Below are 48,483 nucleotides of genomic sequence, written 5' to 3' on the forward strand. Positions count from 1 at the left end.
CAGGATCAAACTCTCCAATAAAGTTAGTTTGTCTAGCATCTAAAATAAAAATTGACGTTTCACGTTGTTTGTTTCGTTCAGTTTTCAAAGAACTTCTTTGTCGCTCAGAAGCGACTTTATTAATATAACATTTCGTTTTATTTTCGTCAACAACTTTTTTTAATAAGTTGTTTTTCGTTTGTTTCTTTTGTTGTCTTCCGTGACAACGAATATAAATATACCAGTTCGATTATTAAAATGCAATAGTTTTTCTAATAAAATTTTCAACTTAGTAAAAAAGTATAAAAACAGCAAATTTCTTCTATATAAATATAATTTTCAACCCTATCAAAACCGATTCTCTCATAATAAAAAAAGCTTTGGAGAAATCTCCAAAGCTTAATCTTGTTTATGACGCATAGCCGGGAACAATAGTACATCACGAATAGATGGCGCATTTGTTAATAACATAACAAGACGATCAATACCAATTCCTAGTCCACCTGTAGGAGGCATACCGTACTCAAGAGCCTCGATATAATCATCATCCATCATATGAGCTTCATCATTACCTTGTTCACGCTCTTTTAATTGAGCTTCAAAACGTTCTTTTTGATCGATTGGATCATTTAACTCAGTGAATGCATTTGCATGTTCGCGCGCAACGATAAATAATTCGAAACGATCTGTGAATCGTGGATCTTCGTCGTTCTTTTTCGCAAGTGGCGAAATTTCCACTGGATGACCATAAATAAATGTCGGTTGGATTAATTTATCTTCTACTTTTTGTTCGAAGAACTCATTAATGATATGCCCAACTTCCATTGTATCCTTAATTTCCACATTATGTTCTTTTGCAAGCTCACGTGCTTCTTCTACACTCATTGGATTCCAGAAATCTGCTCCAGAGTATTGCTTAATCGCATCTACCATATGAAGACGTGTCCATTCTGGTTCTAGATTAATTTCATAATCACCATATTGGATTGTTGTTGTACCCAATACTTGTTTTGCGATATGAGCAATCATGTTTTCTGTTAGTTTCATAATATCTTTATAATCAGCGTACGCCTCATATAATTCAATCATCGTAAACTCAGGATTATGACGAGTCGATACACCCTCATTACGGAATACACGACCGATTTCATATACTTTTTCTAAACCACCTACAATAAGGCGTTTTAAATGCAATTCAATTGCGATACGCATATATAATTCCATATCCAACGCATTATGATGTGTAATGAAAGGACGCGCAGAAGCTCCACCTGCAATTGCATGCATCATCGGTGTTTCCACTTCAAGATAACCGTTGTCATCTAAATATCTTCTCATTTCACGAATGATTTTACTACGAGTAACGAACGTTTCACGACTTTCCATACTTGTAATTAAGTCTAGGTAACGTTGGCGGTAGCGTTGTTCAACATCTTTTAAGCCATGGTATTTATCCGGTAATGGACGAAGGGACTTCGTTAATAGTGTAAACCCTGTTGCTTTTACTGAAAGCTCTCCAACATTTGTTTTAAACACTTTACCTTCAATACCTACTAAGTCACCTAAATCTGCTGTTTTGAATAATTCGTACTCTTCATCTCCAACAGCATCTTTACGAACATAAATTTGAACTTGTCCATGTAAATCTTGAATATGCGCAAATCCCGCTTTCCCTTTTCCGCGTTTCGTCATAATACGACCAGCGATAGAAACAGCGATTTCTTTCTCTTCTAATTCTTCTTTAGAGAATTCTCCATATAGACTTACTAAGTCCGTTGTTGAATTTGTGCGTTCAAATCTTTTACCGAACGGATCGATCCCTTGTTCACGTAAGTTATGTAACTTTTCACGACGAACAAGCAATTGGTCGTTTAATTCTTCGTGGTTCATGTTATCCATGATATTGATATCACTCCAGCTCTATTAAATTTTACAATATATACAGTATAGCATTTTCTACTCAACTAGAAAAACTGCCAGCAACTAACTGGCAGTTCTTCTTTCTTTCACGTAATTATAGGAAGTGTACAGAAGAATGTCAATCTTCTATGTCCCCTTATTAACCAACGTAAATTGTTTGTTGTTTCGCTTCGACTTCTTCTACAAATGCACCTAATAAATCCGCAAGGTCTTCACGTGTATTACAAGCATTAATACCATTACGCACTTGCGCATTCCCACGAACACCCTTTAAATACCAGGCTGCATGTTTTCTCATTTCTCTTACAGCGATATTTTCATTCTTTAAATCGATAAGGCGGTCTAGATGCAACATACATACATCAATTTTCTCACGCACTGTTGGTTCCGGCATTAATTCACCTGTCTCTAAATACTTTACCGTACGATAAATCATCCATGGATCCCCAAGAGCAGCGCGACCAATCATAACACCATCTACACCAATATCATCAAGCATACGCTTTGCATCTTGCGGTGTTTCGACATCACCATTTCCGATAACCGGAATATTTACAGCTTGCTTTACTTGCTTAATAATATCCCAATCTGCTTTACCTTCATACATTTGCACTCGTGTACGCCCATGAACCGCTACCGCTTGTCCACCAGCACGCTCAACAGCTCTGGCATTTTCTATTGCGAAAATATGATCTGCATCCCAACCAATACGCATTTTAACTGTAACTGGCTTTTCAACAGCATCTACAACTGCCGCTACCATTTCATATATTTTATTTGGATCCAAAAGCCACTTTGCTCCAGCATCACACTTAGTGATTTTCGGTACTGGGCAACCCATATTAATATCAATAATGTCCGCTGTCGTATATTTATCTACGTATTTCGCAGCATCTACAAGAGTTTCTTTCTCCCCACCAAAAATTTGTAAACTTAATGGTTTTTCTCTCTCATCGATATATAGCATATCTAATGTTCTTTTATTATTAAGTAATATTGCCTTATCACTTACCATTTCAGCACAAACCAAACCTGCACCAAATTCTTTTACTGTCAAACGGAATGCAGAGTTACACACTCCCGCCATCGGTGCTAATACAACCGGATTTTTCATCTCAATATTTGCAATCTTTAACAACCGACTTACTCCTTCCTTTAAAGTCACTTCGGCATTAATTCATCTATCGAAACCTTTAATGCTTTCGCAACTTCTACTACAAAGTCTTGAGAAGGCGATCGATTTCCCCTCTCGACCTCTCCTAAAACAGATACAGATACCCCTAATTCTTTAGCAAAACCTTCTTGTGTATAGCCTTTTAGCTTTCGAAAAGCACGAATGCGTCTTCCCCATTTTTCTGCTTCCATACCGTTACTCCCTCTCGCCTTTTCATTTCTTCTACTTGTGAACGTGAAATGTTTTGTTTCATATCTTGATTAATTTCTAACAACGGAACGATAACAAAAGCTCTTTCGAACATCCGCGGATGCGGAACAATAAGATTCTCTGCTTCAATATTCTCTTGATTATATAGTAAAATGTCAAGGTCGATGGTCCTCGGACCCCACCTGATTTCCCTTTTTCTTCCTAGGTCATTCTCTACCTTTTGTGTTACTTTCAATAATTCTTGCGGTGACAAATTGGTAGAAATTTTTATAACTAAATTTAAAAAGCAACTTTGGTCAGTATAGCCAACTGGTTCAGTTTCATATACCGATGAAATATCGTCAACTTGGATATAAGGATTTTTATTTAAAAATTGAATTGCTTCCGTTAAATACGTATAACGCTCTCCAATATTTGAACCTAATGCAATGTACGCTATATTATTCATGAACGTTCTCTCGTAATTTCTACCGCCACAGCACGATAATGCCCCGGTATCGGCGGATCTGGTTTAATTACCTTAATTGTACAACGTGAAATACTCTCATGTTGTTTCAATATATCTGTAGCGATATTTTCAGCAATACTCTCTACAAGCTTATACGTTCTATCCTCAACAACTTTTCTACATAGTTCGAAAAGCTCTCCGTAATTGACAGAGCGCTCTAAGTCATCACTTTCTCCTGCCTGTTTCAAATCCAATTCCACCGTTAAGTCGACTTTAAATCTCTGACCTAATTTATTTTCCTCTGGAAATACACCATGATAACCGTAAAACTCCATATCATGGATATAAATTTTATCCAATTACTTCGCCCCCTTACCAATCATCGCATCCATCATCTTAGCCATACGCGTCATTTCTTTCACATCATGAACACGGACAATTTCACAGCCCTTTTCAATACCAAGACAAACGGTAGCTCCTGTTCCCTCAAGACGTTCCTCTACCGGTAAATCTAGTACATGTCCAATAAAGGACTTTCTTGAAGTACCTAAGAGAACTGGGTAACCTAGTACATTTAACTGTTCTAAATTACGCATCGCTTCTAAATTTTGTTCAGGTGTTTTTGCAAAACCGATGCCTGGGTCTAAAATAATATTCTCATCTCTCACACCAGCAGCTTTAGCAATTTTAATACTGTCATACAAATCAGCAATCATATCCGCCATTAAATTACGATAATTCATATTATCACGGTTATGCATCAAGATAATAGGCACATCATAATGAGCTGCAACTTCAGCAATTTTCGGTTCCGCCTTTGCTCCCCAAATATCATTAATAATATGAGCACCAGCTTCGATTGCTTGTTTTGCAACTTCAGCTTTATACGTATCGATAGAAATCGGCAATTTCACTTCTTTTGAAACCGCCTGAATCATTGGAACAACTCGCTTGATTTCTTCTTCTACTGATACTTTAGCAAAACCTGGACGAGTAGATTCACCACCAATATCAATAATATGAGCACCTTCATCTCGCATTTCTTTTGCATGGCGCACTGCAGCATCTACCTCGTTGTAACTCCCACCATCAGAAAACGAATCTGGTGTTACATTTAAAATCCCCATAATTAATGTTTTTTCATTTAAGTTCAATGTATATTCGCCGCAGCGTAAATCATAATCCCACTTCAAACTACACATCTCCTCTTCGCAATTCATTTCTGCTCCACAATTTCTCTCTCTGCATTTCATAAAGATACATCAATCTCTTTGTAACCATTCCCACTTTACCCGGGAAATCTCGTCCCTCTATATGATAAAGCGGAACAATTTCTTGAATGGAATTTGTTACGAAGACTTCATCTGCTGAAAGTAATTCATCTTTCGTAAAGAAACCTTCCTTTACTTCTATACTAAGTTCCTCAGCACTCTTTATAATAAACGCACGAGTGATACCATTTAAAATCCCTGTTTTTAGCGAAGGTGTATACAGAACATCGCCTTTCACAAAAAAGAGATTCGAAACAATACCCTCTGCAACATAACCTGCTTCAGTAAGGAAAATACCTTCCTTATTCACAACATTTCCAATTTCACGCTTTCCTAAAATGTTATTTAAATAATGGTGGGACTTCAAACGAAATGCTCCTTCCGGTGTATTTCGCACTTGTTTTAAAACAACCCCTTCTTTCTCCACTACATCTCCCGGAGCCGCTAAAGGTTTTATAAAAACAATAACTGATGGCTCTTCATACACTTCTGTTTGCAATCCTATTTCATCTATGCCCGCCGATACATTAAAGCGTACATATGCATGCTCCAATTCATTCTTAACGAGTAGATTTTTCAAAATAAGCATTACATCATCTTTTGTCATTGTCCATTTGATTTGCAGCGTGTCCAGCGCATCTATTAAACGGTCATAATGATCATCCAACAAGAAAGGATGACCATTATAAATACGAAACGTCTCAAAGACTCCAAGCCCGTATAGGTAACCATGGTCATAAGGAGAAATTTTCGCTTCACTCGCTTCTACATACTCACCATTTACGTAAATTAACATGATGTCACACTTGGACTATATTTACGAATAAAATTCTGTAGTAACTCTTTCCCATGAGAAGTCATAATAGATTCCGGGTGAAATTGCACACCTTCAATCGGTAGGGTTTTATGACGAAGCGCCATAATTTCCTCTTCCTCTGTCCAAGATGTTACCTCTAAGCAATCTGGTAACGTCTCTTTCTTAACAATAAGGGAATGATAGCGCGTTGCAGTAAACGGATTAGGAATGTCCGAGAAAATCGTCTTCCCATCATGATGCATAAGCGACGTTTTCCCATGCATCAATCGGTCTGCACGAACAACTTCTCCACCAAACACTTGTGCAATAGATTGATGCCCAAGACAAACTCCAAAAATCGGAATCTTTCCTGCAAAATATTTAATAACTTCCATACTAATCCCCGCTTCATTCGGACTACATGGGCCTGGTGAAATCATTAAAAAATCTGGTTTCATATTCTCAATATCTGCAATTGTCACTTCATCATTACGTTTAACAACAAGCTCTTGTCCAAGTTCTCCAAGAAACTGCACTAAATTAAATGTAAAAGAATCATAATTATCAATCATTAATATCATTTCTCTCACCTAACCGTTTCTTCGCTACTTTCTTTTGCACGCCATAAAGCAATCGCCTTTTTTAACGACTCTTTATATTCATTTTTCGGATTCGAATCAATTACAATTCCCGCTCCTGCTTGTACATGCGCTTGTCCATCTTTAGCAAGAAGCGTTCTAATGACAATATTCAATTCCGTATCTCCAGAATAACCAATCCAACCAATTGAACCTGTATAAATACCTCGGCGAACAGGCTCTAATTCTTCAATAATTTCCATCGTACGTATTTTCGGAGCACCAGTAATTGTTCCACCAGGGAATACAGCCTTCACTAAGTCGAAAGCATCTTTTTCTTCTTCTACCTCACCACGCACATTAGAAACAATATGCATAACATGTGAGTATTTTTCAATTACCATAAATTCATCCACTTCTACAGTGCCATATTTACAAACGCGCCCTAAATCATTTCGCTCTAAATCTACAAGCATTACATGCTCTGCTCTTTCCTTTTCGTTCTCAATTAATTCCCTTGCTAATTCTGCATCCTCTCGCTCATTCGCTCCTCGGGATCTTGTACCAGCAATCGGCCTTGTACTCACTTCTTTTCCTTGTTTCTTAATTAGCAATTCAGGCGAAGCACTAACAATTTGAAAATCTCCAAGCTCCAAGTAACCCATATATGGAGATGGATTAATTTCACGAAGACTTGTATAAATTTCTAGTGGATGTGTTTGTAAAGTTCTTTCTTGCCTGGTCGACAAGTTTACTTGAAACACATCACCAGCTCCAATATATTCTTGAATACTTTCAACAGCCTTCATAAAGCCATCTTCCGTAAAAGCGACTGCTTCATTTTTCTTTTCAGGACGTTCAAACGGCATCGTCACTTCAGGCGCTTCCTTCACCCAAAGATTCTCCCATTCATTTAATCGCCCTTCCGCCTCTTCACGCTTATCTATATAATGTGTAATAATCCATAATACTTGTTCCTTTTGATCATATACAAACACATCGTCAAATAATAAAAAGAATATATCAGGTATATTAATATCATCCTTCGCAAGAGAAGGGAGTTTTTCAATATAACGGATACAATCATAGCTAAAGTAGCCGATTGCTCCACCTTGAAAAGGTGGATACTCTGGATTATGGTCTGTTTTCCATTTCTCCATATATTCTTGCATTAAATCTAATGGGTTCCCTCGCTTTATTGTTTCCTTACCACTTTCGCTTATATGTAACGTTTCATTCTTCCCTCGGATTATTGCCACCGGGTCCAGCCCCACAATGTTATAGCGACCGCCACGTCCACTTTCTAACAAAATATGCTGCGGCTTATTCTGAGAAAGAAATTTATATTGCTTAAAGAAATCTAACTGATATGGAATAGAAAGCGCTAAAGATTTTCTTCGTTGCATATCAACACCCCGTCTTCTTTTATCCCACCCTTTTAGATTAACCACCTCAAACTACATAAGTTCTTTATATAGAGAATGATTATACTCGAAGGCTAGTGAAAATAAATTAATTATACTACCTCTTATTTTACATGAAGTTTTCTAGTCATTCACTCTTTTCCTATTTCCAATCAAAAAAGAAAAAGCATCCTTTTTCAAGGATGCTTTTTACTTGCATTCAATTATGATTCAAATTGGTAAAGTGGTGTACTTAAATAACGTTCACCGTTACTTGGGATAATAACAAGTACCTTTTTCCCTTTACCTAACTTTTTCGCAACCTCTGTTGCTGCATAAATAACCGCTCCTGAAGAGATACCAACTAAAATACCTTCCTCTTTAGCCACTCTTCTCGCATATTCAAATGCTTGCTCTGTTTTCACTTGAATAATTTCATCATATACTTCTACATCCAATGTCTCCGGAACAAATCCCGCCCCAATTCCTTGGATTTTATGTGGACCCGGCTTTCCACCAGATAATACTGGTGAATCCGCAGGTTCTACTGCATAAATTTTAATATCTTTATACGCTTCCTTCAGCACTTCACCGGCACCAGTAATTGTTCCACCTGTACCAATACCTGCAATAAATGCATCTAATTGATCACCCATTTGTTCAACAATTTCTGGACCTGTTGTTAAACGATGAATTTCTGGATTCGATTGATTTTGGAACTGCTGCGGTATAAAGTAGCCATACTCTTTTGCTAACTCAGTCGCTTTACGAATTGCTCCGCCCATTCCTTCAGGCCCTGGAGTCAATACTAATTCAGCACCGTAAGCACGTAATAAATTACGACGCTCAACACTCATTGTTTCTGGCATTACTAAAATTGCCTTATATCCTTTAGCAGCCGCTACCATCGCTAAACCAATTCCTGTGTTACCACTTGTTGGCTCAATGATTGTATCGCCTTCTTTTAATAACCCTTTCTTTTCAGCATCTTCAATCATAGCTAATGCAATACGATCTTTAACACTGCTTCCCGGATTCATAAATTCTAATTTTAAGTATACATCTGCGCTGTCTGATTCTACGATGCGGTTCAACTTAACGATCGGCGTTTTCCCGATTAATTCTGAAACTGATTGTGCCACTCGCATTCCTGTCACTCCTAACACCGAGTATTTTTATTGGTTTTATCTATATTTAAATTTTGTCAGAAAATTCCCTGTTTGTCAATCTATTTGGATGATTGATTCCCGTTAATTCCCTTATTACAAATTCTCAATTAAATTTGTAATATCTTCTTTAGAGAACTTGTATCGTTCATTACAGAAATGGCAATGAACCTCTGTCTCTTCTTCTTCTTCACGAACTTGCTCTAGCTCTGTTTTACCTAAACTGATTAGTACACTCTCAATGCGCTCGCGTGAGCACGTGCAATTAAATTGAACATCCATCGTTTCTAATACTTTTACTTTATCTTCTCCAAGGACTGCATATAGTAGCTCCTCCGGTGAAAGACCTTGTTCAATCAATGTTGATACAGGCGGGATTTTTTGCAAACGGTCTTCAATAAATGAAATAGTTTCTTCCTGCGCACCCGGCATAATTTGCAGAATAAATCCACCTGCCGCCAATATGCTGTCATCTCCATTTACAAGAACACCAACGCCAACAGAAGAAGGCGTCTGTTCAGAAACCGCGAAATAGTACGTGAAGTCTTCTCCTAGTTCACCTGAAATAATTGGAGATTGACCAATAAACGGCTCGCGCATACCAATATCTTTAATTACAGTTACAAACCCTTCTGTACCTACCGCTTGATATACACGTAGTTTCCCTTGTTCAGTTCCTTCAAAATCAACATGTGGATTCGTTACATAGCCACGTACATCCCCATTCGCATGGGCATCCACTAAGATCGGACCAATTGGACCATTACCCTCTACCTTAATCGTTAATTTTTGATCACCTTTTAACATCGCACCCATCATTGTACCTGCAGTTAAAGAACGACCAAGTGCCGCCGAAGCTGTTCTCCATGTATCATGACGTCTTTGCGCCTCACTTACTGTGTTTGTTGTACGCACACTATACGCACGGACTTCCCCGTCAAACGCTAACGCTTTTACTAAATAATCTTTCATACTTATTTATTCACCTTTCTCATGCTGTAAATTTGCATTACGCTCATATAACATATACAAACCTTTTAATGTTAAAAATGGATCTACAACATCAATTACATTCGATTCTTCTGAAATTAATTTCGCCAATCCACCTGTTGCAATAACTTTCGGTTCTTGCTTAGCTTCTTCCTTCATGCGCTTAACAATACCTTCCACTTGTCCAACATATCCGTAAAGAATACCCGATTGCATCGCACTTACTGTATTCTTCCCAACAACACTACTTGGTTTTGTAATTTCAATACGAGGAAGTTTTGCCGCTCGACTATATAACGCTTCCGCTGAAATCATAATTCCTGGTGTAATAACTCCACCCATGTAATGCTTCTCTTCGTTAATATAACAATATGTAGTAGCCGTACCAAAATCGACAATAATAAGCGGGCTTCCATATAAATGGATTCCTGCTACTGCATTTACAATTCGGTCTGCGCCTACTTCACGCGGATTTTCATATTTAATATTTAGCCCCGTCTTTATTCCAGGTCCTACTACAAGCGGTTTAATTTTAAAATACTTTTCACACATACGCTCTAAAGCGAACATAATTGGTGGTACAACTGAAGACACAATAATACCTTTCACATCTTCAAACGAAAGACCCTCATGCTCAAGCAGTTGCTTTACAAGCATTCCATATTCATCTTCTGTCTTATGACGGTCTGTTTCCATGCGCCAATGCTGACGAAGTTCCCCATCTTCAAACACGCCTAGTACAGCATTTGTGTTCCCTACATCCAATACAAAAATCATATTCTCACCACTTATCTTATTTAATCTATATTTGTGCAGTATGTACAAAACTTATAAAAACATCATATCACACATACTTATATAATCAGCTTTTCTATCTTCATCATTTTACAAAAAGATTACTCTCTATTTCAATTTTTAATACTAGTTTTACTTAAATTATTTTATTCCGTAAACTCTCAATAAGAATTAGAAAAAATCTTAACAAACAAAAAGGAGTGACTATCGTCACTCCTTCATTTCTTACTTATCCTCTTTATCTTCATCGTCTTTCTTCATGTTGATGTTTACTTTCACATCATCTGAAGATGTTGGACGCTCTGGTAATCTGCCGTAATCATATAGATGATTGATTTGCTCTGCATCTAACGTTTCCACTTCAAGTAACGTTTTCGCAATAATATCTAGCTTATCACGTTTTTCAGTAAGAATTTGTTTTGCACGAGCATAACAGTCTTTCATAATAGTTTGCATTTCCACATCAATTTCATGTGCAATTGCATCACTGTAATTTTGCTCTGAATGGAAGTCTCTTCCTAAGAATACCTGACCACCTTGTGAGCTACCAAATTGCATCGGTCCAAGTTTATCACTCATACCGAATTCCGTAACCATGCGTCTTGCAATGCCAGTCGCACGTTGGAAGTCGTTGTGAGCACCTGTACTTACTTCGCCAAATACAATTTCCTCAGCTACTCGACCACCAAGTAAACCAGTGATTTTATCAAGTAACTCTGGTTTTGTCATGAAGTAACGATCTTCTTTCGGAAGCATTACCGCATATCCACCAGCTTGACCACGAGGGACAATTGTTACTTTATGAACGATATCTGCTTCATCAAGGACAACACCAATTACAGTATGGCCAGCTTCATGGAATGCAACGATATTACGTTCTTTTTCAGAGATAACACGACTTTTCTTAGCTGGACCTGCAATAACACGATCCGTTGCTTCATCGATGTCACTCATATCAATCTTCTTCTTATCTTGACGCGCAGCTACTAAAGCAGCTTCGTTTAATAAGTTTTCAAGATCAGCACCAGAGAATCCTGGTGTGCGAGTTGCAATTGCTCTTAAGTTGATATTCTCATCAAGCGGTTTATTACGAGCATGTACTTTCAGTACTGCTTCACGACCATTTACATCTGGACGATCTACTGTAATTTGACGGTCAAAACGACCTGGACGTAATAACGCTGGGTCAAGAATGTCAGGACGGTTTGTTGCAGCGATGATAATAATACCTTCGTTTGCACCGAATCCATCCATTTCAACAAGCAATTGGTTCAACGTTTGCTCACGCTCATCATGGCCACCACCAAGACCTGCGCCACGTTGACGTCCTACTGCATCAATTTCATCAATGAAAATGATACAAGGAGCATTTTTCTTTGCATTTTCAAATAAATCACGTACACGCGATGCACCGACACCGACAAACATCTCTACGAAGTCAGAACCACTAATAGAGAAGAATGGAACGCCAGCTTCGCCTGCAACAGCACGAGCTAATAAAGTTTTACCTGTACCTGGAGGTCCAACTAATAGAACACCCTTCGGAATACGGGCACCAACTTCAGAGAACTTACGAGGGTCTTTCAAGAATTCAACTACCTCAACAAGCTCTTGTTTTTCTTCATCTGCTCCAGCAACATCTCTGAAACGAACTTTTTTCTTTTCGTCATTATATAACTTCGCCTTACTTTTTCCGAAGTTCATAACACGGCTACCGCCACCTTGAGCTTGGTTTAATAAGAAGAAGAATAAAATGAAGATAATGACAAACGGAATGATCGAAGTAAAGAATGTTACCCAAGCACTTGTTTCTTCTGCTGGTTGATATTTAACTTCAGCACCTTGCGCTTTATCATTAATTTTCTTTTGTAATTCCTCAGTATTTGGTGCATAAGTAACAAATTGTTCTCCTTGACTAGAAGTATTAAATTGTCCTTTTACTTCAAACACACCATTTTTCGGTTGAAGTTGCACATTGCGCACTTCACCTTTTTCTAGTTTAGTAATGAATTTATCGTAGCTAACTGATGTCGTTTTTTGAGTCGAACCATTAAAATAGCTCACGATTCCAATTACTACTAAGAATATCAGTAAATAAAAGATGGTATTACGGAAGATACGATTCATTCCTAACCTCCTCTCACGGCATAAACACTATAGTAAATCGTAACATAGAAAAACTTTCCTATACAATTTTAAAGCCCGTATTTAATTAATTTGAGTAAACGCTTGGTTTTAATACGCCTACATAAGGAAGATTACGGTACTGCTCTTTATAATCTAATCCATATCCTACAACAAATTCATGTGGAACAGTAAATCCAACATAATCCGCTTTCAGATCAACCTTACGGCCTGTTGGCTTATCTAATAACGTAACAATTTTCACAGACTTCGCTTTACGATATTTGAATAGGTCTACTAAGTAGCTTAGTGTAAGGCCGCTATCAATAATATCTTCAACGATTAAAATATCGCGCCCTTCTACAGAAGTATCAAGGTCTTTTAGAATTTTTACTTCGCCTGTTGAAACTGTAGAATGACCGTAGCTAGATACAGCCATAAAATCCATTTCAAGATATGTATCTGTTCTCTTTAATAAATCTGCCATGAATGGCATTGCGCCTTTTAATACGCCAATTGCAAGAGGTACTGTGTTTTTATAATCCTCTGCAATAATTGCACCTAGTTCGTGCACCTTTTCTTGTATTTGTTCTTCAGAAATTAATACTTTTTCGATATCTTGATTCATCATTTCATTATCCTCCCGGAAGACTCCTTGCTTTTGTAGTGAATAATCATATATTTATCCTTCTTTGCTATCCCTTTCGAAATAGCAAACGCAGATCGCTTCAACAAGGGTATCCAAATAATGTTTCCACTTGCATCACAAACGACCGGCCATTCTTCCCTTTTTTCTTTTGGTACTTTTGCCTCGATAAAAATAGCTTTTATCTTTTTTGTGCCATCCATACCTTGTATTGACATGCGATCTCCATTTTTTCTAGAACGAATACGAAGTGGATATGATATATCATTATACTTCGCAACAAATACTGTTTCATTCATGTTACTTGGTATAACTTCGCTCACCTCTGTTACAAGCTCATCTCCGTTCGATAATGTAATTATCCCGGGTACTGATAAATCTTGCGCCAAAGGAGAAACAATTTCTTGTTTAAATCTAAAGCTACACTCCTCGTATGTGCGAACAATTTTTAAATCACCTGGGAAATCAAGTGAACCCGAAGGTTGTGTCCGCTTAAAAAACTCAATCACTTTGTCAATATGTATAGAAGAAAGAGAAGACGGAATCTTATATTCATAAAGATAGTTTAATATTAGTTGAATCCCTCTCCTTTGTAAAGGCATAGACATGGATTCAAAGGCAGGAATTGATAAGCTAATTTGTTTATCACTTTTTTTTGTAATTACTTTATTCATTTTCTCAAAAGCTAATTCCTGCAAATAAGCCTCATCCTCTTGCATCTGCATGCTAAATTTTTGAAATTTCTCATGCACTTGTGGATTTTCTTCTTTCAAATGAGGAAGGACATATTTACGTAATCGATTCCTTGTATATACTTCCTTTTTATTACTCGGATCTATACGTGGAATTAACTTTAGCTCATTACAGTAATCAACAATTTCTGCCTTCGTTACCCCAAGTAACGGCCTAATTAAATAACCATTATGAAAAGGACGCTTCACTGCAATTCCTGCATACCCTTTTGGAGTACTCCCTCGTACAAGGCGCATTAGAATCGTCTCTACTTGGTCATCTCCATGATGGCCAAGAGCTACATATCTCGCATCATATTTCTTCATTATTCTTTCCAAAAATGCATATCTGCATTCCCTAGCGGCAACTTGTGCATTCATCCCATTTTGCTGTTGATATTGCGATACGTTAATTCTTATCGTTTCACAAATAACCCCCAGCTCTTTACAAAGACTCTGCACAAACTTTAGATCCTCATGAGATTCATCGCCTCTAAACATATGATCTACATGCGCTACTACAATTTCCAACTGTTTTTCCACTCTTTTTTCTAACAAATAATATAAAAGAGCTAAAGAGTCAGGACCACCAGAAACTCCCACAACAATTGTTGAATCTTTCTTTAATACATCATGCTGCTTTACAAAGTCATCTACTTTTTCAACAAATGTATCTTTCAAATTCGCAATCACCCTTCATTAAACAAGAACAGCAACGTTAGTTACCTTGTCTATAATGGTACAACTTTTACAAACATTGTGCAAAAAAAAGATATACAAATTTTACATTTTTATCTTACATCCTTTGTGCATATTCACAAAAATAATAACATTACCTTTTCCGACAAAAAAACCTAGGCATCCACCTAGGTTTTTTGAAATAGACTATATGAATCAGTAGCGGATAAAAATCCCACTTAAATTTTATTGCGCCTGCATTCCTACAATTGGAATCGTAGCCCACTTCGGCATATTCTTCTTCACTTTCGCTACAACAATGGTCATATCGTCATTTATATAACCATCACCAGAGCGAATTACTTCTTCCATAATAATATCCGCTATTTCTTGTGGGTCTTCGGTTTGTAATTCTTTAATTTTTCGTTTCATCCATAATTCATGATTTTCCACATGTTGTGCTCCTTCAAAAATCCCATCACTCATCATAATCAGAATATCACCCGTTTTTAATTGCTCACCCACTACATCAACTTCCACATCTTCAATGATTCCCATCGGCAAATTACTTGCCTCAATTTTCAAAATATTATTTCCACGTTTAACAAAACTTGGTGTTGATCCGATCTTTAAAAACTTTGCACTCGCATCACGTAAATCTACCATCGCTAAGTCCAGCGTTGTAAACATCTCTTCAGTCGTTCTTAAAGAAAGAATTGAATTGATCGATTTAATTGCTATTTCCTCATCAATACCTGATTGAAGTATCTTTTGTAATAATTTTACCGTTTCCTTACTCTCCATATGAGCTCTTTGCCCATTTCCCATACCGTCACTAATCGCAAGTGCATATTTGCCAACACTCAAATCCATCATCGCATAAGAATCACCCGAAACAAACCCACCGCCCTTGGCCGCCGTGGCCAAGCCCGTATCAAGGGAATATGTCTTTGCTGAACCAAATGATATTAAACTGTGACCATTCGGATAAGAAGATTTTTCTTCATGTTTGACGACAATATTTTCTTTTAGGATGTCCGAAAGCATCGGCGCAACCAACTTCTCGCATTCACCATGCTCGTTAGAAGCAGCTGGAATTAACATTTCAATATCAATGCTCCCTCTATCTAAACAATAAATATCAACATGCTCCACTTCGACGCCAAAATCACGAAACGCTTGCAAAATTCGCTCTTCCTGTACTTGATGATTTTCTCGCTCTCTTTGTATTTCCTTAGCAAAATCCTCCATAACTTTTGATACACCTAATAATTGCTCCGCTACTATTCTGCGATTTTCTTTCATTTGTTTTCGTAATTTTTGCCCCTCATAGAAGTGATCTAATTCACCAGCTACTAAATCTGTCACTTTTTTTCCTCTCACACAATGCTTGTCCCATTCACGAACTAACTTCCGATTATGTTGTAATGTCCCTTCTTCCGTTTCACTCATTATTTGTTTCATATAATCGTACGTCTTGTCGAAATTGACTACCCAGCATTGATCCTTTTTAAAGCACGTTTGACATGTTTTTGCAGTAATTGTACTTAAGAACAAATCCGCCTCCGTCTCTTTATCCTCTTCCTCCACATACCCATATACTGAAAAGCTATTAGATAAAGCCGCAAACACATTTGCAAATTGATTAATTTTATTCGCTGTAACATCGCGCATCCTTCTTAAATATTGTTGTTGGTCTTGTGAATGCTCTTGTGTACCTGGCATAAATTTAGCAATGCGATCCAGAACAAGTTTCGGTGTTAATAAGAAGAAAACAATCGCTACACCAGACTCAATTAAGGTTGTTACAATATTTGTTTGCTTGTCTACATATAAAGTAATTAAGCTTGTCCCAATTAATAAACCTAAACTAACACCTATACGCTTCCCTTCTTTTAACAATCCTCCAAGCAATCCAGAAAAAGCAAGAAGACTAAGCTGAGACAAGCTGGAAACATTTGCGAGACTTAAAATTAGTCCAGTGACGACCCCAACTGTAGAACCTGTAGCAGCACCCGCAATAAATGCAAATACTAACACTAAATATCTAGTAAATATATGTTGAACAGAAGCATCGTAAACAAACCAATCTGTAGTACCTGTTAAAACAGATGCTAGTAATATAATTAAACAAACAATTTCTTCTGTCTCTAATGCTTGCTGTTTTCCTTTCCTTTCTACTAAAAGCGGAACACTTTGTAAAAATATCATCGTTAATACGAAACTAAGCCCTGCTTCAATCGTACTAACGAGCAAATCATACATGGTGACAGTTTGTTGTGCAAAATATACAACAACTAAATGTGCGGTTAATGCGGAGATAAATACTTGGAATGGTACAAGCCCAACAGTTTTACGTGTAAACCGACTAAAGAAGATGTTATAAATGAAGAAAGTAAAAATAGACGCGAAAGTAAAAAATAAATTATCTATCGAAACTGAAAGTGCTCCTCCCATTAGAGCTAAGAATGCGAGCGGCATTTTGTCTCGCTTCATAACATAAACGGCAGCAAAAAACGGTAGTGCAAACGGTAAAATGTTTGTTAATATATATGCTCGCCCCAAAAGAAAACCAATAACAACAATAATAAATCCCCATCTAAAGAAAACTTGCTCAAACTTCATTCGCAACTTACTCGTCCACTTTATTGCTCCAAGCTGACTTTCATTCATCGCCAATGCACTTGTATTCATAGTATTCCTTCCTGCTTTAGGCATATTTTTAACACCACCTGCATAGTTTAATTACTGTCATTATAAAAGATGATTATTGGGATTTTTGTCAAAACAACAGTTTTCACTTTTATAATCGTTCGACTTTTTATTCGAAATAACTCTACATATATACATAGTATGTAATTTATCCCCACCTTTTTAATTGAACATTCAGAAAATACAGGGTGATTTTGTAGAAGTATTGTACGTCTTAACTTTTATTCAACAAAAAAAGATCATGCTAAGTTGCATGATCTTTTTAGATGACCCGTACGGGATTCGAACCCGTGTTACCGCCGTGAAAGGGCGGTGTCTTAACCACTTGACCAACGGGCCGTTAAATTAAATATAGCGGCGGAGGGGATCGAACCCCCGACCTCACGGGTATGAACCGTACGCTCTAGCCAGCTGAGCTACACCGCCATGTCGTCTTATTTAACGGACAATTAGTATCTTACATCAGATACTATTTAAAGTCAACACATCTTAAAAACTTTTTTAAAAATATATTTTTGCCATATAAAAAAGCACCCCGAGTTATTACTCTGGGTACCTCTCTATATGTTAAAAATTTAAACAGCCTTATTATCCGCGACGTGCGCCACGGCCACCACGTTTAGACTCTGTGTTACGCTTTAAAGAAGTTAAACGATCTTCACTATCCTTTAAGAAACGTGCCATTTTTTGCTCAAATGTTTCTTTTGGAGCTCGGTCGTTACCGCCACCACGGTTATCTCTGTTGAATGAACGATTACGTTGTGGACGTCCAGAACGTTGTTGATCACCACCGCGTTGGTATTCACCACGTGGACGATCTCCTTCTGTTTTCTCACGCTCTTTCGCTTTTTTAATAGATAGACCAATCTTCCCATCTTTTTCAACATTAATAACTTTTACTTCTACTTGGTCGCCCACTTTTAAGTGATCGTTAATATCTTTTACATAGTTATCAGCAACTTCACTAATATGAACAAGACCCGTTAATCCTTCTGGCAGCTCCACAAAAGCCCCAAAATTTGTAATACCTGTTACTTTACCCTGTAACTTGCTGCCTACCTCGATTGACATAAAAAAAATGCTCCTCCTTAGTGGTTAAAAAGTCAAATTTTACTTTATTATATATAATCCTAAAATATAGTGTCAATAAGACATACTCTACTTAGAAACAGGAAAAATTATCTCCCCTTTTCCGGAGAAGAAATAATCCCTTCTAGCAATCTTTAATACGTACTCTTCATCATTTAACTTTTGAACTTCGTCTTTTAGACTCTTTTCTTTATTTGTTAATGAATCTAGTTCTTTTTTCATGTCCTTAACTTTTGCTTCTTTTGCTTTAATGGAACTGTTTTGTTGATAAAACGTTACACTAATACTCGCAATAATTGTAAAAGCAAAGACAAGAAAAACCGCTAAACGGCGATAAAGTCGCTTCCTGTTCTCATCCGTTTGTATTATATGCTCTTTAACAGGATTTGGACTCTGTTTTTCGATTGTTCTTTGTCTCAGTTCCCTCATTTCCGAGGTCCCCCTAACTTCTTTTTTATACGCCCCCATAGTTGGAAGATATGTCCCTTCAATTTCGCTATATATTGCAGGAACCCTATATGCTTCATTATAAAAAGTTTAACACGATTAGGGAGAAGTTTCCATATGAGAGAAGCAATAAATCGAACAGGCCAGAAAAAAACTTTCCATATGAAAAGTAATATCCAAATCACCATTTTCCATAACACATGTCCAATTGAAAGCAGTATACGAAATAAGAATAATATAAATGCAATAAATAGCTGCGCTATAATAATAACAGGTTTTATCATAAGTAGGTGTATAATTCGAACAAAAACATGTGTTGTTTGCACAAAAATATAGATGAGAAAATTTAACAGCTTCATGTATAGTGCTTTCAATAAGCTTTGATATGCTGCAAAACCACATAATAATGCCAAAAATACATATATACGTAATTCAGCTTCATTTACGAGAAGTAATACATAAAAGACAAATAATGCTTGGACAACCCAAAATAGTATATCATGTATAAATACAAGCCAACGTTTACGTTCCTGACGCTTTAAAAACCGTTGATATGTATCTAAAGATGCCCCAATCCAAGCACCCATTCCGATCATTGAAAGCATTGTATACAACTGAATTGTTAGGCTCATTTAAACAACTTACTAAAGAAGCCTTTAGTTTTCTCCCCTTGGTTCTCATCAATATACAGCATCTCATGAACTTTCCCTTTAATCGATACAACGCCCTTTTCCACATCTAAATTCTTCATTTGCAAATTTTGTCCACGAATTGTTAAAAAACCCATTACAGTCTCGAGTAAAAACTCTTCGCTATCAAAACTCTCTACTTGTTTTACACCAGTAATATCGATTACACGCCTGCCACGCATAATAATATCATGCTCTACAGAAACATTTTGTTGATTAGAAGACATAGGTGAGTAACCATTATTCACGAAAATCCCCCCATAGCTTTATACTAGCTAATAGTAATGTATGAAGGGACAGCAGATTTTAGAACAAGCCCTCTTCTGCTTTTACTTTTTCCTCACGAACTAGGCTATACATATTTGCTGCATCTTCTTTTTTCGTCGTTTCTTTTAATTCATTTATTTTTACCGTTACTATTTTTTGACCAAAGCGAATTGTTAATTCATCCGCTACTTTCACATCTGAACTCGCTTTTGCCACTTGACCATTAATTGATATTCTTCCTTGGTCAGCTACTTCTTTCGCTAATGTTCTTCTTTTAATTAAACGTGATACTTTCAAAAATTTATCTAGACGCATATCAAATCCCCCTATTAACGCTCTGTTTGTTTTGCCTCTTCCCATAAAACATCTAACTGTTCTAATGATAAATCTTGCATCTCTTTCTTCATTTCAGCGACTTTAGCTTCCATATATAAAAAACGACTCATAAATTTCTCATTAGTTGAACGTAACGCTTCCTCTGGGTCTATTTTATAATGACGAGCTATATTAACAAACGCGAATAGCAAATCACCAAATTCGCCTAACATCTTTTCTTCATCCATGTTTGTAACTTCTTGCTGGAATTCTTGCCATTCTTCTAAGGCTTTCTCTATCATTGGCTGCACATCAACCCAATCGAATCCAACCTTACCAGCCTTCTTCTGGATTTCATAGGCGCGCATTAACTGCGGCACACTTTTGGGAATTCCATTTAAAACAGATTCTTTCACGAATCCTTTTTCTTGTTTTTTAATTTCTTCCCAATTAGCAATCACTTCATCTGCATTATTTACATCTTTATTCCCAAATACGTGCGGATGACGACGAACCATTTTCTCAGACAATGTTCGAATAATGTCATCTATAGAGAACCATCCTTCATCCTCTCCAATTTGAGCATGAAGCATAACTTGTAATAATATATCGCCTAGCTCTTCTACTAAGTGATCATCATCCTCTTCATCAATTGCTTCCAACACTTCGTAAGCTTCCTCAATTAAATACTTCTTTAAAGATTGATGTGTTTGCTTTTTATCCCATGGACAACCATTCGGCCCACGAAGTTCTGCAATAATTTCTCTAAGTACATCAAACTGTTGATATAAGGATGCACGCTCCTCAACTGGTGGTACATATACACTCGTTAAATTATTCAATTCCGTTTCATGATCTAACATGTATAACGGTACCTTTTTTACTTCTTCAAATGAAGTCCCTGCAGCTGTTACGATATACACTTCATAATCATCTGGCAACATTTCCATTAATGTTAACTTCACATCTGAAGCAACGAACGCATCATACACTTGGCAAAAGATTAAATGTTGACGCAATTCTAATTGTCCTCTTTCAAATGATGTAGCGTCAATTAATTGGAATCCTTCAATCGGATCAATTTTTAAACTCGCAAACATCGGATCAAGGAAACTTTGTCCACCTTCAATTCGCACTTCAACATTTGCTACTTCTCCTTTTTCTAAAAGTAGCTGAACTGTTCTTTCTGCTACAAGCGGATGCCCTGGAACTGCATAAATGATTTCTGTACCTTCAGCTTGTTCTAGCAATGTATTCGCAATTGTTTCATATACAATTTCAAATGTATCATGCGCTTCATATATATTGTCAAAAGCCGTATATTTTATACCTTCTTTCTCCAACTCTTCTATAACCGGATGCTCCTTCGTTCTAACAAACATATAGTCTGCTTCCTTTATCTTTCGATATACACCCATCGTTAACTGATCTAACTCACCAGCACCTAATCCTAAAATAGTAATGATTCCACTCACAACCTGTCACCTCTATCCACTCTTCTTCAATGAACCTTCTTTTTTCTCTTGTTTCATAACGGTCCCTAATTCTTCTTTTGTAAATACGCGTAATCTTAAAATAAAAAACATATATGTTAATCCACCGATAGCTACACCTAACAACGCTTCAAGTGTCGCAATTCCTCTATGATCCGTATCAATTACTAATCCAGACATTTGCCACACACGTGTAAACATTATTAATACAAATCCCATACCGATACCGCTAATCACTACACCTAACATATTCCGCTTATCAATAAGCGATTTCGATACAGACCTCATAAGCAGCACAATATTTAGCATAGAAATTACAATTAGCGCAACTAAAGTTGCAATTGCGGCCCCCTTCACACCAAAATACGGCATGAATATATAATTTAAAGCTAACTTTAAACACCCTCCAAATACAACAAATATTGCTGGTTTTAAAGTTTGTCCCAATCCTTGCAAAATAGAAGCAGTTGTAATTGACAATGAACTAAATAAAATTGAGAAAGATAAAATGGATAGAACATCTGATCCATCACTATTTTCAAACAACATAATATTGGTAGGTTGAATAATACAAGTTAATCCAATAGCCGCTGCAAATCCAATAACAAATGTTATTTTTATCGCTAACTTTACCTTTTCTTGAATAAAGGAATGATCCCCTCTTTCCTTCGCCGCTGTAATAATCGGAATAAGTGACAGCGAGAAAGATGTTGTCACGACAGTACCTAGTTGCATAAGGGGGATACTTCTATCATAAACACCTTTTAATACCTTTGCACTTTCAGCCTGTTCTCCTGCCCCAATAAGTAAGGTGTAGAAGGAAACTGAATCAGCCATTTGTATAAAAATAAGCACTAAGTTACTAACACAAATTGCTATCCCTTGCCAAAAAAGAATTTTAAGAATTCCCCTTTTCCCCCTAATTCTCTTCAAGCTTTTGAAGAAGATAGAACGAAAATCGTGGCGCATATAAAGTACAAGTACGAAAATCCCAATAAGTCCACCTGCAATTGAGCCTAGCATAGCTCCAGCACCCACTGTATATAAATCAAATTCGTGAGCAATTAAGAATAGCGATAAAAATACAATGATAGAAACTCGAATCGTTTGTTCTATTACTTGCGAAACAGCCGTTGGCATCATATTATTGAATCCTTGAAAATAGCCTCTCGCTACAGATAAAAACGGCATTAATATGAATGAAAACGAAATAACACGTAATAACTTATCTAAGTGTACATCGCCCATAGCTGTTGCAATTGTTTCGGCACCAAAGAACAATGTAAAAAAGCCAATAAAGCCAATTCCTAATAAAAACCAAAAAGATACACAAATAATTTCTTCCGCTTCTTTTCGTTTTCCTTGTTCTAATCGTTCTGCAACCATTTTTGAAATTATAATAGGGAACCCATAAGTAGCTAAAATTAAACAAAATCCATAAAACGGATAAATTTGTTGGTAAATATAAAAACCAATATCACCCGCTATATTTTGATATGGAATACGGTAAAAAGCGCTTAATACTTTTGTAACAAAACTTGCAATCGTTAATATAATAGCCCCACGCCAAAAGGCTTGATACTTCTTCGCTTCCATACAAGAAAACTCCTTTTTCTATTCTCACCTCTCGTATTATATCATAAAGAAAAAACAAGCTCCCTTACACCCACGAGTAATAAAGAGTTCTTGCAACACCAAACATGTTCAACGAAAAAAGGTAGCAAATCGCTACCTTCATTCGATATACCTATATCTCCAAATAATTGATTTCTCAAAAAGAAATATCATAATTAGGAAAGATTGCAACTTCTAAAATTATATATCTTTACTGCTCCATTTGCTTCGCCAAGAAACTGGCAGCAGTATTGACCGCCTTATGCTCTATTTCACTTATAATAGCTTCTTTTGAAAAAATAATGACAGCTCCAATTGGATCCCCATTTGCAACAATCGGTCCAACTGTATAAGAATGAACCTTTTCTGTTACACCGTCAATAATGGAAATATCACTCTCGTCTGTCATAATAACAGACTTTCGCTCTTCCATCGTTTTTTCAATTAAATCCCCAACACTTTTATTTAAATATTCCTTTTTAGATACACCCGCTACCGCGATAATAGAATCTCGATCACACACGAGCACATTATGTCCTAAGCTATCATATAAAGCATCAGCATATTCTTTTGCAAAGTCACCCAATTCACTAATTGGTGAATATTTCTTCAAAATCACTTCTCCATCGCGATCAACAAAGATTTCCAATGGATCTCCTTCTCGAATACGTAAAGTTCTACGAATTTCCTTCGGGATTACCACCCTACCTAAATCATCAATTCGACGTACGATTCCAGTTGCTTTCATTCTAATGCTGCCTCACTTTCTACTGATGATCAAAGTGGTGAATTTACCTGTTCATGTAAAAATCACCAACTGTTAAACATAGTATTTTACACATTAGTTCTTCTATGCACGCCGAATTGCATTTTTTTATCTTAAATTAGGCATTTATCACTTCTTTTTTTACATCTGGTAGACCTTTTAATAAATTTTCAGCAATTGTTAACCATTTCGATGTCTCTAATCCATTCGTTTTCATAACAATTTTCAATTGTGATCCTTCCATCCCAAGACCAATCATACGACCAAAACTATTCCCAAGCATGAATAATTTTCCACCATCGATATTTTGGCTCGCTTGTTCAGAGAACAGGAATGTTACTTCAAATTTATTTTGCTTAATTAACTCAATCTGTTCTTTCATTGCCAACACTTTAATATTCGCGATTTGTAATAAATAACCAACCTCTTGTGGATAATCACCGAATCGATCGATCATTTCTTCCTGCAACTCTTCAATATCCTCAATTGCAGAAACACCTCTAAATTGTTTGTACATCATAATTTTTTGTTTACTATCTGAAATATAAGCATCCGGTAAATACGCATCTACTTCTAAATCAATTTCCACATTAACTGTACGTTCAACGCCGTCGGTTCCTCTACGTTGTTCAATTGCATCTTTTAACATTTGAGAATATAGATCAAATCCGACAGAATCAATAAATCCATGCTGTTCCGCTCCTAACAAGTTACCCGCACCACGAATTGATAAGTCTCTCATGGCAATTTTGAAACCAGATCCAAGCTCTGTGAACTCTTTAATTGCTTGTAGACGTTTCTCTGCAACTTCTGACAACACTTTATCACGTTTGTATGCAAAGTATGCATATGCAACCCGATTTGAACGTCCAACGCGCCCACGAAGCTGATACAACTGCGATAATCCCATACGATCTGCATCAAATACAATTAATGTATTTACGTTCGGAATATCTACACCTGTTTCGATAATTGTTGTACTTACCAAAACGTCATGTTGCCCCTCTAAAAACGATAGCATAACAGACTCTAATTCACTTTCATTCATTTTCCCATGTGCATATGTTACACGAGCATCCGGAACTAACATTGAAATTTCGTCCGCTTTTCTTTCAATATCCTCAACACGGTTATATAAGAAATAAACTTGCCCACCTCTTGCAAGTTCTCGCTCTATCGCTTCTCGAATTAATGCTGGATTATATTCCACCACATACGTTTGTACTGGGAAACGATTTTCTGGTGGTGTCTCAATAACAGATAAATCACGCACACCGAGCATAGACATATGAAGTGTACGCGGAATCGGAGTTGCCGTTAACGTTAACACATCAACATTTGCTTTCAATTGTTTAATCTTCTCTTTATGCGTAACACCAAATCTTTGTTCCTCATCAATAATAAGAAGCCCTAAATCTTTATAAGTAACATCTTTAGATAAAATACGATGTGTTCCAATCACAATATCTACCGTACCATCTTTTAAACCCTTAATCGTTTCGTTTTGCTGTTTTCTCGTACGGAATCTACTTAATAACCCTATATTAATTGGATAATCTTGAAAACGCTCTCGAATTGTTTCATAGTGTTGTTGCGCAAGGATTGTTGTCGGCACTAAAATTGCAACTTGTTTTTCATCCATAATCGCTTTAAACGCCGCACGAATCGCTACTTCTGTCTTTCCATATCCTACATCACCACAAAGAAGCCTATCCATCGGACGTCCGCGCTCCATATCTTTCTTAATCTCTTCAATAGAACGTAACTGATCCTCTGTCTCTTGATATGGGAAAGATGATTCGAATTCTTGTTGTTCTGCCGTATCAGGTGTATATGCATAGCCTTTTGAAGCTTCACGCTCGGCATATAATTTAATTAGGTCATCTGCAATGTCTTGTACAGATTTTTCAACTTTCGTTTTGACCTTTTTCCAATCGTTTCCGCCTAATTTATAAACTTTTGGATCCTTACCTTCCGAGCCTACATATTTTTGTACTTGATCAATTTGTTCAATCGGAACATATAACTTATCATTACCTTGATATTTAATATTTAAATAATCTTTATGAACACCATTAATCTCTAACGTCTCAATACCTAAAAATTTACCTATACCATGATTTACATGAACTACATAATCTCCAACCTTTAATTCCGAGTAGCTCTTAATACGCTCAGCGTTAGACAGCTTTTGCTTACGCTGTGATTTTTTAACCTTTTTATGAAAAAGCTCTTTCTCAGTAATAACAACAAGCTTTTGCATCGGCATTTCAAATCCCGCATGTAAATCACCCACAGCAATTTGCAATCTTCCAGGCAATAAAATATCTGTGGACTCTACAATATCCGCATCGATATCATAATCACTCAAAATATGTTGTAATTTTTTCACACGCTCATCATCTGTCCCAAGTACAACAGTCGTAAAATGGCCTTCATTCCATCTATCAATTTCTGTTTTTAACAAGTTCATCTGTCCATGGAAATCTTGCATTGTTTTACATGTTACATTCACAATATTTTGCGGATGTGTGTGTGCAATATGGCGTAAGAATAGCGTCAAGTATACAAAACTTCTTTTCTTATGATGAAGAAACTCCTCGAATGAGTGAGAAAAAGATAAATCCTGAATAATTGTTCCTTCGCCAAGAAGTGATATATACCATTCCGCTTCTTCTGTTTCAAGATGTGATGCCGTTTCTTGAATACGAGAAATTTCATCTAAAATTACAACACCATCTTCTGGTAAATAATCTATCAGACTAGCAGGTTCTTTATAGAAAATAGATAAATATTTAAACATTTGTTCGATACTTTGCCCATTTTTCAACATTTCAATTTCATGGCTAACAGTCTCAAGTACCGCTGTCTTTAATTTATCATCGGAAAGCTTCTGCATCGTATTAGTTAAACCTTCTTCAAGACGCTTAATTCCCGATTTCAATTCTTCCTGTGAAAATAAAAATTCTGTTGCTGGTCCAAACCTAACACTTTCTCGTTTATCTTGAGAGCGCTGTTCTTCCACATCGAATAGTCGAATAGAATCAACTTCTGTATCAAATAATTCAATACGGAATGGTAATTCTTCAGTTAATGGGTAAATATCCAATATTCCCCCACGCAAACTGAACTCCCCTGGAGCTTCTACCATCGACTTACGTTCATAGCCAATTTGATGTAATGTGTGCAAGAGCGCCTCTAAATCAATCTCTTGCCCTAGATTAATTTCAATTTGCTTTTGCTTCCATAATTCTTTTATTGGTAAAAATCTACGTAATCCTGCGACTGGTGCTACAATAATGCCATTCTCCCCTGCCGCTAAACGATTTAACACCTCAATACGTTGTGCTTTTAATTCTGGACTTGCAACACCTATTTCTGATGCAATCAATTCGTTTACTGGATATAGCCATACATCTTTTTCACCAAGTAATGCCACTAAATCTTCATGTACTTTTTGTGCTTGATATAGATTATGCGTTACAATAAGTTGCGACTTCTTTGTTTTTTTATATAAAGCTGCCATTAATAATGAACGAGAAGATGTTGCCATACCTGATATAAGTTGTTCCTTTAACCCATCTTCTAATCCATTAATAACCGATTGTATCTCTTCATTTTTATAAAATTGCTCTAATAAACCTATCATTTTCAAAACTCCTCTCAACATAAAGAGCAAGCCACTATATTTTATGCAAATATTTTGGAAAAAGAAAACAGAAAAATGCTTTGGACATGCCAAAGCGACAACATTTTATTGCAAAAATTTTTCATATTCATAATACTCAGGATAAGATGCGAGCGTTTCTTGACACGATTCACAAATCGTTTTTATATATATATTTCCATTCTCATGAAAATGAATCATCTCTACTACTTCTTGCTCTGTTAGTTGAAATAAAACGTCGCTATATACTTTTTCTGCGGTAATGGAGCCTACATTGCTCTCGCAATGTCTGCAATAATAATACCCTTCCATACTAGCCTCCTAAACATCCAATTACTACTAGTATGGGTAAAAATAAAATAAAATATTCCCAATCATACTCTTAACTATTGAAAGTATTCATGATTTGGAGAAAAGACTTAGTTAACCATTCTTCACATGCATCCGCTGCTTTTTCAATAGAATGATTGACATCAGGAATTTCTTCAGATGTAAAACGTCCTAATACGTAATCGACTACCTTCATCCCGTTTTTCGGGCGGTCAATTCCCATACGGATACGTTGAAATTCTTGTGTTCCTAGATGTGAAATCGTTGATTTTACGCCATTATGTCCACCAGCACTACCCTTCATACGAAGACGTAATTTACCTACAGGGATGTCTAAATCATCGTACATAACAACAAAGTCCTCAACATCAATTTTATAATAATCCATGAGTGGACGAATACTTTCCCCAGATAAATTCATATATGTAAGTGGCTTTAACAAGATTACTTTTTCTCCATTAACAAAGCCTGCCCCAAATACCCCTTTAAATTTTTGTTCATTCAAAGAAATGTTCCAACGTTTTGCAAGTTCATCAATCGCCATAAATCCAATATTATGCCTTGTTAATTCATATTCTCTACCTGGGTTCCCAAGTCCTACTATCAATTTCATTCTTGTACCACTACTTTCTTTTTTCGATACGAAAAGACGTAACCAAGCTTGGTTACGTCTCATTCTATCCAATTAATTGAATAATACACTTACAGATTCTTCTTCGTATACACGAATGATTGCTTCTCCGATTAATGGAGCCACTGAAAGTTCATGAATTTTGTCGATTTTCTTCTCTTCAGGTAATACGATAGAGTTCGTTACAACTAACTCTTTAATATTTGAATTTTGAATACGCTCAATTGCTGGACCAGATAATACTGGATGTGTACAGCAAGCATATACTTCAGAAGCGCCATTCTCAACAAGAGCGTTTGCTGCTAATGTAATTGTACCAGCTGTATCAATGATGTCATCAATTAAAATTGCTGTTTTACCTTCGATATTACCGATAATGTTCATAACCTCTGATACGTTCGGGCGAGGACGACGCTTATCAATAATAGCGATTGGTGCTTTTAGGCGATCTGCCATTTTTCGAGCACGAGTTACACCACCGTGGTCAGGAGACACGATTACGATGTCTTTAAGACCTTTTGTTTCAAAGTAATCTGAAAGAATCGGTACACCCATTAAATGGTCGATTGGGATATCAAAGAATCCTTGAATTTGTGGAGCATGTAAATCTAGAGTGATTACACGAGTTGCACCTGCTGTTTCAAGCAAGTTTGCTACAAGTTTCGATGTAATTGGTTCACGAGAACGCGCTTTACGGTCTTGACGCGCATAACCATAGTAAGGAATAACAATATTAATTGTTTTCGCAGATGCACGCTTTAATGCATCGATCATAATAAGTAATTCCATGATATGTTCGTTTACTGGGAAGCTTGTAGATTGAATAATGAATACATCGCAACCACGGATACTTTCTTCAATGTTAATTTGAACTTCTCCATCACTAAAACGATCAACAGAACATTTTCCTAGTCCTACTCCAATATGCTTTGCAATTTGCTCAGCAAGTTCCTTATTAGAGTTTAAAGAGAATACTTTCAAATTAGAATTTAGATATTGAGTCGACATCTAGATTAACCCTCCACATTATGATTTTTTCTTATTCAGCAATTGATCAACATAGTCTTCTTTGTTAATTTGACGTGCACGTGCTACTGATAATGCTTTTGATGGAACATTCTCTGTAATTGTAGAGCCTGCTGCCACATAAGCACCATCTTCAACTGTTACAGGAGCAACGAGATTTGAATTACATCCAATAAATACCCCGTTACCAATCACAGTTTTGAATTTATTCTTGCCATCATAGTTCACCGTAATTGAACCACAACCAAGATTCACGTCTTCTCCAACTTGTGCATCCCCGATATAACTTAAGTGTGAAGCTTTACTTCTATTACCAAAGACAGTTTTTTTGATTTCCACGAAGTTTCCAACGCGTACTTCATCTCCAATAACTGAATCTGGGCGAATATGTGCAAATGGGCCAACCGATACTTCTGTGCCAAGTTTACTATCATGTACAGTAGATTGACGAATTGTCGTACGATCTCCAATTTCACTATCGCGAATTACTGTATGTGGTCCAATTTCACAATCAGAACCAATTACAGTGTTACCCTCAATAACTGTTCCTGGATGAAGAACTGTATCACTACCGATAATTGCATCAGCAGAAATATACGTGTTACTTGGATCAATAATTGTAACACCGTTTACCATGTTCTTTCGGTTGATACGTTTTTTCATAATAACTTCCGCTTGCGATAGAGCGACTCTGTCGTTAACACCTAACGTTTCATCGAAGTGCTCTGTTTGATAAGCTGATACGATATGACCTTCATTTTTTAAAATCTCAATAACATCTGGAAGGTAATATTCACCTTGTACGTTATCATTTGAAACTTTAGAAAGTGAAGCGAATAAAGCTTTATTATCAAAACAATACGTACCTGTATTGATTTCTTTAATAGCTAGTTCTTTTTCATTTGCATCCTTATGCTCAACAATCTTTTCAACATGACCATTCTCATTACGAACGATACGGCCATATCCAGCAGGTTCTTCTATGTACGCTGTTAGCACCGTTGCCATTGCTCCTGCTTCTTTATGTTGCTGAAGCAATGCTTCCATCGTTTCAGCAGTTATTAGAGGCGTATCACCACAAATAACTAAAGTTGTTCCTTCTTCATTTGCAAGTACACCTGCAGCTTGATCTACAGCATGTGCTGTACCAAGTTGTTCTGCTTGTAATGCAAACTCACTTACGTTTCCTAGCTGTTCTTGTACCATTTCAGCACCATGTCCCACGACTGTTACAAGTTTCTGCAATCCTAATTGAGATACTTGATCGACCACATGTTGTACCATAGGTTTTCCGCATACAGGATGAAGCACTTTGTATAGCTTAGACTTCATACGTGTGCCTTTACCTGCAGCTAGAATCACTGCAAATCTGTTTGACATATAGACCCTCCATCGCAACCTATTTATCCATTAACGATATTATCCTAAATCATCATATATTTCAAGAAACACATTATAACTATTAAATTTTACCATAATTCTTATAAGATGTTTTACTCTTTAGTATCTTTTTTAAGAAATAAGCTATACTATTTAAAATGATTTTGAAAAAATTAGTAGTTTCTTCTTTTTATTCTAATGAATTATGAATTTTTCAAATACAAATTATATAAGTCAAAAAAAACAAACTCCTGTAAATGCTTACAGGAGTTTGCTACAAAATTATAAGGCTTTCTTTCAAAAGCCCTTTTCATTCGAATTTTACGAAGCACCCGCTTCTTCAAACTCAACCTCTTCTAACTCGCCTAAACGGTGATACTCTGTTAAAACCGCATCTTGAATTTTAGAGCGTGTATTAGAATTAATTGGATGTGCAATGTCACGGAATTCTCCATCTGGAGTACGTTTACTTGGCATTGCTACAAATAATCCATTATTACCATCAATTACACGAATATCATGAACAACAAATTCATGGTCTAGGGTAATAGAGGCAATTGCTCTCATGCGGCCTTCTGTGTTTACGCGGCGTAATCTTACGTCAGTCACTTCCATCTTGTGTTCACCACCCTTTTCTAAATAAGCGATATATTTGTATAAATTCCACAAATTTTCTATTTTCCCTTTAATTTTTTAAAAATTTTTAAGATAAAAATTTTTATTGTAGTTGAATATAAAGATTAGTGGAGGTTATCGCTTACAAAGAATTACTTAACTAGGGCAATTACTTCAATTTCAACTGATACATCTTTCGGTAATTTTGCTACTTGGACACAAGAACGAGCTGGTTTATGAGTAGAAAAATACGAGCCATACACTTCATTAACAGCATTAAAATCATCCATATTCTTTAAGAATACTGTTGTTTTTACTACTGTATCAAATGAAGCGCCCGCTTCTTCCAATACCGCTTGTAAATTTTGAAATACTTGCTCTGTTTGAACTGTTACATCTCCCGCTACAAGCTCTCCACTTGCTGTTAATGGAATTTGTCCTGAACTGTAAAACATATTATTTACAATAATCCCTTGCGAATATGGTCCAATTGCTTGTGGTGCCTTGCTTGTTTGAACAACTTTCATACTTTTCACCCTTTTATTATTTATTTTTACTCTTTTAAAATAGTGCACGGAAAACAGTTTGTCCATCTATTTTAGTATTTATAAATAGAATAAAAAAAGATAAAGCTATCTGCTTTACCTTTTTTTATTCAGCTTCTACAAGCCCTTCATCAAATGGCGCAAGTGAATAATTTCCCTTTTCCACCTGAATCGCTTTTTCTTTCACATCAACTTCTGAAAGACGAATTAATGATACAAAATTATTAATAAGTCGTTCTTCAATATCTGTGGATTCTACTAATACACCAATACCAACAACATTAGCCTTAAACTCTTCTAGCATGCTCATCATACCTTGAATTGTTCCGCCAGCTTTCATAAAGTCATCAATAATTAAAACGTTCGATCCCTCTGGAAGGCTACGCTTCGCTAACGTCATTGTTTGGATTCTTTTCGAAGAACCTGATACATAGTTAATACTAACAGTCGGGCCTTCTGTTACTTTATTATCTTTCCTCGCAATTACTACCGGTACATCTAAGTAATTCGCCACTGCATAAGCAAGCGGAATACCCTTCGTCGCCACAGTCATAACTGCATCGATTGGTTGCCTAGCAAAAACAGAAGCAAACAAACGACCTGCGCCATTAATATGGCGAGGATTACTTAAAAGATCTGTCATGTATAAGTAACCGCCAGGCAAAATACGATCTGGATTTTCAAATAAGCTACAAAGCTCATCAATAATTAGATCCGCCTCTTCTTCACTTATATATGGTATATATTTCACTCCTCCTGCTGCTCCTGGTATCGTTTGCAATGTGCCGACCCCTTGTTGTTCAAACGTTTGCTTAATAATAACTAAATCTTCACTAATGGAAGATTTAGCTGATTGATACCTTTCAGCAAAAAAAGTGAGAGAAACTAGCTGACGAGGGTTTTGTAACAAGTAATAAGTCATATCGACTAATCTTGTACTTCGTCTAATTTTCATACTCTCACCTCAAATCACGAATATTCTAAACAAATCATAACGTATTATACGTCTTTATTCAAGCGTTTCTCGCTCTCCTAATAAACGTACCGCATATACTTGTTCACAAAATCCCTTTAATCCGTTGTAAATGCGATGCATTCGCGAATCATGGTGTACAAGGCCAAATACAGTTGGACCACTCCCACTCATTAATACAGCATCTGCTCCAAATCGCTTCATCTGTGCTTTAATACGAGCAACTTCAGGATGCATCTTAAATGTTACATCTTCTAAGACGTTACCAACAGTATCACAAATCCCTTTGTAATCCCCAGCATTTATGACATCAATCATTTTATCCACATTTGGATGTGTAACTCTATTTAATTTTAAATTTCCATACACATCAGCAGTAGATACACCAATATGTGGCTTTGCTAAAATAACCCAACAGGAAGGTGGAGTTTTTATATGCTCAATTTGCTCTCCTCTTCCAGTAGCAAGTGCTGTCCCACCATATACACAAAAAGATACATCTGATCCAATTTCTGAGCCAAGCTCCGCTAATTCGTCAATTGTAAGCCCTAAATTCCATAATTTATTAAGGCCACGTAATGTCGCCGCTGCATCACTACTTCCACCTGCTAATCCAGCTGCTACTGGAATTGTTTTTTCAATAGTAATAGATACACCTTTTTTTACATTAAACTTCTCTTTTAATAATTTCGCCGCTTGATAAGCTAAATTTCGTTGGTCGTCTGGGACATACCGATTATGGGATAAAATTTCAATACGGTCTTCTGCTAGTTCCGTTAGTTCTAAACGATCCGCTAAATCAATTGTTGTCATAATCATTTTCACTTCATGATATCCGTCTTGTCTTTTTCCCAGTACATCTAACGACAGATTAATCTTTGCTGGTGCTTTCACTAGTAGCTTCAATCTATTCACCCACTCTATGTACTCAATCTTTTATCGTTTATTTTACCATAAATTTATAGTAAGACGATGACACTTCCCTAATTATAACGAAAAGCATTCAGAATGAAACTACTTATGTAAAATGATGGCACCTTTCAGAGTACAAAAAGCCGAGGAATCTCTCCTCGGCTACCGTAGCATAGAAAGTATCTTACAACTACTGGTTTTGTTTCATTAATTGCTGTTCTGCAATTTCTATAGCACGTTTCACCATGTTACCAGCATCTTTCGCACGAATTCCGCCCCATCCTTCTTTCTGAACAACATCATAAAAGCCCAGCTCTTTTGCTAGCTCTTCTTTAAACTGATTTGACATGACACCTCTTCGTCTACTCAATGCAGAGTCCCTCCTTATTTTGCTACGGTATAGTTAGTATGCAAAATAATATAGCTTTTCATTTGTGGGAATATATGTAACGATACATGAATTATAAGATGACTTCATTATGTGGTTCATCATAAAAGGTTAACTCTACCGTCTCTGTTAAAACATCTGCATAACTATAAGATACACGTTGCAATGCATCTTCTTGTTGGTCTAACTGTACAACAAAAACAGAACGATACGTTTCTGCAAGTACACCTGATTGCTCCACTGTTTTTCTTCTTCCGCTATTCGCCTTTAACATAAGTCGCTGTCCAAGATGGTGATCTAATTCGCTTTTAATTTCATCTAAACGTTTTGACATATACCTTGCTACACCTCGCTGTAATTTAGATTGAACACTTAAAACACGATATATCTATCCCAATTATTAACCGCAATTCACAGACAATATCATTATAAAAGCATCATGCGTTCGAATAGATAGGAGAAATACTATATTGTAAAAGTATCATTATGTAGTCTGTACGTTCTTGTCCCTTTTTATCCAAATTCATTTAAATCCCTCCACACAAAAAAGCAAGATACATATGTATCCTGCCTACTCTTCATAATGCTGAAAGGGTAATCCAGTTCGTAAAATTCCTCTCGTTTCAATCCCACCTAATCCCTTTTCACCAGTAATCGTATTACGTACAACATCCCATACATTGACTCTCTCCATAAATGAGGTAAAACTAATTTTGCCAACCACATATACAGGATCTAATGCGTGGATATTAATTCTAGACGGTGAACTAGCAAAATTAGCACCTGCTCGAATTAGTGCCTCAAAGTGCGATTGACATGCCCCAGCAAAAATAACGAGTTGATCCAATGATGGATATTTTTTCCGCACTTCTCGAACAGCCTGTACAAAATGCCTTGAATGCCTATATGCCGCTAAATCTCCCTTTACCCCTTTTGATTTTGTATAAGCATCATGTCCTGTAATAACTAGAATATCCGGGCGAAAATGATCTATTAAATCTACTACCTTTTCGTGCATCTCTGTTTCCTTACAATGAATACCTTGTACAGGAACACCAATCTTATTATATAAATCTAAGCATTTGCGTAAATATAAAGGATCTCCATCTATATGCAATACACGCCCTGGCATTTGAAAATAATTCACTTCACTTGTATACCCACCTGTTGAAGTGTGTTCATGCCTTTGTTTCATCAATACATAATCTTGTTGAAATAAACGGTACGTACGCTCCATTGTTTCTTTTTCACGCTTCACTCTTTTTTTATGTTCTCGTTGATCTATGCTAATTAAGTCTTCAAGGGGCGCATCCGCCACCAATCTAATTTCCTCCCCAAACAATATCGCTATCTCGCCTTTTATTTCTATAATACGAAAAAGAATATCCCTATTATGAGAATATCGTTCCACTAATTCTCCAACATGTAAAGCCATTCTCCTACCTCCAAACTCATTAGGCCATCTTACCTGTTTTTAAAGTATGAATTTAGGAGAGGAAAGGTGACAAAAGGGACAGCTCAAGTTGAACTGTCCCTTTCATATTCTTATGACAATTTATGAATAACTAATGCATTACTTAGTGTTGCAAACTCTTCGATAGATAGCGTTTCGCCTCTTCGCTTTGGATCAATTCCTACTTCTGTTAAAATTCGATCCAACAGCTCTTTATCTTTCGGGAAACCATTTAAATTATTTGATAAATTGTTCATTAAAGTTTTACGACGCTGTGCGAAACTTGCTCGTACTACTTCAAAGAAGAAAGTCTCATCTGTCACTTCTACAACTGGTTTCGGACGCTTTAAAAGACGGATAATCGCAGAATCAACATTTGGTTGTGGTACAAACACTGTACGCGGTACAGTCATAACTGTTTCTACCTCTGTATAATACTGAATGGCAATTGATAAAGAACCATACTCTTTCGTCCCAGGTTTAGCACCTAAACGATCTCCAACTTCTTTTTGCATCATAACAACAAATCCACGAACAGGTAGTTTTTCTTCAAGCAATTTAAATAAAATTGGTGTTGTAATATAGTATGGTAAGTTAGCTACTACCATTACATCTTGTCCTTCTTCAAATTGCTCATTAAACACTTCATGTACATCTGCCTTTAGTACGTCTTTATTAATAACTGTAACGTTACCATATGGTGCTAACGTCTCATCTAAAATTGGTAATAGTCTTTGATCAATTTCAAAAGCCACTACTTTTTTAGCACGCTTCGCTAATTGCTCTGTTAATGCACCGATACCTGGTCCAATTTCAATTGCACCACTTTCTGAACCAATTTCTGCATGATCGACAATACGATTTAATACATTTGTATCAATTAAAAAGTTTTGTCCTAAACTTTTTTTGAATGAAAATCCATACTTTTCAACAATGTCTTTTGTACGATTTGGCGTTGCGATATCTTTCATTTCTTTTCCTCCTGTATTACTTGTTTATACGCTTCTGCAAACGTCTCTTTTGAAACTTGAAACACCTGTAAACGTTTATGTAACTGTTTTGCATTTGTATAACCAATCTTTAATAGCTTACCCATTCTCTCTCTGCGACTCTTTGCCATTTCTCCGCCCACTAAGCCTGCATCGACTAGATCACTCCAACTAATTTCACTTGTGTAAGCTTCCATTTCTTCATGTATATTCTCTAAAGCACGGCGAATCGATTCATTAGAAGCATGTTCGATTCCAACACCTTTTTTCCTTTTAGCAAGTGCCTCTTCCTTCGGTAAAAAAGCATGCTTACATCCTGGAACTTTATCAGAAATAATTTTTCGAATACGCTCTCCAGGATAATCTGGATCTGTGAAAATAATAACGCCTCGCTTTTGCTGCGCTAATTTAACTTGTTCAATAACATGATCACCGATTGCTGAACCGTTCGTTTCAATTGTATCCGCATCAACAGCACGCTTAATCGCAACTGTATCATCTTTACCTTCTACAACGATAATCTCTTTAATTTTCATGCTTGCCTCCACACTCATTTCGTCTCTACTTAGTAAAACAAAAAAATGACGACTTTTCCATTATTATTTTCCCCATTCTTACATTTTAAAAAATAGAATGGGGAAAACTTTGTTCTCTCTCCTTATTGTAACACTTCTTCATTCGCCCTTATTTTTTCTATCACTTCTACTATTTTTTCTCAAAAAATAAAAAAGAATGGGCTCCCCCATTCCTTTTTATTCAACACCAAATAAAGCTTTTGCATTTTTTGTTGTTATTTCTGCTACTTTCTCATAAGAAATTCCTTTTAAATTCGCAATTTCTTCTGCTACGAGTTTTACATAACTCGGTTCATTTCGTTTCCCTCGAAATGGATGTGGTGTTAAATAGGGACAATCTGTCTCAATTAACAATTTCTCTAATGGAATCTCCACAGCAACTTCTTTCGGTTTCTTAGCATTTTTAAATGTAACCGGTCCACCTAATGAAATTAAAAAGTTCATATCAACACATCGCTGTGCTACTTCGACACTACCACTAAAGCAATGCATAATTCCTCCTACTTCAGCCGCATTCTCCTCCTCTAGAATATCAACGATATCTTGAGTGGCATCACGATTATGTATAATAATTGGTAAATTCACCTTTTTAGCTAATGCAATTTGCTTACGGAATACTTCCTTTTGTATTTCTTTTGGAGACTTATCCCAATGATAATCTAGTCCCATTTCTCCAATTGCAACTACTTTAGGATGGGAAGCTAATTCTTCTATCCAAGCTAAATGTTCTTCTTTCATATCGATCGCATCAACAGGGTGCCATCCAACTGCAGCGTAAATAAAATCATAGGATTCAGCTAATTCAATCGCTTTTTTTATGGTTATTTCATCAAATCCAACAACAACTGTATATGTAACTCTCGCTTCTTTCATTCTTGCAATAACCTCTTGCAAATCTTCTTCAAACTGCTCTGCATTTAAATGTGAATGTGTATCAAACAACATAATAAATAACTCCTTTTATATTGAAATCAATTCTATCATAGGGAAAAACTATACTCTTTCTAACTCAACGATAACAATACTACAATTCTAATGCAAAAAAAGGAAATTTAAAAAGAAAAAAGACGCTTCACACATGTTACACGTGAAACATCTCTTTTCTTGTCTCAATTACTTGATTTTTGTACCATTCGGAAGATTTTGGTCAATTGTTGCTAATGACAATACGCCATTCTCTTCACCTGCTAAAATCATACCTTGCGATAATTCACCGCGTAATTTTACAGGCTTTAAGTTTGTTACACAAATAACCTTTTTACCTTTTAGGTCTTCCGGCGAGTAGAATTTTGCAATTCCTGAAACAACCTGACGCTTTTCTGTACCTAAATCAAGCTGAATTTTTAACAACTTATCTGCTTTCTTTACAGGTTCAGCTTCAATTACTTCAGCTACCCGTAATTCTACTTTGAAGAAATCATCAATTGTAATTTCTTCTGCTTTCGGTTCTTCTTCTTTTTTCTCCTCAACTTTAGGAGCAGAACCTTTCATTTGTTCTTTAATGTACTCTACCTCTACTTCCATTTCTAAACGTGGGAAAATCGGTTGTCCTTTTTCTACTTTTGTTCCAGCTGGAATACATCCAATTGCAGATAGACTTTCCCAAGATTTATGTGCTTCTTCAGTAAGACCAAGTTGAGCAAACATTTTACTTGGTGCAACTGTTAAGAACGGCATAAGCATAATACCCGTTTGACGAAGCATCTCTGCCAAATGAGCCATTACAGATGCAAGTTTTTCACGATCATTCTCATCTTTAGCTAACACCCAAGGTTGCGTTTCATCAATATATTTATTTGTACGGCTAACCAATTGCCAAATAGAACTTAACGCCACAGAGAATTCCATATTTTCCATGGCTTCTTCTACTTTTTGCAATGTATCTTTTGCAAACGTTACTAATGTTTCATCGAACTCAGTTACATTTGCTTTAAATGCAGGGATCTCTCCGTTAAAGTATTTATCAATCATAGCTACTGTACGATTTAATAAGTTACCTAAGTCATTTGCTAAATCGAAGTTGATACGCTCAACAAATCCTTCTGGTGTAAATACTCCGTCAGATCCAAATGGAACTTCGCGAAGCAAGTAATAACGTAATGCATCTAATCCGTAACGATCAATTAATGTAACTGGATCTACTACGTTTCCTTTTGACTTACTCATTTTCCCATCCTTCATTAAAATCCAGCCATGAGCAAAGACTTTTTTGGGAAGAGGTAAATCTAATGCCATTAAAATTATTGGCCAATAAATCGTATGGAAACGAACAATCTCTTTTCCAACTAAATGCACATCTGCTGGCCAGAATTTCTTATACTTCTCTTCGTTTGCTGTTCCATAGCCTAATGCCGTAATATAGTTAGATAATGCATCAACCCATACGTAAATAACGTGTTTTGGGTTACCTGGAACACGAACTCCCCAGTCAAATGAAGTACGAGAAACCGCTAAATCTTCTAATCCTGGTTTAATGAAGTTATTAATCATTTCATTTTTACGAGACTCGGGTTGAATGAAATGTGGATTATCTTCATAGAACTTTAATAGTCTGTCGACATATTTACCCATTCTAAAGAAATATGATTCTTCACGAACAAGTTCTACATTATGACCACTATCTGGGCTTTTTCCTCCAACTACTTTGTCACCTTCCATAATTGGATCTACCAATTGGTGCTCTGTATAGAATGTCTCATCTTGTACAGAATACCAACCTTCATATTCATCAAGATAAATATCCCCTTGATCTACTAATTGCTTGAAGATTTTTTCGACAACATCTTTGTGACGATCTTCAGTTGTACGAATAAAATCATCATAAGAAATATCCATTTTCCCCCAAAGCTCTTTAATTCCTGCAACAATGTTATCCACATACGCTTGCGGTGTAACATTCAATTCTTCTGCTTTCTTTTGGATCTTCTGGCCATGCTCATCAGTTCCTGTTAAATAATGAACATCATATCCTTGCATACGCTTATATCGTGCCATCGCATCTCCTGCTACTGTCGTATAAGCATGTCCAATGTGTAATTTTCCACTTGGATAATAAATTGGGGTAGTAATATAAAAGGACTTATTTTCCTCTGTCATTGTTTGGACCTCCCGAATAACCTCATATGTATTTATAAACAGTATATCAAAAACTCATATATAAAGTGAAACTTTAATCCGTGAGGGTTTTGTTCATCCCCCACGGATTATTAGCCCACACCAATCGGGCTTTTACGAGCAGCCCAATCCCCACTGCTCTATCCAAATTTTGAAGTGGGAAACTTACTGCTCGCAAATAGTGTAATAAAAACGAGTTAATGCTCGATATCTTTACCATCTATTGCTCATATTTCAAAAAAATATACAACCCTTACTTATAATGCGTGTAATTTTCCGAAAATAAAGTTAAATAATTGTAAAAATTACTCACATTCTATTATATAAGAAGTAAGAAATCTATAAATCTTTTTCAAAAATATAGAATTTAAGAATTGACGGAAATGTAAATGATTGGTATCATAGGTCCATAGGGTATTTTGTCGAAAAATGACGAATCTAAAAATAGACTCGAAACTTATAAACTATTTATTTAGGAGGAAAAGAATTATGAAATCTACTGGTATCGTTCGTAAAGTTGATGAATTAGGTCGTGTAGTAATTCCAATCGAATTACGCCGTACTTTAGGTATTGCAGAAAAGGACGCTCTTGAAATCTATGTTGATGATGAAAAGATCATCTTAAAAAAATATAAACCAAACATGACTTGCCAAGTAACTGGTGAAGTATCTGATGGTAACCTTTCTTTAGCTGAAGGTAAAATCATCTTAAGCAAAGAAGGCGCTGAGCAAATCTTAAACGAGCTTCAAGATTATATCGAAACAGCAAAATAAGCTTCTCAATTATGAGAAGCTTATTTTTTATCGACATGATAGATTTGATATACATCCCTTTTCGACAAATCTCGATCTTTAGCGACTGTTTTAATCGCTTCTTTTGAATTCATACCTTTTTCATTTATATAATGTTCAATATGATTATATACTGAAAGAGATTCCCACCATTGTTCTTCTGGAGCAGCTTCTTCTGTTGAACCAGCTACTAAAATACAAAACTCACCACGGACTTCATTTTGTTTTGTCCACTCAATTGCTTCTTCGATTGTTCCTCGAATAAATTCCTCAAATTTTTTCGTTAACTCTCGGCATAATACAATCTCTCTATTTCCTAACACTTCCTGCATCGAGATTAAAGTATCATCTAAACGATGAGGTGCTTCATAAAACATCATTGTAGTTTGTACATAACGAAGCTTCTCTAATTCCATTTTTCTTTCCTTTTTATTTCTTTGCAAAAATCCATAGAAATAAAACTGCTTTGTTTCAAGACCAGATGCAATTAATGCCGTAAGGGCTGCATTTGCCCCAGGAAGCGGAATTACATGATATTGCTCAGCTACTGCCTCGACAACAATATCGTAGCCTGGATCGGAAATACACGGCATACCAGCATCACTAACAAGTGCTACATTCTTTCCATCTTCTAACTTCTCTAATATTTTCTTTCCACTTACTTCTTTATTATGCTCATGGTAACTCATGACAGGTGTTTCAATTTCAAAATAATTACAAAGCTTTTTCGTTTGTCTCGTATCCTCCGCAGCAATTAAATCGGCTTCTTTTAAAATTCGGATTGCACGAAATGTCATATCTTCTAGATTTCCAATAGGAGTGGGTACTAAATATAAAACTCCCTTTTCATTTTGTTGAAAGCTTTTCTGTTGCCACATAGCGTTCTCCTTTTTGCATATATGCTTCTTTTTGTTTTCTCGTTAATTGCTTAAAATAATACTCCGCTTGCATAGCTGTACGCTTATCTTCATGAGCCTCTACATATTTTAAAACGACAGGAAGTCTAGCACGTGTATACCTAGCCCCTTTTCCACTATTATGAGTTTGAATCCGTTTTTCTAGATGATTTGTATATCCAGCATAATAACTTCCATCAGAGCATTCCACCACATAAAAACAATGCTTATTCTTCTCCATATAAAATTGAACGAATCTCCTTTGTATATTCGTTATTTCCTTCATATACAAAAAGAGGTGGCAAGATTTTCAAATCTGCGTTTCCATCCTTAATTCCTTCAATTAACAATGTATTCGCTTCTTTACCAGCTTTAGGATAAACAAATCGTACACGCTTTGGTTCAATCTTATATTTACGCATTAATGTGACGATATCGAGTAACCGACCCGGACGATGTACAAATGCTACTTTCCCGCCTTGTTTTACTAGCTGACTACTCGCAGATACAACATCTTCTAACGTACACATAATTTCATGACGAGCTATCGCTAAATGTTCATTCATATTTTTCTCAGAGGTTTGAGGCGTTTGAAAATAAGGAGGATTACATGTGACAACATCATATTGATGGCGCCCAAGTTTCTCCGGCATATCTTTCAAATTTCCATGTATGAGGTGAATTCTTTCTTCTAATTTATTGTATTGAACACTTCTTATTCCCATATCATATAAGCGTTCTTGAATTTCCACACCAGTAATATTCCCTTTTGTTCTTGTACTTAATAGAAGGGGAACAACCGCGTTACCTGTACACAAATCAAGTAAATTACCTTTTTGAATTGGCACCCACGCAAAATCTGCCAGTAAAACGGCATCTAAAGAAAAATTAAACACCGATGGACTTTGTATAATTTTCATATCTTGTGCTAATAAGTAATCTAAACGTTCATCTTCATATAAATTCATATATTACTCCTTTTCTTACCCTTAACCTACCCTATTTCATCCTCTGCTAATATAAAAACCATTTCATTCTATTCTCATGTATAAAAAATTACCTTTCCAATTATAATTGGAAAGGTAATTTCACTTTTTATTTAAAAATGACAGACAGAATAAACAATCTCCCTCTTTACGTACACTTCCATAATGTAGATTACAAATATGAAAACCTTCTTGATACAGCCTTGCTAAATTGTCATAACCCTCACCAATATCTGTCTTCGGCTTCACTTCTTTACGCTTTTGAGCTTTTTGTTTTTCTTTACTCTGCACTTCTTCAAAACGGTGTCGCAAATTTTCATTTTCCATTTTTATATGCTGGTTTTCTTCTAACAACTCTGCAAGGTGTTGTTTTAATTCTCCCAACTGTTTGTATAAATGTCCAATTTGCTCTTCCATACTAGAAACCGATGCAAAAATATCTTTTTTCTCCACAAGCACCCACCTCATTAATCTGTGGTTTGACTCGAAACGACCCCTTTATTCACTAACTCATCTAACGTATATTCTACTATCCGTTCCTTGTCTACTAGTTCCACTTGAATTAATCTTTCTAAAATATTTAATCCGATAACACGGCCAGTACCATGTGGCGTTTGTATACGTTGATCTAAATCGGGAAGTTGTTCCTTTGCTGCCTCATATTCATCATTCTCATATTTTAAGCAACACATTAAGCGACCACATAAACCAGAGATTTTTGCAGGATTTAATGATAAATTTTGATCCTTTGCCATTTTAATGGATACAGGTTCAAAATCTCCTAAAAAAGTAGAACAACAAAGCATACGACCACATGGACCAATACCACCAAGCATCTTTGCTTCATCACGAACACCAATTTGTCTTAGTTCAATTCTTGTCCTAAAAATTGACGCTAAGTCTTTTACTAGTTCACGAAAATCAATCCGTCCATCCGCAGTAAAGTAGAAAATAATCTTATTACGATCGAACGTATACTCTACATCTACAAGTTTCATATCAAGATTATGTTCTACTACCTTTTGTTGACAAACTTGATATGCTTCTTTCGCAGCATGTTTGTTCTCTTCAACAATGGTACGATCATTTTCATTTGCAATACGAATAACCTTTTTTAGCGGTAATACAACGTCGTTTTCATCAACTTGCTTTTTGGTAATAACTACTTTTCCATATTCAATACCTCTTACCGTTTCTACAATTACAAACTCATTTTCAGAGATATCGAACTGGTTCGGATCAAAGTAATATACCTTTCCGGCCTTCTTAAAGCGAACACCTACTACATCATACAAAACGGTCATCCCTCCTGCAACCGCAACACTAACTGTTCGAACACAAGCTGCGCATTTACATTAGCGTTGATTCTATTTTTTGCCTCTAATATATTAAAGAGAGCTGATACAATGCGCTTCTGAGCATAAGAGAAAGTTTCAAACATCTCTTTCTGCTCATGAAAAACAAGACGATCTTCTTCTCCAAGTTGAACATATAATAAATCCTTATAAATAAGGAGTAACATATCTAAACCTTGCTGTAATTGTTCTTTCTCTCCAAAGTGTTTTCCCCATTTTTCTTGTACAAAAAAAATAGAGGCTTTATCTTTTTCGAGCGCTTCACATAATTTTATCACTAAAGTTCGTGCTTGTGCAAACCATTCGTCATTACATAAAGCTAAAGCTTCATCAAAACTATTCGTGAGTTGAGCAGCAAGGGTCGATAAAGAAGTTGTAATACCTTCATCCTGTAATCTTCTAATTAAAGATTCCGTAGGTAACGGTCTAAATGTAACAACTTGACAGCGAGATAAAATTGTATTTAAAATTTGATGACTTTGTTCAGTAAGTAAAATAGCTGTTGTATCACTACTTGGTTCCTCTAAAAATTTCAAGAGCGTATTCGCTGCATTTGCTGTCATACGATCTGCGTGCTCAATAATATATACTTTTTTATTTGCCTCTAATCCTGTTTTTGAAAACTCTTCTTGTAAATCATGAATTTGCTGCTTCTTAATAGATAATCCGTCTGGTTTTACAATATGTAGGTTAGGGTGGTTACCTGAATCAATTCGCTTGCAATTTGTACATACATGACAAGGCTCTACTCCATTCCTTTGAGAACAGAGGAAACTCTTTGCCATTTGAATTGCTGTCGCAAGCTTTCCTGTCCCTTTCCCTCCCTCTAACAAATAAGCGTGGGATATACGCTCTTTTGCAATGCTATTCATCAACATTTTTACACCGATGGGTTGTATAGCAGAAAGCTGCTCCCACGTCTTCGTCATAATGCATACCTCACTTATTTCATTCTTTCCTTCTATTATAACAATTTCTCTTCTATAATCTGAACAACTTCTTCTATAAGTTTTTCCATCGGCTGATCAGCATTTACCAATACAATGCGATCCGAGAAACGTTCTACAACTTGTAAATACCCTTCACGCACGCGTTTATGGAAAGAAATATCTTCCATATCTAATCGATTCACTTCGCGCCCTGCATCTTTTTCAATTCGCGCTAAGCCAACCTCTGGTTCAATGTCTAAGTAAATTGTTAAACTAGGCATACAGTCTTCTGTTGCGAAACGATTTATTTCAAATACTTTATCCATACCCAATCCTCTTGCATAGCCTTGATACGCTAAAGAGCTATCTATAAAACGATCACATAACACAAGATAGTCTTCATTAAGCGCTGGCATAACTTTTTCCACTAAATGTTGTCTACGTGCAGCAGCATATAAAAGAGCCTCTGTACGTGCTTCCATCATCGTATATTCTTGTTTATGTAAAATTGTTCTAATATCCTCAGAAATTGCAATACCACCTGGTTCTCTCGTCGCCATTACCTTTTGTTCTTTTTGCTCAAAGTATGGTAATAATCTTTTAATTAACGTTGTTTTACCCGAACCTTCTGGCCCCTCAATTGTTACAAATAATCCCTTCATCCTAAAACCTACTTTCTATATCATACACTTTCATATATTTCGTGCTACCTTGAAAACGAGCTCCTGTTTTCTCTAAATACATAATTTGCTCTTTATGTTCTGAAGTAATTCTTTCCCCATACATAATCAATGGAATTCCAGGTGGATACGGGATTACCATTTCCGCCGCTATCATCCCAATCGCTTCTTCTATAGGTACTACTTTTGTTTCGTATCCTTCTAGTTGCTTATATGTATACGGTAAAGGAGAAAATTCCCCTTTATAAGTATAACGAATAGATTCACTCTTGTCTTTCACCTCATAATGTTGCAATGCTACTCGGATTATCTCTATAGCCTTCATGTACTCCTTATTTACTTGTAAAGGCAAAATCAATAGGACATTATATGGATCTGCCATTTCTGTATATATACCGACCTTTTCAAATAAAGACTGTAATTCATATCCCGATAACTGACAACGAGTTTGTACAGTAACCTTTAACTCATCTTGCAATGGATATTGTAAAATAGCTATTTGCGGAATAGAGCACAATCCTTTTTTAAATCTCCGTAAAAACTCGATAATTTCATCATGGCCTTTTTCTTTTATACTCGCTAGTGTAAAACGCGCTATATCAAGCGAAGCCATAATTGGATATGACGGACTACTAGATTGTAGCATACTCAAATAAGTTGAAACTTTTTCTTCGTCCACTAAATGACTATTTATATGTAAATAGGATCCCATTGTCATCGCCGGTAATGTTTTATGTGCAGAATGAACTACAATATCTGCACCATATACTAATGCCGACTTTGGAAATGGTTCCCCTAAACAAAAGTGTGCCCCATGGGCTTCGTCTACTAACACAGGGATTTTATGTGTATGTGCATAAGCAATACTTGCCTCTAAATCCATCCCCATACCATAATAATTAGGATGCGTTAAAATGAGTGCTTTAGCATTGGGATATCTTTCAATCGCTTCCTTAATCACTTCATCATGAATCCCCACTGGTACCTTATATACTTCATCAATCCATGGATCTAAAAAAATCGGATTTGCTCCCGCTAATTTTAAACCATTAATGATGGATTTATGGCAATTTCTTTGCACAAGAACAATGTCACGTTCCCCACAACAAGACAAAATCATTGCTAGATTTCCCACTGTTGAACCATTAATTAAAAAATAACTTTTTTTTGCGCCATATACATCCGCTAATAATTGTTGTGATTCATCTATACATTCAAACGGACTATGTAAATCGTCTAAACCTGTTAACTCAGTTACATCAATGGATAGTATATCTTTAAACTCTCCTATAGCTTCCTGAGGGAAATTCAAACCATTCTTATGACCTGGAACATGAAAGGATAGTGGCCCTCTTTCTTTAAACTCTATTAACGTTTCATATAAAGGCATACGATTTTGATTCATATATATCTCTTCCTTATTATTCATTCTTTATCTATTATACAGATATTAAGACAAAAAAAATAATAGGCATATGCCTATTTAAAAATATGATACTTCTAATTTTCGAAGTTGTTTTAAATAATGTATATACTTCGGATCATTTGTCTCCGTATTCACCATATCTTTTTCACATTCATAACATATCAAATTATTATTAACATATATACCTTCTTTTCCTTTTGTCTCACAAACAATACAAAGTTCACTTCGTAATTTCATACCCTTCCCTCCCCTTATTTAAATGGACATATTTTATACTTCTATTCCTTAACAATTTACAGAAAAATATACATCAATCTCTTATATAATATGATTTACTTTTGAGCAACGTGTTTGTATTACCTTTACTTCTTTCACATACTGTTAACAATACAAAAAAACACGAGTCAAATGACTCGTGTTTTACGTTGCTTGGCGACGTCCTACTCTCACAGGGACAAGGTCCCAACTACCATCGGCGCTAGAGAGCTTAACTTCCGTGTTCGGTATGGGAACGGGTGTG

Annotated in this window: 50 protein-coding genes, 2 tRNA genes and 1 rRNA gene; 1 reads left to right on the plus strand and 52 read right to left on the minus strand. The window is 36.1% G+C overall.

The window, feature by feature from the left end; genetic code table 11:
* Positions 1-378: 378 nt before the first annotated feature.
* The 42 genes from lysS to metG form a co-directional block, all read right to left on the minus strand.
* On the minus strand, positions 379-1,878 hold the full coding sequence (lysS, locus tag ACQKNR_RS26765) for a lysine--tRNA ligase (RefSeq protein WP_427322140.1): 1,500 nt from the start codon (positions 1,876-1,878) through the stop codon (positions 379-381).
* 160 nt (positions 1,879-2,038) lie between these two features.
* Positions 2,039-3,037, minus strand: coding sequence for a tRNA dihydrouridine synthase DusB (gene dusB, locus ACQKNR_RS26770; protein WP_427322142.1), 999 nt, complete (start codon positions 3,035-3,037; stop codon positions 2,039-2,041).
* A 23-nt stretch (positions 3,038-3,060) separates the two neighbouring features.
* Complete coding sequence (locus tag ACQKNR_RS26775; RefSeq protein WP_000387027.1) at positions 3,061-3,264, minus strand: helix-turn-helix domain-containing protein; 204 nt, start codon at positions 3,262-3,264, stop codon at positions 3,061-3,063.
* Positions 3,216-3,731 carry a 2-amino-4-hydroxy-6-hydroxymethyldihydropteridine diphosphokinase gene (gene folK / locus ACQKNR_RS26780; RefSeq protein ID WP_427322144.1) on the minus strand — a complete coding sequence of 172 codons (516 nt, stop codon included), beginning with the start codon at positions 3,729-3,731 and terminating at the stop codon, positions 3,216-3,218. The genes ACQKNR_RS26775 and folK overlap by 49 nt, the downstream gene beginning before the upstream one ends.
* Complete coding sequence (folB, locus tag ACQKNR_RS26785) at positions 3,728-4,090, minus strand: dihydroneopterin aldolase (protein WP_427322146.1); 363 nt, start codon at positions 4,088-4,090, stop codon at positions 3,728-3,730. The genes folK and folB overlap by 4 nt, the downstream gene beginning before the upstream one ends.
* A complete protein-coding gene (gene folP / locus ACQKNR_RS26790; protein ID WP_427322148.1) occupies positions 4,091-4,951 on the minus strand; it encodes a dihydropteroate synthase in 861 nt (286 codons plus the stop codon).
* On the minus strand, positions 4,926-5,798 hold the full coding sequence (gene pabC, locus ACQKNR_RS26795; protein WP_427322150.1) for an aminodeoxychorismate lyase: 873 nt from the start codon (positions 5,796-5,798) through the stop codon (positions 4,926-4,928). The genes folP and pabC overlap by 26 nt, the downstream gene beginning before the upstream one ends.
* Complete coding sequence (pabA, locus tag ACQKNR_RS26800) at positions 5,792-6,379, minus strand: aminodeoxychorismate/anthranilate synthase component II (protein ID WP_427322152.1); 588 nt, start codon at positions 6,377-6,379, stop codon at positions 5,792-5,794. Before pabA ends, pabC begins: the two co-directional genes overlap by 7 nt.
* A 5-nt stretch (positions 6,380-6,384) precedes the next feature.
* Positions 6,385-7,782 (minus strand): aminodeoxychorismate synthase component I, encoded by a 1,398-nt coding sequence (gene pabB, locus ACQKNR_RS26805; protein ID WP_427322154.1) that lies wholly within the window; start codon positions 7,780-7,782, stop codon positions 6,385-6,387.
* Between the two features lie 221 nt (positions 7,783-8,003).
* Positions 8,004-8,927, minus strand: coding sequence for a cysteine synthase A (gene cysK / locus ACQKNR_RS26810; protein ID WP_427322156.1), 924 nt, complete (start codon positions 8,925-8,927; stop codon positions 8,004-8,006).
* Between the two features lie 114 nt (positions 8,928-9,041).
* Entirely contained in the window at positions 9,042-9,917 is an 876-nt protein-coding gene (gene hslO, locus ACQKNR_RS26815; protein ID WP_427322158.1) for a redox-regulated molecular chaperone HslO, read from the minus strand.
* A gap of 6 nt (positions 9,918-9,923) precedes the next feature.
* On the minus strand, positions 9,924-10,712 hold the full coding sequence (locus tag ACQKNR_RS26820) for a type III pantothenate kinase (protein WP_149178472.1): 789 nt from the start codon (positions 10,710-10,712) through the stop codon (positions 9,924-9,926).
* Between the two features lie 243 nt (positions 10,713-10,955).
* Positions 10,956-12,857, minus strand: coding sequence for an ATP-dependent zinc metalloprotease FtsH (gene ftsH, locus ACQKNR_RS26825; RefSeq protein ID WP_193414623.1), 1,902 nt, complete (start codon positions 12,855-12,857; stop codon positions 10,956-10,958).
* 85 nt (positions 12,858-12,942) lie between these two features.
* Positions 12,943-13,485 carry a hypoxanthine phosphoribosyltransferase gene (hpt, locus tag ACQKNR_RS26830; protein ID WP_000981837.1) on the minus strand — a complete coding sequence of 181 codons (543 nt, stop codon included), beginning with the start codon at positions 13,483-13,485 and terminating at the stop codon, positions 12,943-12,945.
* Entirely contained in the window at positions 13,482-14,912 is a 1,431-nt protein-coding gene (tilS, locus tag ACQKNR_RS26835; protein ID WP_427322160.1) for a tRNA lysidine(34) synthetase TilS, read from the minus strand. Before tilS ends, hpt begins: the two co-directional genes overlap by 4 nt.
* A 243-nt stretch (positions 14,913-15,155) precedes the next feature.
* Positions 15,156-17,627, minus strand: a complete 2,472-nt coding sequence (gene spoIIE, locus ACQKNR_RS26840; protein WP_427322162.1) for a stage II sporulation protein E — start codon at positions 17,625-17,627, stop codon at positions 15,156-15,158.
* Positions 17,628-17,888: 261 nt separating this feature from the next.
* A tRNA-Glu gene (locus ACQKNR_RS26845) sits at positions 17,889-17,960 on the minus strand.
* A 13-nt stretch (positions 17,961-17,973) separates the two neighbouring features.
* Positions 17,974-18,047, minus strand: a tRNA-Met gene (locus tag ACQKNR_RS26850).
* Between the two features lie 162 nt (positions 18,048-18,209).
* Complete coding sequence (locus tag ACQKNR_RS26855; RefSeq protein ID WP_000021452.1) at positions 18,210-18,692, minus strand: S1 domain-containing RNA-binding protein; 483 nt, start codon at positions 18,690-18,692, stop codon at positions 18,210-18,212.
* Positions 18,693-18,779: 87 nt separating this feature from the next.
* Positions 18,780-19,139, minus strand: a complete 360-nt coding sequence (gene divIC, locus ACQKNR_RS26860) for a cell division protein DivIC (protein ID WP_001208736.1) — start codon at positions 19,137-19,139, stop codon at positions 18,780-18,782.
* The gene (gene yabQ / locus ACQKNR_RS26865; RefSeq protein WP_427322164.1) at positions 19,136-19,789 is read right to left on the minus strand and encodes a spore cortex biosynthesis protein YabQ; all 654 of its coding nucleotides are present in this window, start codon (positions 19,787-19,789) and stop codon (positions 19,136-19,138) included. Before yabQ ends, divIC begins: the two co-directional genes overlap by 4 nt.
* Positions 19,786-20,094, minus strand: a complete 309-nt coding sequence (yabP, locus tag ACQKNR_RS26870; protein WP_001059101.1) for a sporulation protein YabP — start codon at positions 20,092-20,094, stop codon at positions 19,786-19,788. The genes yabQ and yabP overlap by 4 nt, the downstream gene beginning before the upstream one ends.
* Before the next feature lie 58 nt (positions 20,095-20,152).
* Positions 20,153-20,428: an RNA-binding S4 domain-containing protein gene (locus tag ACQKNR_RS26875; RefSeq protein WP_001234876.1), complete on the minus strand. Its 276-nt coding sequence runs from the start codon at positions 20,426-20,428 to the stop codon at positions 20,153-20,155.
* A gap of 14 nt (positions 20,429-20,442) precedes the next feature.
* Positions 20,443-21,903, minus strand: a complete 1,461-nt coding sequence (gene mazG / locus ACQKNR_RS26880) for a nucleoside triphosphate pyrophosphohydrolase (RefSeq protein WP_427322166.1) — start codon at positions 21,901-21,903, stop codon at positions 20,443-20,445.
* Between the two features lie 12 nt (positions 21,904-21,915).
* Positions 21,916-23,517 (minus strand): putative polysaccharide biosynthesis protein, encoded by a 1,602-nt coding sequence (locus tag ACQKNR_RS26885; RefSeq protein WP_427322168.1) that lies wholly within the window; start codon positions 23,515-23,517, stop codon positions 21,916-21,918.
* Positions 23,518-23,746: 229 nt separating this feature from the next.
* Positions 23,747-24,283, minus strand: a complete 537-nt coding sequence (gene spoVT / locus ACQKNR_RS26890; RefSeq protein ID WP_427322170.1) for a stage V sporulation protein T — start codon at positions 24,281-24,283, stop codon at positions 23,747-23,749.
* Positions 24,284-24,419: 136 nt separating this feature from the next.
* Positions 24,420-27,950, minus strand: a complete 3,531-nt coding sequence (gene mfd, locus ACQKNR_RS26895; RefSeq protein WP_427322172.1) for a transcription-repair coupling factor — start codon at positions 27,948-27,950, stop codon at positions 24,420-24,422.
* 105 nt (positions 27,951-28,055) lie between these two features.
* Positions 28,056-28,280, minus strand: coding sequence for an anti-sigma-F factor Fin (locus ACQKNR_RS26900; RefSeq protein ID WP_098545448.1), 225 nt, complete (start codon positions 28,278-28,280; stop codon positions 28,056-28,058).
* A 70-nt stretch (positions 28,281-28,350) separates the two neighbouring features.
* On the minus strand, positions 28,351-28,911 hold the full coding sequence (gene pth, locus ACQKNR_RS26905) for an aminoacyl-tRNA hydrolase (protein WP_427322174.1): 561 nt from the start codon (positions 28,909-28,911) through the stop codon (positions 28,351-28,353).
* A 72-nt stretch (positions 28,912-28,983) separates the two neighbouring features.
* A complete protein-coding gene (locus tag ACQKNR_RS26910; protein ID WP_000107419.1) occupies positions 28,984-29,937 on the minus strand; it encodes a ribose-phosphate diphosphokinase in 954 nt (317 codons plus the stop codon).
* 18 nt (positions 29,938-29,955) lie between these two features.
* A complete protein-coding gene (gene glmU / locus ACQKNR_RS26915) occupies positions 29,956-31,335 on the minus strand; it encodes a bifunctional UDP-N-acetylglucosamine diphosphorylase/glucosamine-1-phosphate N-acetyltransferase GlmU (RefSeq protein ID WP_427322176.1) in 1,380 nt (459 codons plus the stop codon).
* Positions 31,336-31,656: 321 nt separating this feature from the next.
* A complete protein-coding gene (gene spoVG / locus ACQKNR_RS26920; RefSeq protein ID WP_000454042.1) occupies positions 31,657-31,950 on the minus strand; it encodes a septation regulator SpoVG in 294 nt (97 codons plus the stop codon).
* A gap of 152 nt (positions 31,951-32,102) precedes the next feature.
* Positions 32,103-32,477, minus strand: coding sequence for a RidA family protein (locus tag ACQKNR_RS26925; protein WP_427322178.1), 375 nt, complete (start codon positions 32,475-32,477; stop codon positions 32,103-32,105).
* Positions 32,478-32,601: 124 nt separating this feature from the next.
* On the minus strand, positions 32,602-33,450 hold the full coding sequence (gene purR / locus ACQKNR_RS26930; RefSeq protein WP_427322180.1) for a pur operon repressor: 849 nt from the start codon (positions 33,448-33,450) through the stop codon (positions 32,602-32,604).
* Positions 33,451-33,504: 54 nt separating this feature from the next.
* Positions 33,505-34,374 carry a 4-(cytidine 5'-diphospho)-2-C-methyl-D-erythritol kinase gene (gene ispE / locus ACQKNR_RS26935; RefSeq protein WP_427322182.1) on the minus strand — a complete coding sequence of 290 codons (870 nt, stop codon included), beginning with the start codon at positions 34,372-34,374 and terminating at the stop codon, positions 33,505-33,507.
* Between the two features lie 196 nt (positions 34,375-34,570).
* Positions 34,571-34,750, minus strand: a complete 180-nt coding sequence (gene sspF, locus ACQKNR_RS26940; RefSeq protein ID WP_001985066.1) for an acid-soluble spore protein SspF — start codon at positions 34,748-34,750, stop codon at positions 34,571-34,573.
* A gap of 91 nt (positions 34,751-34,841) precedes the next feature.
* Positions 34,842-35,102, minus strand: a complete 261-nt coding sequence (gene veg / locus ACQKNR_RS26945; RefSeq protein ID WP_000044345.1) for a biofilm formation stimulator Veg — start codon at positions 35,100-35,102, stop codon at positions 34,842-34,844.
* A 237-nt stretch (positions 35,103-35,339) separates the two neighbouring features.
* Positions 35,340-36,203 carry a sporulation peptidase YabG gene (yabG, locus tag ACQKNR_RS26950; RefSeq protein WP_001173739.1) on the minus strand — a complete coding sequence of 288 codons (864 nt, stop codon included), beginning with the start codon at positions 36,201-36,203 and terminating at the stop codon, positions 35,340-35,342.
* Positions 36,204-36,313: 110 nt separating this feature from the next.
* On the minus strand, positions 36,314-37,192 hold the full coding sequence (gene rsmA, locus ACQKNR_RS26955) for a 16S rRNA (adenine(1518)-N(6)/adenine(1519)-N(6))-dimethyltransferase RsmA (RefSeq protein ID WP_427322185.1): 879 nt from the start codon (positions 37,190-37,192) through the stop codon (positions 36,314-36,316).
* A complete protein-coding gene (rnmV, locus tag ACQKNR_RS26960; RefSeq protein WP_193414608.1) occupies positions 37,189-37,746 on the minus strand; it encodes a ribonuclease M5 in 558 nt (185 codons plus the stop codon). The genes rsmA and rnmV overlap by 4 nt, the downstream gene beginning before the upstream one ends.
* Before the next feature lie 216 nt (positions 37,747-37,962).
* Positions 37,963-38,730, minus strand: coding sequence for a TatD family hydrolase (locus ACQKNR_RS26965; RefSeq protein ID WP_427322187.1), 768 nt, complete (start codon positions 38,728-38,730; stop codon positions 37,963-37,965).
* Positions 38,731-38,898: 168 nt separating this feature from the next.
* Positions 38,899-40,881: a methionine--tRNA ligase gene (gene metG, locus ACQKNR_RS26970; protein WP_427322189.1), complete on the minus strand. Its 1,983-nt coding sequence runs from the start codon at positions 40,879-40,881 to the stop codon at positions 38,899-38,901.
* Between the two features lie 507 nt (positions 40,882-41,388).
* Here metG and ACQKNR_RS26975 point away from each other — a divergent pair.
* Complete coding sequence (locus tag ACQKNR_RS26975; protein ID WP_000843036.1) at positions 41,389-41,673, plus strand: AbrB/MazE/SpoVT family DNA-binding domain-containing protein; 285 nt, start codon at positions 41,389-41,391, stop codon at positions 41,671-41,673.
* A gap of 20 nt (positions 41,674-41,693) precedes the next feature.
* Here the strand turns inward: ACQKNR_RS26975 and rsmI are convergent, their stop codons facing one another.
* From rsmI to rrf, 10 genes are all read right to left on the minus strand, one after another.
* The gene (gene rsmI, locus ACQKNR_RS26980; RefSeq protein WP_427322191.1) at positions 41,694-42,569 is read right to left on the minus strand and encodes a 16S rRNA (cytidine(1402)-2'-O)-methyltransferase; all 876 of its coding nucleotides are present in this window, start codon (positions 42,567-42,569) and stop codon (positions 41,694-41,696) included.
* Positions 42,538-42,828, minus strand: coding sequence for a GIY-YIG nuclease family protein (locus tag ACQKNR_RS26985; RefSeq protein ID WP_427322193.1), 291 nt, complete (start codon positions 42,826-42,828; stop codon positions 42,538-42,540). Before ACQKNR_RS26985 ends, rsmI begins: the two co-directional genes overlap by 32 nt.
* Complete coding sequence (locus ACQKNR_RS26990) at positions 42,815-43,555, minus strand: tRNA1(Val) (adenine(37)-N6)-methyltransferase (protein WP_427322195.1); 741 nt, start codon at positions 43,553-43,555, stop codon at positions 42,815-42,817. Before ACQKNR_RS26990 ends, ACQKNR_RS26985 begins: the two co-directional genes overlap by 14 nt.
* 120 nt (positions 43,556-43,675) lie before the next feature.
* The gene (gene yabA, locus ACQKNR_RS26995; protein ID WP_427322197.1) at positions 43,676-44,026 is read right to left on the minus strand and encodes a DNA replication initiation control protein YabA; all 351 of its coding nucleotides are present in this window, start codon (positions 44,024-44,026) and stop codon (positions 43,676-43,678) included.
* Positions 44,027-44,040: 14 nt separating this feature from the next.
* Complete coding sequence (locus ACQKNR_RS27000; RefSeq protein WP_193414601.1) at positions 44,041-44,868, minus strand: PSP1 domain-containing protein; 828 nt, start codon at positions 44,866-44,868, stop codon at positions 44,041-44,043.
* Positions 44,869-44,873: 5 nt separating this feature from the next.
* The gene (gene holB, locus ACQKNR_RS27005) at positions 44,874-45,857 is read right to left on the minus strand and encodes a DNA polymerase III subunit delta' (RefSeq protein WP_193414600.1); all 984 of its coding nucleotides are present in this window, start codon (positions 45,855-45,857) and stop codon (positions 44,874-44,876) included.
* 35 nt (positions 45,858-45,892) lie between these two features.
* Entirely contained in the window at positions 45,893-46,519 is a 627-nt protein-coding gene (gene tmk / locus ACQKNR_RS27010) for a dTMP kinase (RefSeq protein ID WP_427322200.1), read from the minus strand.
* 1 nt (position 46,520) lies between these two features.
* Entirely contained in the window at positions 46,521-47,942 is a 1,422-nt protein-coding gene (locus ACQKNR_RS27015; RefSeq protein ID WP_427322202.1) for an aminotransferase class I/II-fold pyridoxal phosphate-dependent enzyme, read from the minus strand.
* Between the two features lie 78 nt (positions 47,943-48,020).
* Positions 48,021-48,200: a sigma factor G inhibitor Gin gene (locus tag ACQKNR_RS27020; protein ID WP_427322204.1), complete on the minus strand. Its 180-nt coding sequence runs from the start codon at positions 48,198-48,200 to the stop codon at positions 48,021-48,023.
* A 190-nt stretch (positions 48,201-48,390) separates the two neighbouring features.
* Positions 48,391-48,483, minus strand: a 5S ribosomal RNA gene (gene rrf, locus ACQKNR_RS27025); the annotation flags it as partial.

The organism is Bacillus sp. NPDC094077, from assembly GCF_050279465.1.
In the GTDB taxonomy this organism is placed as follows: Bacteria; Bacillota; Bacilli; order Bacillales; family Bacillaceae_G; genus Bacillus_A.

What these genes read in the sequence shown, in the direction of transcription:
- lysS (WP_427322140.1), bottom strand. Translation starts at nt 1,878, where the DNA reads ATGGATAACATGAACCACGAAGAATTAAACGACCAATTGCTTGTTCGT.
- ACQKNR_RS26775 (WP_000387027.1), bottom strand. Translation starts at nt 3,264, where the DNA reads ATGGAAGCAGAAAAATGGGGAAGACGCATTCGTGCTTTTCGAAAGCTA.
- folK (WP_427322144.1), bottom strand. Translation starts at nt 3,731, where the DNA reads ATGAATAATATAGCGTACATTGCATTAGGTTCAAATATTGGAGAGCGT.
- folP (WP_427322148.1), bottom strand. Translation starts at nt 4,951, where the DNA reads ATGAATTGCGAAGAGGAGATGTGTAGTTTGAAGTGGGATTATGATTTA.
- pabC (WP_427322150.1), bottom strand. Translation starts at nt 5,798, where the DNA reads ATGTTAATTTACGTAAATGGTGAGTATGTAGAAGCGAGTGAAGCGAAA.
- pabA (WP_427322152.1), bottom strand. Translation starts at nt 6,379, where the DNA reads ATGATATTAATGATTGATAATTATGATTCTTTTACATTTAATTTAGTG.
- pabB (WP_427322154.1), bottom strand. Translation starts at nt 7,782, where the DNA reads ATGCAACGAAGAAAATCTTTAGCGCTTTCTATTCCATATCAGTTAGAT.
- cysK (WP_427322156.1), bottom strand. Translation starts at nt 8,927, where the DNA reads ATGCGAGTGGCACAATCAGTTTCAGAATTAATCGGGAAAACGCCGATC.
- hslO (WP_427322158.1), bottom strand. Translation starts at nt 9,917, where the DNA reads ATGAAAGATTATTTAGTAAAAGCGTTAGCGTTTGACGGGGAAGTCCGT.
- ACQKNR_RS26820 (WP_149178472.1), bottom strand. Translation starts at nt 10,712, where the DNA reads ATGATTTTTGTATTGGATGTAGGGAACACAAATGCTGTACTAGGCGTG.
- ftsH (WP_193414623.1), bottom strand. Translation starts at nt 12,857, where the DNA reads ATGAATCGTATCTTCCGTAATACCATCTTTTATTTACTGATATTCTTA.
- hpt (WP_000981837.1), bottom strand. Translation starts at nt 13,485, where the DNA reads ATGATGAATCAAGATATCGAAAAAGTATTAATTTCTGAAGAACAAATA.
- spoIIE (WP_427322162.1), bottom strand. Translation starts at nt 17,627, where the DNA reads ATGCCTAAAGCAGGAAGGAATACTATGAATACAAGTGCATTGGCGATG.
- ACQKNR_RS26855 (WP_000021452.1), bottom strand. Translation starts at nt 18,692, where the DNA reads ATGTCAATCGAGGTAGGCAGCAAGTTACAGGGTAAAGTAACAGGTATT.
- divIC (WP_001208736.1), bottom strand. Translation starts at nt 19,139, where the DNA reads ATGAGGGAACTGAGACAAAGAACAATCGAAAAACAGAGTCCAAATCCT.
- yabQ (WP_427322164.1), bottom strand. Translation starts at nt 19,789, where the DNA reads ATGAGCCTAACAATTCAGTTGTATACAATGCTTTCAATGATCGGAATG.
- ACQKNR_RS26875 (WP_001234876.1), bottom strand. Translation starts at nt 20,428, where the DNA reads ATGCGTCTAGATAAATTTTTGAAAGTATCACGTTTAATTAAAAGAAGA.
- ACQKNR_RS26885 (WP_427322168.1), bottom strand. Translation starts at nt 23,517, where the DNA reads ATGGAAGCGAAGAAGTATCAAGCCTTTTGGCGTGGGGCTATTATATTA.
- spoVT (WP_427322170.1), bottom strand. Translation starts at nt 24,283, where the DNA reads ATGAAAGCAACTGGAATCGTACGTCGAATTGATGATTTAGGTAGGGTG.
- mfd (WP_427322172.1), bottom strand. Translation starts at nt 27,950, where the DNA reads ATGATAGGTTTATTAGAGCAATTTTATAAAAATGAAGAGATACAATCG.
- ACQKNR_RS26900 (WP_098545448.1), bottom strand. Translation starts at nt 28,280, where the DNA reads ATGGAAGGGTATTATTATTGCAGACATTGCGAGAGCAATGTAGGCTCC.
- pth (WP_427322174.1), bottom strand. Translation starts at nt 28,911, where the DNA reads ATGAAATTGATAGTAGGACTTGGGAACCCAGGTAGAGAATATGAATTA.
- ACQKNR_RS26910 (WP_000107419.1), bottom strand. Translation starts at nt 29,937, where the DNA reads ATGTCGACTCAATATCTAAATTCTAATTTGAAAGTATTCTCTTTAAAC.
- glmU (WP_427322176.1), bottom strand. Translation starts at nt 31,335, where the DNA reads ATGTCAAACAGATTTGCAGTGATTCTAGCTGCAGGTAAAGGCACACGT.
- spoVG (WP_000454042.1), bottom strand. Translation starts at nt 31,950, where the DNA reads ATGGAAGTGACTGACGTAAGATTACGCCGCGTAAACACAGAAGGCCGC.
- ACQKNR_RS26925 (WP_427322178.1), bottom strand. Translation starts at nt 32,477, where the DNA reads ATGAAAGTTGTTCAAACAAGCAAGGCACCACAAGCAATTGGACCATAT.
- purR (WP_427322180.1), bottom strand. Translation starts at nt 33,450, where the DNA reads ATGAAAATTAGACGAAGTACAAGATTAGTCGATATGACTTATTACTTG.
- veg (WP_000044345.1), bottom strand. Translation starts at nt 35,102, where the DNA reads ATGTCAAAACGTTTAGATGAAATTAAAAGCGAATTAGATCACCATCTT.
- yabG (WP_001173739.1), bottom strand. Translation starts at nt 36,203, where the DNA reads ATGGCTTTACATGTTGGAGAATTAGTGGAACGATATTCTCATAATAGG.
- rsmA (WP_427322185.1), bottom strand. Translation starts at nt 37,192, where the DNA reads ATGAAAGATATCGCAACGCCAAATCGTACAAAAGACATTGTTGAAAAG.
- rnmV (WP_193414608.1), bottom strand. Translation starts at nt 37,746, where the DNA reads ATGAAAATTAAAGAGATTATCGTTGTAGAAGGTAAAGATGATACAGTT.
- ACQKNR_RS26965 (WP_427322187.1), bottom strand. Translation starts at nt 38,730, where the DNA reads ATGTTGTTTGATACACATTCACATTTAAATGCAGAGCAGTTTGAAGAA.
- metG (WP_427322189.1), bottom strand. Translation starts at nt 40,881, where the DNA reads ATGACAGAGGAAAATAAGTCCTTTTATATTACTACCCCAATTTATTAT.
- ACQKNR_RS26975 (WP_000843036.1), top strand. Translation starts at nt 41,389, where the DNA reads ATGAAATCTACTGGTATCGTTCGTAAAGTTGATGAATTAGGTCGTGTA.
- rsmI (WP_427322191.1), bottom strand. Translation starts at nt 42,569, where the DNA reads ATGTGGCAACAGAAAAGCTTTCAACAAAATGAAAAGGGAGTTTTATAT.
- ACQKNR_RS26985 (WP_427322193.1), bottom strand. Translation starts at nt 42,828, where the DNA reads ATGGAGAAGAATAAGCATTGTTTTTATGTGGTGGAATGCTCTGATGGA.
- ACQKNR_RS26990 (WP_427322195.1), bottom strand. Translation starts at nt 43,555, where the DNA reads ATGAATTTATATGAAGATGAACGTTTAGATTACTTATTAGCACAAGAT.
- holB (WP_193414600.1), bottom strand. Translation starts at nt 45,857, where the DNA reads ATGACGAAGACGTGGGAGCAGCTTTCTGCTATACAACCCATCGGTGTA.
- tmk (WP_427322200.1), bottom strand. Translation starts at nt 46,519, where the DNA reads ATGAAGGGATTATTTGTAACAATTGAGGGGCCAGAAGGTTCGGGTAAA.
- ACQKNR_RS27015 (WP_427322202.1), bottom strand. Translation starts at nt 47,942, where the DNA reads ATGAATCAAAATCGTATGCCTTTATATGAAACGTTAATAGAGTTTAAA.
- ACQKNR_RS27020 (WP_427322204.1), bottom strand. Translation starts at nt 48,200, where the DNA reads ATGAAATTACGAAGTGAACTTTGTATTGTTTGTGAGACAAAAGGAAAA.